Origin of the sequence: Vibrio sp. 10N.247.311.12 (assembly GCF_041467515.1) — a bacterium.
In the GTDB taxonomy this organism is placed as follows: domain Bacteria; phylum Pseudomonadota; class Gammaproteobacteria; order Enterobacterales; family Vibrionaceae; genus Vibrio; species Vibrio crassostreae_C.
On the sequence record NZ_JBFSUV010000003.1, the window covers coordinates 1 to 57,671 of the forward strand.

General features: G+C 43.4%; 55 protein-coding genes and 2 pseudogenes (1 of these 57 running past the window's edge). 39 read left to right on the top strand and 18 right to left on the bottom strand.

What is annotated here, in order from left to right; genetic code table 11:
- Positions 1–74: 74 nt before the first annotated feature.
- A complete protein-coding gene (gene deoD, locus AB6E30_RS02340) occupies positions 75–794 on the top strand; it encodes a purine-nucleoside phosphorylase (protein WP_017063285.1) in 720 nt (239 codons plus the stop codon).
- A gap of 127 nt (positions 795–921) precedes the next feature.
- Here deoD and AB6E30_RS02345 read toward each other — a convergent pair whose 3' ends face one another.
- Entirely contained in the window at positions 922–1,533 is a 612-nt protein-coding gene (locus AB6E30_RS02345) for a YtjB family periplasmic protein (protein ID WP_372102526.1), read from the bottom strand.
- 109 nt (positions 1,534–1,642) lie between these two features.
- On the opposite strand from AB6E30_RS02345, the gene serB reads away from it, so the two are divergent.
- Positions 1,643–2,623, top strand: coding sequence for a phosphoserine phosphatase (gene serB / locus AB6E30_RS02350; RefSeq protein ID WP_017058828.1), 981 nt, complete (start codon positions 1,643–1,645; stop codon positions 2,621–2,623).
- 122 nt (positions 2,624–2,745) lie between these two features.
- On the opposite strand, the gene AB6E30_RS02355 is transcribed toward serB, so the two are convergent.
- On the bottom strand, positions 2,746–5,091 hold the full coding sequence (locus AB6E30_RS02355; protein ID WP_017058827.1) for a PilZ domain-containing protein: 2,346 nt from the start codon (positions 5,089–5,091) through the stop codon (positions 2,746–2,748).
- A gap of 161 nt (positions 5,092–5,252) precedes the next feature.
- Here AB6E30_RS02355 and radA point away from each other — a divergent pair, with 161 nt between their 5' ends.
- Entirely contained in the window at positions 5,253–6,632 is a 1,380-nt protein-coding gene (radA, locus tag AB6E30_RS02360; protein ID WP_017063288.1) for a DNA repair protein RadA, read from the top strand.
- A 234-nt stretch (positions 6,633–6,866) separates the two neighbouring features.
- Positions 6,867–8,954: an elongation factor G gene (fusA, locus tag AB6E30_RS02365; protein WP_017058825.1), complete on the top strand. Its 2,088-nt coding sequence runs from the start codon at positions 6,867–6,869 to the stop codon at positions 8,952–8,954.
- A 216-nt stretch (positions 8,955–9,170) separates the two neighbouring features.
- On the opposite strand, the gene AB6E30_RS02370 is transcribed toward fusA, so the two are convergent.
- Both AB6E30_RS02370 and AB6E30_RS02375 read right to left on the bottom strand, forming a co-directional pair.
- Positions 9,171–9,383 (bottom strand): VF530 family DNA-binding protein, encoded by a 213-nt coding sequence (locus AB6E30_RS02370; RefSeq protein WP_012604684.1) that lies wholly within the window; start codon positions 9,381–9,383, stop codon positions 9,171–9,173.
- A 45-nt stretch (positions 9,384–9,428) separates the two neighbouring features.
- Positions 9,429–10,379 carry a LysR substrate-binding domain-containing protein gene (locus AB6E30_RS02375; RefSeq protein WP_372102527.1) on the bottom strand — a complete coding sequence of 317 codons (951 nt, stop codon included), beginning with the start codon at positions 10,377–10,379 and terminating at the stop codon, positions 9,429–9,431.
- 103 nt (positions 10,380–10,482) lie between these two features.
- Between AB6E30_RS02375 and AB6E30_RS02380 the strand changes: the two genes are divergently transcribed.
- Positions 10,483–10,689: a DUF1127 domain-containing protein gene (locus AB6E30_RS02380; RefSeq protein ID WP_372102529.1), complete on the top strand. Its 207-nt coding sequence runs from the start codon at positions 10,483–10,485 to the stop codon at positions 10,687–10,689.
- Positions 10,690–10,819: 130 nt separating this feature from the next.
- On the opposite strand, the pseudogene AB6E30_RS02385 reads toward AB6E30_RS02380, so the two are convergent.
- The 5 genes and pseudogenes from AB6E30_RS02385 to AB6E30_RS02405 form a co-directional block, all read right to left on the bottom strand.
- Positions 10,820–11,725, bottom strand: a pseudogene (locus AB6E30_RS02385) (LysR substrate-binding domain-containing protein).
- 338 nt (positions 11,726–12,063) lie between these two features.
- Positions 12,064–13,752 carry an AMP-binding protein gene (locus AB6E30_RS02390; protein ID WP_017067893.1) on the bottom strand — a complete coding sequence of 563 codons (1,689 nt, stop codon included), beginning with the start codon at positions 13,750–13,752 and terminating at the stop codon, positions 12,064–12,066.
- An 83-nt stretch (positions 13,753–13,835) separates the two neighbouring features.
- Positions 13,836–13,979: pseudogene (locus tag AB6E30_RS02395) on the bottom strand (helix-turn-helix domain-containing protein); the annotation flags it as partial.
- A 136-nt stretch (positions 13,980–14,115) separates the two neighbouring features.
- Positions 14,116–14,802 (bottom strand): transglycosylase SLT domain-containing protein, encoded by a 687-nt coding sequence (locus AB6E30_RS02400; protein WP_372102531.1) that lies wholly within the window; start codon positions 14,800–14,802, stop codon positions 14,116–14,118.
- A 101-nt stretch (positions 14,803–14,903) separates the two neighbouring features.
- On the bottom strand, positions 14,904–15,770 hold the full coding sequence (locus AB6E30_RS02405) for a LysR family transcriptional regulator (RefSeq protein ID WP_372102533.1): 867 nt from the start codon (positions 15,768–15,770) through the stop codon (positions 14,904–14,906).
- A 321-nt stretch (positions 15,771–16,091) separates the two neighbouring features.
- Between AB6E30_RS02405 and AB6E30_RS02410 the strand changes: the two genes are divergently transcribed.
- The 14 genes from AB6E30_RS02410 to AB6E30_RS02475 are packed head-to-tail and all read left to right on the top strand — an operon-like array spanning position 16,092 to position 27,703.
- The gene (locus AB6E30_RS02410; RefSeq protein ID WP_065584035.1) at positions 16,092–16,313 is read left to right on the top strand and encodes a Flp family type IVb pilin; all 222 of its coding nucleotides are present in this window, start codon (positions 16,092–16,094) and stop codon (positions 16,311–16,313) included.
- 34 nt (positions 16,314–16,347) lie between these two features.
- Positions 16,348–16,821 (top strand): prepilin peptidase, encoded by a 474-nt coding sequence (locus tag AB6E30_RS02415; RefSeq protein WP_065584034.1) that lies wholly within the window; start codon positions 16,348–16,350, stop codon positions 16,819–16,821.
- Positions 16,821–17,642 carry a Flp pilus assembly protein CpaB gene (gene cpaB / locus AB6E30_RS02420; protein WP_065584033.1) on the top strand — a complete coding sequence of 274 codons (822 nt, stop codon included), beginning with the start codon at positions 16,821–16,823 and terminating at the stop codon, positions 17,640–17,642. Before AB6E30_RS02415 ends, cpaB begins: the two co-directional genes overlap by 1 nt.
- Positions 17,642–19,003 carry a type II and III secretion system protein family protein gene (locus AB6E30_RS02425; protein WP_065584032.1) on the top strand — a complete coding sequence of 454 codons (1,362 nt, stop codon included), beginning with the start codon at positions 17,642–17,644 and terminating at the stop codon, positions 19,001–19,003. Before cpaB ends, AB6E30_RS02425 begins: the two co-directional genes overlap by 1 nt.
- On the top strand, positions 19,000–19,476 hold the full coding sequence (locus tag AB6E30_RS02430; RefSeq protein ID WP_065584031.1) for a hypothetical protein: 477 nt from the start codon (positions 19,000–19,002) through the stop codon (positions 19,474–19,476). The genes AB6E30_RS02425 and AB6E30_RS02430 overlap by 4 nt, the downstream gene beginning before the upstream one ends.
- Positions 19,477–19,478: 2 nt before the next feature.
- Positions 19,479–20,714 carry a CpaE family protein gene (locus tag AB6E30_RS02435; protein WP_372102534.1) on the top strand — a complete coding sequence of 412 codons (1,236 nt, stop codon included), beginning with the start codon at positions 19,479–19,481 and terminating at the stop codon, positions 20,712–20,714.
- Positions 20,711–21,988, top strand: coding sequence for a CpaF family protein (locus tag AB6E30_RS02440; protein WP_065584029.1), 1,278 nt, complete (start codon positions 20,711–20,713; stop codon positions 21,986–21,988). Before AB6E30_RS02435 ends, AB6E30_RS02440 begins: the two co-directional genes overlap by 4 nt.
- A gap of 2 nt (positions 21,989–21,990) precedes the next feature.
- Positions 21,991–22,893, top strand: a complete 903-nt coding sequence (locus AB6E30_RS02445; protein ID WP_083190212.1) for a type II secretion system F family protein — start codon at positions 21,991–21,993, stop codon at positions 22,891–22,893.
- On the top strand, positions 22,890–23,744 hold the full coding sequence (locus tag AB6E30_RS02450; RefSeq protein ID WP_372102536.1) for a type II secretion system F family protein: 855 nt from the start codon (positions 22,890–22,892) through the stop codon (positions 23,742–23,744). Before AB6E30_RS02445 ends, AB6E30_RS02450 begins: the two co-directional genes overlap by 4 nt.
- Positions 23,741–24,466 carry a tetratricopeptide repeat protein gene (locus tag AB6E30_RS02455; RefSeq protein ID WP_372102538.1) on the top strand — a complete coding sequence of 242 codons (726 nt, stop codon included), beginning with the start codon at positions 23,741–23,743 and terminating at the stop codon, positions 24,464–24,466. The genes AB6E30_RS02450 and AB6E30_RS02455 overlap by 4 nt, the downstream gene beginning before the upstream one ends.
- Before the next feature lie 9 nt (positions 24,467–24,475).
- Complete coding sequence (locus AB6E30_RS02460) at positions 24,476–24,964, top strand: TadE/TadG family type IV pilus assembly protein (protein WP_372102539.1); 489 nt, start codon at positions 24,476–24,478, stop codon at positions 24,962–24,964.
- Positions 24,965–24,969: 5 nt separating this feature from the next.
- Complete coding sequence (gene tadF / locus AB6E30_RS02465) at positions 24,970–25,500, top strand: tight adherence pilus pseudopilin TadF (RefSeq protein WP_065584053.1); 531 nt, start codon at positions 24,970–24,972, stop codon at positions 25,498–25,500.
- 1 nt (position 25,501) lies between these two features.
- Positions 25,502–27,013, top strand: coding sequence for a pilus assembly protein (locus AB6E30_RS02470; RefSeq protein WP_065584024.1), 1,512 nt, complete (start codon positions 25,502–25,504; stop codon positions 27,011–27,013).
- 6 nt (positions 27,014–27,019) lie between these two features.
- Entirely contained in the window at positions 27,020–27,703 is a 684-nt protein-coding gene (locus tag AB6E30_RS02475) for an OmpA family protein (protein ID WP_241910067.1), read from the top strand.
- A gap of 68 nt (positions 27,704–27,771) precedes the next feature.
- Here the strand turns inward: AB6E30_RS02475 and chrA are convergent, their stop codons facing one another.
- The gene (gene chrA, locus AB6E30_RS02480; protein WP_372102541.1) at positions 27,772–28,917 is read right to left on the bottom strand and encodes a chromate efflux transporter; all 1,146 of its coding nucleotides are present in this window, start codon (positions 28,915–28,917) and stop codon (positions 27,772–27,774) included.
- Between the two features lie 101 nt (positions 28,918–29,018).
- Between chrA and AB6E30_RS02485 the strand changes: the two genes are divergently transcribed.
- Complete coding sequence (locus AB6E30_RS02485) at positions 29,019–29,945, top strand: LysR family transcriptional regulator (protein ID WP_372102543.1); 927 nt, start codon at positions 29,019–29,021, stop codon at positions 29,943–29,945.
- 270 nt (positions 29,946–30,215) lie between these two features.
- Here the strand turns inward: AB6E30_RS02485 and AB6E30_RS02490 are convergent, their stop codons facing one another.
- Both AB6E30_RS02490 and AB6E30_RS02495 read right to left on the bottom strand, forming a co-directional pair.
- A complete protein-coding gene (locus AB6E30_RS02490; RefSeq protein ID WP_017065825.1) occupies positions 30,216–31,556 on the bottom strand; it encodes an MATE family efflux transporter in 1,341 nt (446 codons plus the stop codon).
- Positions 31,557–31,616: 60 nt separating this feature from the next.
- Complete coding sequence (locus AB6E30_RS02495) at positions 31,617–32,171, bottom strand: gamma-glutamylcyclotransferase family protein (RefSeq protein ID WP_017060795.1); 555 nt, start codon at positions 32,169–32,171, stop codon at positions 31,617–31,619.
- Between the two features lie 288 nt (positions 32,172–32,459).
- Between AB6E30_RS02495 and AB6E30_RS02500 the strand changes: the two genes are divergently transcribed.
- Positions 32,460–33,644: an NnrS family protein gene (locus tag AB6E30_RS02500; RefSeq protein WP_372083597.1), complete on the top strand. Its 1,185-nt coding sequence runs from the start codon at positions 32,460–32,462 to the stop codon at positions 33,642–33,644.
- A 67-nt stretch (positions 33,645–33,711) separates the two neighbouring features.
- Here the strand turns inward: AB6E30_RS02500 and AB6E30_RS02505 are convergent, their stop codons facing one another.
- Positions 33,712–34,719: an adenosine deaminase gene (locus AB6E30_RS02505; protein WP_017069510.1), complete on the bottom strand. Its 1,008-nt coding sequence runs from the start codon at positions 34,717–34,719 to the stop codon at positions 33,712–33,714.
- Between the two features lie 354 nt (positions 34,720–35,073).
- On the opposite strand from AB6E30_RS02505, the gene AB6E30_RS02510 reads away from it, so the two are divergent.
- Positions 35,074–35,391 (top strand): DUF3622 domain-containing protein, encoded by a 318-nt coding sequence (locus tag AB6E30_RS02510; RefSeq protein ID WP_017069509.1) that lies wholly within the window; start codon positions 35,074–35,076, stop codon positions 35,389–35,391.
- Positions 35,392–35,593: 202 nt separating this feature from the next.
- On the opposite strand, the gene AB6E30_RS02515 is transcribed toward AB6E30_RS02510, so the two are convergent.
- Positions 35,594–36,640 carry a succinylglutamate desuccinylase/aspartoacylase family protein gene (locus tag AB6E30_RS02515; protein ID WP_372102545.1) on the bottom strand — a complete coding sequence of 349 codons (1,047 nt, stop codon included), beginning with the start codon at positions 36,638–36,640 and terminating at the stop codon, positions 35,594–35,596.
- 271 nt (positions 36,641–36,911) lie between these two features.
- Here AB6E30_RS02515 and AB6E30_RS02520 point away from each other — a divergent pair, with 271 nt between their 5' ends.
- Entirely contained in the window at positions 36,912–37,451 is a 540-nt protein-coding gene (locus AB6E30_RS02520) for a DUF3332 domain-containing protein (RefSeq protein WP_017070352.1), read from the top strand.
- 138 nt (positions 37,452–37,589) lie between these two features.
- Here the strand turns inward: AB6E30_RS02520 and AB6E30_RS02525 are convergent, their stop codons facing one another.
- Positions 37,590–39,062, bottom strand: a complete 1,473-nt coding sequence (locus tag AB6E30_RS02525; protein ID WP_372102547.1) for an aminoacyl-histidine dipeptidase — start codon at positions 39,060–39,062, stop codon at positions 37,590–37,592.
- Positions 39,063–40,126: 1,064 nt separating this feature from the next.
- Here AB6E30_RS02525 and AB6E30_RS02530 point away from each other — a divergent pair.
- The 14 genes from AB6E30_RS02530 (at position 40,127) to pgpA (ending at position 52,917) form a co-directional block, all read left to right on the top strand.
- Positions 40,127–41,416 carry an NCS2 family permease gene (locus AB6E30_RS02530; RefSeq protein WP_017060789.1) on the top strand — a complete coding sequence of 430 codons (1,290 nt, stop codon included), beginning with the start codon at positions 40,127–40,129 and terminating at the stop codon, positions 41,414–41,416.
- A gap of 84 nt (positions 41,417–41,500) precedes the next feature.
- Complete coding sequence (gene tet(34), locus AB6E30_RS02535) at positions 41,501–41,965, top strand: oxytetracycline resistance phosphoribosyltransferase domain-containing protein Tet(34) (protein WP_009847475.1); 465 nt, start codon at positions 41,501–41,503, stop codon at positions 41,963–41,965.
- Between the two features lie 89 nt (positions 41,966–42,054).
- Positions 42,055–43,308 (top strand): esterase FrsA, encoded by a 1,254-nt coding sequence (gene frsA / locus AB6E30_RS02540; RefSeq protein ID WP_017060788.1) that lies wholly within the window; start codon positions 42,055–42,057, stop codon positions 43,306–43,308.
- 144 nt (positions 43,309–43,452) lie between these two features.
- Positions 43,453–43,842, top strand: coding sequence for a sigma factor-binding protein Crl (crl, locus tag AB6E30_RS02545; protein WP_372102548.1), 390 nt, complete (start codon positions 43,453–43,455; stop codon positions 43,840–43,842).
- Between the two features lie 76 nt (positions 43,843–43,918).
- Positions 43,919–45,103, top strand: coding sequence for a glutamate 5-kinase (proB, locus tag AB6E30_RS02550; protein ID WP_012604650.1), 1,185 nt, complete (start codon positions 43,919–43,921; stop codon positions 45,101–45,103).
- A 66-nt stretch (positions 45,104–45,169) separates the two neighbouring features.
- Positions 45,170–46,420: a glutamate-5-semialdehyde dehydrogenase gene (locus AB6E30_RS02555; RefSeq protein WP_136978121.1), complete on the top strand. Its 1,251-nt coding sequence runs from the start codon at positions 45,170–45,172 to the stop codon at positions 46,418–46,420.
- Positions 46,421–46,576: 156 nt separating this feature from the next.
- Complete coding sequence (nrdR, locus tag AB6E30_RS02560) at positions 46,577–47,026, top strand: transcriptional regulator NrdR (protein WP_004734394.1); 450 nt, start codon at positions 46,577–46,579, stop codon at positions 47,024–47,026.
- A 40-nt stretch (positions 47,027–47,066) separates the two neighbouring features.
- Positions 47,067–48,146 (top strand): bifunctional diaminohydroxyphosphoribosylaminopyrimidine deaminase/5-amino-6-(5-phosphoribosylamino)uracil reductase RibD, encoded by a 1,080-nt coding sequence (ribD, locus tag AB6E30_RS02565; protein WP_017060785.1) that lies wholly within the window; start codon positions 47,067–47,069, stop codon positions 48,144–48,146.
- Positions 48,147–48,215: 69 nt separating this feature from the next.
- Complete coding sequence (locus AB6E30_RS02570; RefSeq protein WP_010436361.1) at positions 48,216–48,872, top strand: riboflavin synthase; 657 nt, start codon at positions 48,216–48,218, stop codon at positions 48,870–48,872.
- A 108-nt stretch (positions 48,873–48,980) separates the two neighbouring features.
- On the top strand, positions 48,981–50,090 hold the full coding sequence (gene ribBA / locus AB6E30_RS02575; protein ID WP_017060784.1) for a bifunctional 3,4-dihydroxy-2-butanone-4-phosphate synthase/GTP cyclohydrolase II: 1,110 nt from the start codon (positions 48,981–48,983) through the stop codon (positions 50,088–50,090).
- 295 nt (positions 50,091–50,385) lie between these two features.
- Positions 50,386–50,856, top strand: a complete 471-nt coding sequence (ribE, locus tag AB6E30_RS02580) for a 6,7-dimethyl-8-ribityllumazine synthase (protein ID WP_004741508.1) — start codon at positions 50,386–50,388, stop codon at positions 50,854–50,856.
- A complete protein-coding gene (gene nusB / locus AB6E30_RS02585) occupies positions 50,856–51,323 on the top strand; it encodes a transcription antitermination factor NusB (protein WP_004734399.1) in 468 nt (155 codons plus the stop codon). The genes ribE and nusB overlap by 1 nt, the downstream gene beginning before the upstream one ends.
- Positions 51,324–51,436: 113 nt before the next feature.
- Positions 51,437–52,411: a thiamine-phosphate kinase gene (gene thiL / locus AB6E30_RS02590; RefSeq protein ID WP_102393210.1), complete on the top strand. Its 975-nt coding sequence runs from the start codon at positions 51,437–51,439 to the stop codon at positions 52,409–52,411.
- Positions 52,411–52,917 (top strand): phosphatidylglycerophosphatase A, encoded by a 507-nt coding sequence (gene pgpA, locus AB6E30_RS02595; protein ID WP_017060782.1) that lies wholly within the window; start codon positions 52,411–52,413, stop codon positions 52,915–52,917. Before thiL ends, pgpA begins: the two co-directional genes overlap by 1 nt.
- Before the next feature lie 119 nt (positions 52,918–53,036).
- On the opposite strand, the gene dxs is transcribed toward pgpA, so the two are convergent.
- Genes dxs through xseB form a run of 3 tightly spaced genes read right to left on the bottom strand, consistent with a single transcriptional unit; the run spans position 53,037 to position 56,089 of the window.
- Positions 53,037–54,920 carry a 1-deoxy-D-xylulose-5-phosphate synthase gene (gene dxs / locus AB6E30_RS02600; protein ID WP_017060781.1) on the bottom strand — a complete coding sequence of 628 codons (1,884 nt, stop codon included), beginning with the start codon at positions 54,918–54,920 and terminating at the stop codon, positions 53,037–53,039.
- Positions 54,921–54,941: 21 nt separating this feature from the next.
- Positions 54,942–55,826: a (2E,6E)-farnesyl diphosphate synthase gene (gene ispA, locus AB6E30_RS02605; RefSeq protein WP_102393211.1), complete on the bottom strand. Its 885-nt coding sequence runs from the start codon at positions 55,824–55,826 to the stop codon at positions 54,942–54,944.
- Between the two features lie 20 nt (positions 55,827–55,846).
- A complete protein-coding gene (xseB, locus tag AB6E30_RS02610) occupies positions 55,847–56,089 on the bottom strand; it encodes an exodeoxyribonuclease VII small subunit (RefSeq protein ID WP_004734405.1) in 243 nt (80 codons plus the stop codon).
- Between the two features lie 298 nt (positions 56,090–56,387).
- On the opposite strand from xseB, the gene pomA reads away from it, so the two are divergent.
- A complete protein-coding gene (gene pomA / locus AB6E30_RS02615) occupies positions 56,388–57,152 on the top strand; it encodes a flagellar motor protein PomA (RefSeq protein ID WP_017060778.1) in 765 nt (254 codons plus the stop codon).
- A 12-nt stretch (positions 57,153–57,164) separates the two neighbouring features.
- Positions 57,165–57,671 carry the 5' portion of a flagellar motor protein MotB gene (locus AB6E30_RS02620; RefSeq protein ID WP_059020020.1) on the top strand. Its footprint extends 441 nt past the window's final position, so only the first 507 of its 948 coding nucleotides appear in the window; the start codon lies at positions 57,165–57,167; its stop codon lies beyond the right edge, outside the window.

The following is a 57,671-nucleotide window of genomic DNA, read 5'->3' on the forward strand; positions in this document are numbered from 1 at the left end:
TTGTACGGTGGTGTGAGAGGACGGAGGCTGCGAGGCCTCCTCCTACTCGATTTTTGAGATTAAGGATATTTTCAATGGCTACTCCACATATTAATGCTGAAATGGGTGATTTCGCTGACGTAGTTTTAATGCCAGGTGACCCGCTACGTGCTAAATACATCGCTGAAACCTTCTTAGAAGAAGTAGTTCAAGTGTGCGACGTTCGCAACATGTTTGGTTACACCGGTACTTACAAAGGTCGTAAGGTTTCGGTAATGGGACACGGTATGGGCATTCCATCTTGTTCTATTTACGCGACTGAGCTGATCAAAGACTTTGGTGTGAAGAAGATCATTCGTGTAGGTAGTTGTGGTGCAGTGAGCGAAGATATCAAAGTGCGTGATGTGGTGATCGGCATGGGCGCATGTACTGACTCTAAAGTGAACCGTATTCGCTTTAAAGATCATGACTTTGCGGCTATTGCGGATTACAAAATGGTGCGCGCGGCAGAAGATGCAGCCAAAGCTCTCGGTGTCGGCGTAAAAGTCGGTAACCTGTTCTCGGCTGAGCTGTTCTACACGCCAGATCCAGAGATGTTCGAAGTAATGGACAAATACGGCATTGTTGGCGTAGAGATGGAAGCGGCTGGCATCTATGGTGTATGTGCTGAATACGGCGCAAAAGCTCTAACGATCTGTACTGTTTCTGACCACATCAAGACTGGTGAGCAAACGACATCAGATGAACGTCAAACGACTTTCAACGATATGATGGTTATCGCACTAGACTCAGTGTTGCTTGGTGACCAAGAATAATCTTGATTTGTCTTAGCTTGATAAGTTAACAGATAACAAAAAGCCCCGTTGCTGCCTGAGCGTCGGGGCTTTTTATTGGATTGCTGTATTTATTCTGAGTCTAGTATTTATTGTCAGCCTAGTGTGTTTATGAGCTTACATTTTTCAATAGTAAGTTCTCACCAGACTTAGTTGGTCTTCTGCGAATCAGCATGATGAACAACACGCCACTCACAAACCCCATCAACACCATACCGATCATGTAGCGATCACTTTTGCGGTAGTGGTGATCAGAAATCGCCGTCATCTTACCGGTTTCAAAAGTCACTCGAATAAAGCCGATGATCGTTTTCTCTGGAGAATAAATAGGTTCAACTAACTGTTGTCTGCCGATACTTGCTGTTGAAAGTGGTGTATCTAAGCCAAGAACCTCACGTACCGAGAGGGCTTTTTCGCTCGAAGCCAGTCGAATACCCTCTGCATCATAGATGGTGGTATCGAACACCAGTCGGTCTTGAGATAGCTGGTTAGTCAGATCAAGCAATCGCTCTTGGTCTTGTTGCGTGATCATCTTGCTGGCTGAAAGTGATGCCTGAGAGATAAGCAGCTTGGTAAGAGTTTCCAACTGTTTTGCTTGGATCTTCTCGTTACCTTTACTGATCACGACCGTATTTTTAATCGTTACAACGAGCATGGTAGCCAACAAAATGAGGGCTAGCATTCGTAAAGCGTTACGTATTGAGAACAATGATTCATTCATGTTTCACGAAGCCTGAAATAAACAAATGTTATGATTAAGACATATTGAGACTTGCGTTTTCAAATTGCAATAGGTTAACGTTTAGCATAGTTAATTAGGAATCATACACATGGACGCTCAGAAATATCTGCCGATAAAAAGGCATACGACATTATTAACTCGACTCCCCGAGACTCGTTTCGCTTCTCAACTCGCTAAATCCAAGGCCAATTGGATTGTGTTTGGTGAGTACCTATCTCCACAATCTTTCGATGACATCGACTTTTTCACTGGCACTTACAACACCATCCTCGATACGTGGAAGGTTGGGCATTATGAAGTGGCTTTGATGTCAGGCAATCTAACGCCAGCACACGAAGAAATCCTCCAAGCGCTAAAGCTTGATTATGCTTGCCTTAGCGAGGTCCCAGACTTATCTAAGCCAGGTTTGATCGTGATGGATATGGATTCCACAGCGATTCAAATTGAATGCATCGATGAGATTGCCAAGCTAGCTGGAGTGGGAGAGTTAGTCTCTGAAATCACAGAACGAGCAATGCAAGGCGAGCTCGACTTTGAACAGAGCCTACGCCAGCGAGTAGGAGCACTGAAAGGTGCGGATGAATCGATATTAGAGCAAGTGCGTCAGTCATTGCCATTCATGCCAGACTTGGTCGGGCTGGTGAATACTCTAAATAAGCTTGGCTGGAAAACGGCGATTGCATCAGGCGGTTTTACTTACTTCTCTGACTACCTGAAAGATACCCTTGATCTAGACCATGCTCAATCAAACACGCTTGAGATCGTCAACGGTAAGTTGACGGGTGAAGTCTTAGGCGATGTTGTTTCGGCGCAGACCAAAGCGGATATCTTGGTAGAGTTGGCTGAAGAGTACGAATTGGAACTACATAATACCGTTGCCGTTGGTGATGGTGCCAATGACTTGGTGATGATGGGCTCTGCAGGTTTAGGCATTGCCTACCACGCAAAACCAAAAGTAGAGCAGCAAGCTCAAACTGCTGTTCGTTACGCAGGTTTAGGCGGTGTGCTGTGTATCTTGTCGGGTGTATTGGCTAAGCAACAGAAGATCAGCTGGCAAGCGAAACCTTAGGGGCTCTACCTAAGTGCTATTGGCTATGTATCTTATTTAGCAATAGTGGCTCAGACACAAAAAAAGCAGGCTATCAGCCTGCTTTTTCAATTTTCATGCTTAAGTTAATACGCCACTCGAGGCTAGCGTGTTAGCTCCAATCGAATCAGCACTTCATCGGTAATGTCCTCTATCTCGCCATAACCGATAAACGCCGTCACCTCATTCTCTAGCTTCTTAGCTTGATGCATACTGATGCGTGAAAGCTCTTCTAAATCCGACTGGAATAAACTCGTTAGCGGATTAAAGATAGGTGCCGTGGTGACTCGCAATACATACACATCACCTAAGTGCTGCGCTTTCTTGATGAATAAGATGCGTTCCTTTGCTGAGGCGAAGTCTTTGACCAACTTGGTGTGTACCGACTGGATTTTGTCGCCAAACTTCACTGCAGCAATGTACACGTCATGATGCTTAGGCTCCGCACCTTCAATTCTTTTTAGTGGCTCAGCCAACAGTGAGTTGGTGTGACCCTTGAAGATTGGCTCGAGTGAGAACTTTTGGTTGTGACCAAGTTTAGCAAGTAACGTTAGATGCTTATTCAGTGGGAAATTCACACCAATGATCTTACAGCGCAGCGTTGAACTTGGCTTATCAATGAATATTGGGTTACTGACCATCTTGCTCAACAAAATGTTGTGCAGTGATTCGAGTAGCGAATGTGTTGGCAGTATCTCTTGCTTCTTAATCAGCTTACTTTGGTTTTGATCGATAAGCCCATTAAGGAAAGCGATGGTACGCATTGTCTTGGCGTTCTCGGCAATAACCAACTGCACGTTGCGACCATTCGGACTCACTCGAATTACGTGGTAAGGCACTGTGCTCAGTGGCAGGTTCTTGTCATAGAGCTGCAGTTCATTGAAGTTCACTAATACCGGATCATTAATCTTGAGTACCATTGGGTGTTCAAGGCTAATGCTCAGTCCACGCTTCGAAATATCTAAGGTGTGTCCGTTCGCCGCTGTGCCATCTTGTGATGTAAGTTGCAACGGTGACTTAAATTGGTATCTCGGCTCTTTACGACGAGTCTGAGAGTCAAAGTAGATGCTTTGAATATTGCCGACGACAGTACGCGGGTGACGGAAGCGGTTCAATTCACTGCTTGGAATGCGTGGCTTTTCACTCAGAAGATAGTCCGCCGCACTTTCGTGATCGCCAATCTCTTGCAAGATTCCGCAATGCGTCAGTTGAGCTGAGCTTTGAGCCAGCGTATCCGAGTGTTTAGCTAATGCTTGTCGCTCAGTGTCTGAAAGTTCGAAAACCGAGAACTTGAACGCCTTCCAACTTTTACGTTTGCCACCGATGTGCCAGAACAGCTGTCTTTGTTCACGAGAGGCTTCAGGCAGCATCATTGAATAGAACAAGGTCTTGTTTTGGTGTTCATGGGTAAAAGAGTAGATAACGTTACTGGTTCCCTTCACTCCTGGTTTCGCCAACAGGTTCATACGTTGCTCGTTGAACAGGGTACCCAGCGCTTGTTGATTTCGTTCGTCGTGCCAATATTGCCATAATGGATGGTTGTTATCCGTCAGTAGGGCAAGCTTTAGTTCGCTGCCGCTGAAAAACAGGGGTAGGTTACAAGTATGCTTTAGATAGGTATGTTCGATTCCTCGAGTACGAGTTCGAATAATCCTATCTTGATTCTCATGGCTGGTTTTCTTACTGGTGCTATTTAAAGACTCATCGAGTAAGCGAGCCACAATATTGTTGTCGCTTACCTTGATGGTTCTTAGAAATTTGACCGCGTTGTTCTCATAAGATTCGTCGATACCCAAAACACGAAATTCAACCGCTTGGTTAACATCGTTTTCTTGGGACTTTTCGATAAGCTCTGAGAACTTAACGCTGATGATCTCGCCGAGGTTGTATCGAAAGGCGCTCGGTACTTTGAACTTTGCACCCGACGGGGAGATATCAACCGTTACACCATGTAGGCTTTGCCCTTTCGATGTGGTGATCTCGACCTGCGAGCTAATCTTGAGTCTGTTCTCTTGGCGTTTTAAGTCGTAACCTAGGTTAATAGCTTCCGCTTCGTACGGGCTATTGGCGCTAGTAATGTCGTGGTTACCTTGAGAAGATGTTTTAACAACGCTCAGAGGCTGAGTTCGCGGAGTCATTACTAACTCCCATGCGCCTTCTGTGTAACCTTTAAACTTTTTCGTACCACGTTGATATGCGTTTAAAGCGATATCATCGAGCCAGTGCTTACGGCCATCGAGAGTGAACTGACGACACTCATTATCAATACGCCCGCGTAAATCAATGCTCTTTGTACACGGAGCCATGATACGATTCAGTTCCATTTTAACAAGCAGCTTCAGAGACGGCGATTCCCCTTCTGTCATTTGAGAAAGAAGGAATTCGAAATCTTCGGCGTGGTAAGCCGGGATTAAACGTTCTGCTACAGATAGAATTTCAGATTGCTGCATACTTTTCTTGTTAGAATGGACGGTGCGTTTATGTTATCGACTAGTTTAAATCGATCTTTAAGTATAAGTGGTATGACTGCAACTTTTATTTTCATCCGTACGGTCAAATAAGTCACAAATTGACAACATCATTGTGTAATTGAGTAAATTATTGAGGTTTTATGGCGAAGGCAAAGCGAGCTTATGTGTGTAATGACTGTGGTGCCGATTTTCCACGTTGGCAGGGGCAGTGCAATGCATGTGGTGCTTGGAACACGATTACAGAAGTTAGGTTAGCCGCTTCACCTCAGGTCGCACGTAATGAACGATTGAGTGGTTATGCGGGCGGTGCAACTGAATCTTCGGTTCAAACGCTGTCAGAAATCGATCTGCAAGAAGTCCCACGTTTTAGCAGTGGCTTTAAAGAGCTAGACCGCGTACTTGGTGGTGGTGTCGTACCGGGTGCTGCGATCCTGATTGGTGGTAACCCGGGTGCCGGTAAATCAACGCTGCTATTACAAACCATGTGTCAGCTTTCTTCTCAATTACCGACTCTCTATGTAACCGGGGAAGAATCTCTGCAACAAGTCGCGATGCGTGCGTCTCGACTTGGATTGCCAAAAGAGCACCTAAAGATGCTCTCAGAAACGAACGTGGATAAGATTTGTCAGGTTGCAGAAAAAGAACAACCTAAGATCATGGTTATCGACTCGATCCAAGTTATGCACGTTGCGGATGTTCAATCTTCTCCGGGCAGTGTTGCACAGGTTCGTGAATCGGCAACCGCATTAACGCGCTACGCAAAACAGAATAACGTTGCTGTGTTCTTAGTTGGACACGTAACTAAAGACGGCACCTTAGCAGGGCCAAAAGTACTTGAGCACATTATTGACTGTTCTGTTTTATTAGATGGCGGAACCGATAGCCGTTTTAGAACGCTACGCAGCCACAAAAACCGTTTTGGTGCAGTGAATGAACTGGGTGTGTTTGCGATGACAGGCCAAGGGCTAAAAGAAGTCAGCAACCCATCCGCTATCTTCTTGTCTCGTGGTGAAGAAGAAACCTCGGGCAGTTCTGTCATGGTGGTGTGGGAAGGGACGCGTCCACTTCTTGTCGAAATCCAAGCGCTGGTGGATTATTCACAGCTGGCTAACCCACGTCGCGTCGCTGTCGGCCTAGAGCAAAACAGGCTTTCTTTGTTATTAGCGGTGCTGCATAAACACGGCGGCTTACAAATGGCTGACCAAGATGTGTTTGTGAATGTCGTCGGTGGTGTTAAAGTAACCGAAACCAGTGCTGATCTTGCGTTGGTGATGGCTCTACTTTCTAGTTTCAGAGACCGCGCATTACCAAAAGATGTGGTGGTATTTGGAGAAGTAGGCCTAGCGGGTGAGATTCGACCTGTACCGAGCGGACAAGAGCGTTTAAATGAAGCATTTAAACACGGCTTTAAGAAAGCGATTGTACCGGCGGCTAACATGCCTAAAGGTGGCATTCCAGGAATGCAGATCCACGGTGTGAAAAAATTATCGGAAGCAATTAATGCTTTTGATGAGTTGTAATTGAACTCACTTCAGCTACTCTATACAGCAGCAATTCAGCCTAACCTTAACGCCGATTAGGCTTTAGGTTAGCACTATAATTAACAATCATTTAGATTGTTACTACTGAGTGCCTTTTTCTATATGTTAGAAAAAGGCAAAGTTTTTTAGTCCCAAATGCATGCAAAGCTATCAGTCTTCACAGATTGTGATATACTCTGCGCGCATTTTATATCCTATTAACAGAGTAAGACAATGGCAGATTTATCGAAATACAGAAACATTGGTATTTTCGCGCACGTTGATGCGGGTAAAACAACTACCACTGAGCGTATCCTTAAGCTAACTGGTCAAATCCACAAGACTGGTGAAGTACATGATGGCGAATCAACGACTGACTTCATGGAACAGGAAGCTGAGCGCGGTATTACTATCCAATCAGCAGCTGTAAGCTGTTTTTGGAACGATCACCGTCTAAACGTTATCGATACTCCTGGACACGTTGACTTCACAGTTGAAGTATACCGTTCTCTTAAAGTTCTTGATGGCGGTATCGGTGTATTCTGTGGTTCTGGTGGTGTTGAACCTCAATCAGAAACTAACTGGCGCTACGCTAACGAATCAGAAGTATCTCGTCTGATCTTCGTTAACAAACTAGACCGTATGGGTGCAGACTTCTACAACGTTGTTGACCAAGTTAAAAACGTTCTAGGTGCAACTCCTCTAGTAATGGTTCTACCAATCGGCCGTGAAGACGAGTTCGTTGGTGTTGTAGACCTACTAAGCCGTAAAGCATACGTTTGGGATGACACTGGTCTTCCTGAAAACTACGAAATCAAAGATGTTCCAGCGGACATGGTTGATGACGTTGAGCAATACCGTGAAGAGCTAATCGAAACTGCTGTAGAGCAAGACGATGACCTAATGGAAGCTTACATGGAAGGTGAAGAGCCTTCTATTGAAGACGTTAAGCGTTGTATCCGTAAAGGTACTCGTGATATCGCATTCTTCCCAACGTTCTGTGGTTCTGCGTTCAAGAACAAAGGTATGCAACTTATCCTTGATGCTGTAGTAGATTACCTACCAGCACCAACTGAAGTTGACCCTCAGCCTCTAATGGATGAGAACGGTGAAGAAACTGGCGAACACGCTATCGTTTCTACAGATGAGACTTTCAAAGCGCTTGCATTCAAAATCATGGATGACCGCTTCGGTGCTCTAACTTTCGTTCGTATTTACTCTGGTAAACTGAACAAAGGTGACACGATTCTTAACTCATTCACTGGCAAGACTGAACGTGTTGGCCGTATGGTTGAGATGCAAGCTGATGACCGTAACGAACTAACTAGCGCACAAGCTGGTGACATCATTGCGATCGTTGGTATGAAGAACGTGCAAACTGGTCACACTCTATGTGATCCTAAGCACCAAGTAACGCTTGAGCCAATGGTATTCCCAACTCCAGTAATCTCAATCGCTGTATCTCCAAAAGATAAAGGCGGTTCTGAGAAAATGGGTATCGCTATCGGTAAAATGGTTGCAGAAGATCCATCTTTCCAAGTTGAGACTGACGAAGAGACTGGCGAAACTATCCTGAAAGGTATGGGTGAACTTCACCTAGACATCAAGGTAGATATCCTTAAGCGTACATACGGCGTTGACCTAACTGTAGGTGCTCCTCAAGTTGCTTACCGTGAAACTATCACTCAAGCAATTGAAGATAGCTACACGCACAAGAAGCAATCTGGTGGTTCTGGTCAATTCGGTAAGATCGATTACCGTATCAAACCAGGCGAAGCAGGTTCTGGCTTCAAGTTCAACTCTGTAGTTGTGGGCGGTAACGTTCCTAAAGAATTCTGGCCTGCAGTTGAGAAAGGCTTCGCATCTATGATGGAAAACGGCGTACTAGCTGGCTTCCCAACTCTAGACGTTGAAGTTGAACTTTTCGATGGTGGTTTCCACGCAGTCGATTCATCTGCTATCGCATTTGAAATCGCAGCGAAAGGCGCATTCCGTCAATCTATGCCTAAAGCTGGCGCGCAACTTCTTGAGCCAATCATGAACGTTGACGTGTTCACTCCAGACGATCACGTTGGTGATGTTATCGGTGACCTTAACCGTCGTCGTGGCATGATCAAAGATCAACAAGCTGGCGTTACTGGTGTTCGTATTAAAGCTGACGTACCTCTTTCTGAGATGTTCGGCTACATCGGTCACCTACGTACTATCACTTCTGGTCGTGGCCAATTCTCTATGGAATTCGCACAATACGCACCATGTCCAACTAACGTTGCTGACGAAGTGATTGCAAAAGTTAAAGCAGAAAAAGAAGCTGGTAAGTAATTAGCCCTTTTCTCAATTAGCTAAAAAAGCCCCGCAAGTGAAAGCTTGCGGGGCTTTTTATTGCTTGTAACATACTGCGAGAGATGCGAGAGATGCGAGAGATGCGAGAGATGCGAGATGCGAGATGCGAGATGTGATATTGATATGGCCCCTAAAAAGTAGACACAGGGGTTGTCCCGTATTTAATCAACACGGGACAGATAAAGTAGGGAGAGATTAACGCTTTAAGTCGATGTAAATCTGCTCTACCTTGGTACGAGCCCAATCTGTTTTACGCAAAAATTTTAAGCTCGATTTAATGCTTGGGTCTTTTTTAAAGCAGTTGATGTTCACCATGTAACTCAACTCTTCCCAACCGTAATGTTCAACCAATTCAGTCAGTAGCTTCTGTAGCGTGATACCGTGAAGTGGATTATTGTCTTGTGTCATGAGATGTTCTCGCCATTTATTTGAGCTAAGTATACCAGTTTCGCCTTATGAATTATCCGACCATTTGAGTTCGTAGTCGGTGTGGATAATCGAAAGCTCTTCTCTACCTGTATTACCAAATAATTTAACCTGATTCTGCATCCATTCTTCGAAACGTTTTATCTTTTCTCGATGAAAGTAACCTGGAGGCGCACACAAAAAATAATTGTACTTAGGCTTCAGCGCGATGTTTCCGATTCGCACCAATTTCTTTTCTTGTAAATAGCGGTATACCAAGCTGTGCTTAACAAGCGCGACACCTTGAACGGATAGCGCACCTTCTAACACAAAATGAGAGCCATCAAATTGCAGTGATGTTCGGCCAGCTTTTACCCCTGCGACTTGTAACCAGAGATTCCAATCCATATCAGGCCAACGGTCTTCAATAAGTTCCGCTTTATGCAGATCGTCGATGTCATAGATACCATGTTTCTCTTGATAAATAGGGTGGCAAACCGGGTAAATGACCTCGTCCATCAACCAACGTGATTCGATGTTTGGGTAGTCTCCATGACCGTATCGAACGCAGATATCGACATTAGAATCTTCAAATGTGACTAGCTTATTGGTCGGCTCAATTAGCATGGATAGATCAGGGTGGCGATCGCGAAAGTCGCCAATTCTTGGTACGAGCCAATGCTGAGCAAAGGAAGGCACGGTAGAGATCGACAGTTGAGTGGGGTTAGGATCTTGGTTGATTCGTCTCACCCCATCTTGAATATGAGCAAAGCCTTTCTTCGCTTGCAGGTAAAGCACTTCACCTTCATGGGTTAATACTATTTTTCGGTGCTGGCGAATAAACAGATCTGCGCCTAACCACTCTTCAAGTTGGCGAATTTGTTGGCTGACTGCTGCAGCCGTGACAAATAGCTTTTGTGCGGCGAGTTTAAAACTGCCTGTTTCTGCCGCCGTGTAAAAATAGTAGATCCCTTGGAATGGTGGAGTGCGTTCTCTCACATTAGTTTTCCTTAACTGAATGCCAGTATCTATCGTTTGTCGATGTTGCTCTACTGGTCGATTATTGACCATAACAAAGCAAAAGATCAACAGGGGAAAGGTTATGAAGACGATCACAGCAATAGTAAATACCAACCATTCATTTTTGTCATCATTATCAATTAAGAAATTCTATTCTAAATTAAGCCTGTACTTTCAAAATCGTAGAACCAGAAAGCAGCTGTCTGAGCTACCCGATTATTTACTGAGAGATGTCGGGATTACTTCGGAACAAGTCGAGAAAGAACTGAAGAAGTCATTTTGGGAGTGATTCGAGGCAACGTAGCTTTTAACTCGACGTTGCTTTAACTCAACATAGTTTTGTCGGTGTCGGGAGGTTTACGTTACCGTTCTATGTTGAGTTAGGTTTATGGTTTATATAAAGAAGTGGGAGATGAGATTTAACTTTCCAATAGCTCGTTTACTTCTTCGTGCAACCAATTGGTGAACGCGGTAATACGCTCTTCTCCGGGGAGTTAGGATCAAAGCATAGGTTGACTTGAACCCCAGGTGTCATGCCTATATCAAAGGGCTTCACTAGTAAGCCGCGTTCGATGAAGTCACCAGCTAAGCTGTCTGTTGCCAAGCAAACCCCATGTCCCGCCATGACCGTGGTTAGCCCCATATCAAAGGTACCGACTTCCATCCACTGAATGGTGCTGCTTTGAGTCGATATGTTTGCTTGCCTAAACCATTCATCCCACGGGAAACAACCGCTATCAAACTGAATCAGCCAACATTTGAGGAGTTGTTCAGGTGATGTGAAGTTCAAAGAGTTTGCGAGTTTAGGGGAACAAAAAGGGTAAACCGGTTCGTTTGATTAGCATCTCAAGAATCAAGCCTTCTTCAACGCATAGATCTTCACCTTATCGAATAGCCACATCAATTTCGCCATGTTTTAAATTTGGTGTATCACACCCTGTTAGTATCTTAATTGGGATCTCTGGGTGCTTTACCGAGAACTTCCACAGCCTAGGCAGTAACCAACGAGAAGCAAAAGAGGGGGGACTTCTAACAACAAGTAGCCCTTGAATAGGTTCTGATTGGATCTTGTTTAACCCCAGCAGAATATCTTGAAATCCATCAGAGACATGTCTAAAAAGTGTGTGCCCTTCATGCGTCAAAGTCATTGCACGCCCCTTACGAATAAAGAGCTTACATCCAACCTGTTCTTCTAACTGTCGAATCTTCTGGCTGACGGCTGCTTGAGTGACGAACAGCTCTTCAGCAGCTTTGCTGTAATTGTTCAAGCGAGCCGCAACTTCAAAGTAACGGAGACCTGAAAGGTGACGCAGTCTATTGTCCATAATCTCAGCTTATAGTTCTTGTTAATAATGGTTGTTCGATTATCGAACAGGTTGTTTTCATAATAGCGATAAATACAAAGGGAATACAAGAGAGAGAACATGAAAGCAATAACCTGTTGGGTCGGAATATTTGTTACTCAGGTACTTAAAATCAATGATAATACTAAGGTGAGGAAGGGGGCTAAATCTAGACAAGTTGTTTGCTTGGAATCGTTAAGTCATCGAATGAGAAAGGATGTCGGCTTAGATTACGAGAGTAGTGATGCTGCGGATTATACTAAGTACTTATAATGTGAGCTTACAAAAAAGGAGCCATAATGGCTCCCTCTCGATTTTGATTATTCTTCCCAAACCACCAATTTATCTTTCGGCCAGTTATGACCAACTTCATGGTATTTCTGCTCAAGGATATGTCGCTTGATTTTGAGAGTCGGGGTCAACACACCATTCTCAATGCTCCATGGTTCCTTAATCATCAATACACCTTTGATCTTCTCATGTGAACCGAGCTGCTCGTTCATTTTCTCGATAACGCGCTTTGTCGTTTTCTCATAGCGAGCTCTATCGAAATTAGGGAAGTCATGCGGTACCACAAGTAGGATTGGTCCTGGTAGGCCTAGACCTATCAAACACATCATTTCTACGCGGCTGTACTCAAACAGTTTGTTTTCGATTGGTACAGGGGCAACAAACTTACCTTTAGCGGTTTTAAAGGTATCTTTCTTACGCCCACGAATCGTTAGGTAACCTTCACTATCGATATCACCGATATCACCGGTATGAAGCCAACCATCCGAGTTAAAAGATTCTTGGGTTGCAATATCATTCTTGTAGTAACCAGAGAATAAGCCTTTGCCTCGAACTAGAATCTCTTCATCTTCAGCTATTTTGAGTTCGATCCCTGGACCTGCATTACCAACCGTACCAATTTTATCGGCTCTGAATGGGTAATTGAGCGTGCTGTAGGCGAAAGACTCTGTCATGCCCCATGCCTCGGTAATGTGCAGGCCAACGCTCTCATACCATGCGAGTAGAGCAGGTGATACAGGGGCAGAACCACATCCAAGAACGCGAGCTTGGTCTAACCCTAAGCCATCAGCAAGTTTCTTCTTAATGATGTTGTTGATAAACGGAATCTTCAGTAAGAAGTTCAGTTTCTTCTGTGGCAATTTGTCTTGGATTCGCTGCTGGAATAGAGTCCATAAGCGAGGAACTGAAATAAACAGCGTAGGGCGATGCATTTTCACATCATCAATAAAGGTGTCTAAAGATTCAGGGAAAGCCGTAACCACGCCCCCCATTACTGAAGAACCAAAGATGTAAACGCGTTCTGTAATATGAGCAAGCGGTAGGTAAGAAAACAGGCGATCGCCAGGTTGGATCCCAATATGGTCAATCAACCTTTGAACAGACCAAGTAAACGCGCCGTAGGTGAGCATTGCGCCTTTTGGTAACCCTGATGTACCCGATGTATAAACAAGTGACATCAGCTTATCGTCGTGATGCTGAGGGCGTTTGGTTGATGGTTCATGTGTCTCAATGAGCTTCTCGAAAGTGTGTTGGCACTTCGCTGCGCTGTCGTATGGCAGTGAAATACTCACCAAGCTCGGATTGTCATCAAGTACTTTTTGAGTGGCTTTAGGATCGTCAAGCTTACCCGCAATCACAATTTTACTTTCACTATGCTCAATACAGTACTGAATGGTATCTGCCCCCGCTGTTGGAAAGATTGGGACGCTGACAAAATCTCCTAACATCATTGCAAGATCGCAGATGAACCACTCTGCACAGTTTTTTGATACGAGAGCGACTCGATCGCCTGGTTGGGCTCCGAGTCCTTCTAATGCTGACGCCAATTTCAGTGCTTTGTCGGCTACTTCTTTATAAGTAAATTCGACAAATTGGCGGTTAATAATCTGTTTCAAATAGACTTCATCTGGGCGTTCTTCTGCCCATTTTAAAATCATGTCATTGGGTGTAGGGAGAGCTGTTGCTTGTTCTTGGCTAAACTCGTTAGGCTGAATCATTGTCTAACTCCATGTTTTTCGCTAAGTTATTTTTGTTAAAATCATGTTAAATGTACCATGATTTTTTCTTTTAGGGAGTAAAATTAGCGTTTTCTGTTATCTGTGCAGGCACGTCTGTAGCTTGCAGGGGTTACGCCCGTCCTTTTCTTAAAAATTCTTGAAAAATACGACACATCCTTGTAGCCACATTGATAAGAAATTACAGCTATTTTTGATTCGGTATCCGCTACGTGTAAGTCCACGGTTTATTATAAGACATTATCGAAACAACCCTGACACTGTATTCAATTACCAGAGCTGTTATTAATTCAAATTTTAGGTTAGAAATTTAATGATCGCCATCGCCATATAAGAATATATGCATCAGTTGAGCAAGGCTTGGTATTGCTTGTTTAGTTTGTACACTTTTGCTACGTAAGTTCTTGTTTCTGCAATACGTAATTGTGTTGTTAGCATGGTATATAACTCATCAACTGATAACTTATTGATATTTTTGGAGAATGAACTGATGTCTTTATCACCGAAGGAGTATTTCATTAGATTAGACAAGCCACAGTTATAGGAAGCAATTGCTAGTAGTCTTCTCGCGCTAGAAGAGCGAATGTTGTTGAGATACTTCGTCTCCAAGAGATGCAAATAAGCGGTCCCTACATCAATATTGAATTCAGGGATAAAGAGATCTTGTGCTCTGATAGGTCTATTGCCATAGAGTTCACGTGAAACTTCAGCTGCCCCACCATTAACAAGAATTTGCATTAATCCAATAGCAGAGGCGTGGGAAACAGCATTTGGATCAAAGAAACTTTCAGCGTGTATCATAGCAACGATTAATGATGCTGGAATTTTCCACTTTGTTGCAGAACGCTCAATGTGAGTTTGATATATTGTATATTTATTGCTGACGCTGTCAGTGATTTTATGGGATAGAAGTACGGGTGGATCGGTTTTGGAAGCTCTTAGTTCGTGTATTCTCTTGCTTTTCGGAACCACAATTCGCTGCAATCTTTGATTTTCTTGCAGTTCTTCATAAGAGTTTATCGAGTCTCTCATATGAGTCACTTTCGCTGAGATCTCACTATTAAAACTAATTAATATCAATGAAACTGAAAGGCAGAGATACTTCATATTTTAATAGAGTTGTTGTTCATGTTTCATAGGTGATAGGTACTTCTTAGTCTGTTATGAATCCACTGATGATATTTTCCAAATTCACTGTGCAATGGCCAGATCATAGACGCATATATTTGCTTACCAAACAATTGAGTATCACTGGGTATTTTTATTAATTTGTTCATTACTATTTTGGTTTCAATGATATGCTGAGGAAGAAGGGCTATCCCTTTCCCTGCGCTACAGAGTTCAAGGATAGTACTAATATCATCCAATACCCAAATGTTATGGCTTGAAATGATGGAATAATCAATAATATCTTTATATCCATCAAGCAATAACAATCGATTGTTTTGTGAATTGAATTTTGAGTTTTGAACGACTTCTTTACTCGCCACCCAAATGCAATTAACTAAAAATAATTCTTCTATATTAAAGTTATAGATGGTTTTGTGATAGGGATTTCCTATCGCGATATCAATTTTTTTACGATTGATATAATCACCTAAAATATAGCTTGGTTTTGTTACAACGTTTATCTCAACTTCTGGAAACTCCTCGGAAAATTCAACAAGAGCATTTCTTACATTTGAATTTAGCATTAGTAGGTCAATACCTACTTTTATTTTTGTTAAATTTGAATTTGATAGATTTTTAGCAATGTTACTTAACTCTTTGTGTTTGCTTATTATTGGTGTGGTTAGCGCATATATTTTTTTTCCTTTATCGGTTAATGATACCGTGTGACCACCTCTATCAAAAAGAAAATATCCTAAATCTTGTTCTAGATTTTTTATCGCTCCACTTATCGTTGATTGCGATTTACCTAGTTTCCTCGCAGCACAACTGAACGAACCTTCAGAGGCAACAGTATGAAATGAGATTAAATTGTCTAAAGTGAGCCTCATATATCCCTCCTGCAGACTTTGCACCGTAAGTATTAGGCTAATACTAATAATTTGAATTGGCATTATTTGAAATTAAAGCGTGACGAAGATCACACTTTTACTTTAGGTGCAATAAACTTAATTTTCAAGGATAAATATTAATTTAGAAGCTAAATCCCTTTAAATTAATTAGATAGGTAATATGAAAAAATAACCACTTTTAAATCGCGTGTATTTTGGGTTTGGATATCGGGGAAACCGATAGTAACCGAATGTGAGAAAGTGATCTGATTACTAAGATCTAATTGCTTTGCACTAGAAGCATGAAAAAAGGATGGCATCATGATTACTAAACTTTACGTGTATACGACAAATTTTATTGCTGATCTAAGAAAAGACGAGAGAGGTGTGACAGCTATTGAATATGGTTTGATTGCTATTGCAATGGCTGTTTTGTTAGTGACAGCTTTTTTCAGCGATAAAGGTTTCGTTGATGAACTGGCTCTTGGGTTTAAAAACTTGGGTACAGAATTAGGGCAGGAAGCGAAGCTTCTTAAAGAATAATTAACCTAATATTAGTCCTTAAGAAAAATTATTTATGGGACAGATTAAATACACAGAGCACATGCTTTTGTGCTCTTTATTATTATTGCTTTCATATGTTGTATTTTCAGATTTAAAGTTTCGTCGGATTAGTAATAAAGCAGTTGGGTGTGCTTTGTTTCTATCTATGTTAATTGGTCATAATCATTTCTCTATTGAGTATATTTATTCATTAGCGTTTTTATATTTTGTGCTTTTGATTATATATGGTTTAAAAGTGATCGGTGGCGGAGACATTAAATTAATGGCTGCATTGAGTTTAGCAACCCCCTCAAGCTTTTGGCCTTATACATATGTAGTAATAACTGTTATCGGAGGCTTGTTAGCTCTGGTTTATTTGATTCTCCAATTCATAGATAATCGGTTTCAATTAGGACTAATTAAACTTTTCGGAATTCCGTATGGTATAGCAATATCTTTCGGGTTTGTCTTTTCGATAATGCAGTACATCTATGTGGGAGAAGTGTAATGCGTTCCAGATTAGCCATTATCATTGCTTTGATTGCAATAGGTTTAGGGGTATACGGTTTACTTTTAAATCCGAACGACAATCAAACTAAAAATGCCGTTACCTCACCTAAAAAAGAAGACGTTTACGTCCAAATTTGGCGTGCGAAGACAGATCTAGATAGAGGCAAGCCTGTGTCTTCTGAGCAGGTCGTTAGAGAACAAGTCTTGTTAGATTTGGCTCTAGAAAAAGGCGTACGCTCAGACGTTGAACTCGATTTTTCCCCCTCTACGTTACTGAACCGAAATATAACTGCGGGCCGTTTAGTGATGCCTGAATTTCAAGTAGCAAAAGGAAATGCAGGCTATATAGATTTGTTGATTTCTGATGGAAAAGAGCCGTTTCCTCTCCAGGTGAGCCGTGAAAATTTGGTCGCCGGTTATATCAGACCTGGTGTCTTTGTAGACATACTAGCAATAAGCTCTCCTCAAGATAATCTCTCTGTAGAAGAAGCAACAATTGAGTATACAGGGGTACATGCAAAACATTTACTAAGAAATGCCAAAGTGCTGGGTGTAGAGCAAAACGAAGAAAGTGACTCTTTGATAAGAGCCGATACTCAGGCAAGCCAAGAAGACGCCATTATCATAATATTAGAGATAGATCCTACTGATATAGCAAGACTTTCTATCGCCGAGAAGACGATGCACCTTGAAGTATATCGTTCTTATGAATATGAAAAGCCGGTTCAGGCTGATGTACGAAATGTTATTGAAAACTACAGTGGAGTTGCAGAGCTAAGAGGGGCAAGTCGTTTATCCAATCAGGGAGATGAACTCTAATGAAAATACAAAAACTCTTAGAGTTATTACCTAAATACTGGTTGATAGTGTTATGCATATCGCTTTCATTCAAAGCGAACGCAGATACCTACATAACTCAAAATGACGGTCATCACATTCGAGTTGGTGAGCCGATATCCACAGTTTTCATTAGTGCTCCTGATATTGCTGATTATAACGTCGTGGATGAGAACACAATCGTTGTATTCGCTAAGGAAATAGGCCAATCAAAGATAATTATTTATGGAGAAGGTAAGAAGATTTTGCTTTCCGAGCGTATCGTTGTCGATATTGACTTGAGTCACGTACGAAGACAGTTGCGCGCTTTCTATCCAAATCTTGATATAAAAATAGAGTCTATTGGTGAGCAGGTCGTTGTCAGTGGTGTCGTAAATAGTGAGGAAGAGCGTGACAATATATACCGTCTAATCGCTACATTGCTGTCTAGGGATAAAGTAGCTCGATATGAAGATACTCAGCAATTCACGTATGAGAGTGAAACTATCTCTGTACCAGAATCTGAATCGCTCATATTTGCAAGAAACATGACGTGGGATGGAATCATTGAACAACTGAAAGTAGCTTCTGTACAGCAAGTTAACGTTAAAATTTCGGTGGCTCAAGTAACTGAAACCTTTGGGCAAACTATTGGTGTTGATTGGTCAAGTGTTGGGGCTAACGTTGGGGAATTTTTATTCCAACAATTTGATGCCGCAGACTTGACGACAGTTATTACTGCTTTGGGGAATGAAAATATAGCTCAAATCCTTGCTGAACCAAATTTGACGGTTGTTTCTGGAGAGTCGGCAAGTTTCCTAGTTGGTGGTGAGATACCCGTTATTGTCGCTACTGGTGACGCTATTAACATTACTTTCCGTGAATATGGTGTTCGCCTCGGGCTTACAGCAAAGGTACATAGTGACGAAAGAATTCGCATGCAACTTATGCCGGAAGTGAGTGAAGTTGAACGTTATATTCAAGCAGCAGGCATTGAAGTTCCGCAATTGGCTACCCGACGCGCAATGACAACTGTTGAGTTAGGAGATGGTGATAGCTTTGTCTTGGGTGGTTTAATGAGTAGTTCTGACTTAGAAGAGCTACAGAAAACACCGTTGCTCGGAGACATTCCATTACTTGGTGCTGCATTCAGAAAATCAAACACGGATCGTCGTCGTACCGAGTTGATCATTGTTGCAACCGTTAATCTGGTTAAACCATTAAAAAGTAAAGATGTTCAAATTCCACAAATACAGCGCACATCGACCTTTTACCGTTGGTTAAATATTGGAGATCCGACTCCGGCCATCAAAGGGAATGAGCCGGCAATTGAGTTGCTTTCTGAAGGAGGGTTTATCCGATGAGACATTGTTTATTTGCTGTTTTATTTATATTGCTGCTCTCTGGTTGTACTGAACGTTACTTCAATGGAAAAGGCGTGGAATATTTGGTTTACCCAGAAACGCACACTTATACATTTACTGTGATGTCATTGAGAGAGACGCAGGCGCAGCTTGTAGGTTTGTTGCAGAAAGTGCAGGAGGTTGATCCTGGAGCTTCATATCTATTTGAGTATCGTACCAATCAAGGTAAACAAGTTGTGACCAAAGCTGTCGCCTATTTTCCTAGTCTCCCTTTGGCAGCTGAATCATTTGTGATTCAACAAAACGGAAAACAGAGTAAAGATCTTAAAGTTACGATCACTTATCACGCTCTAGTGACCCAAAAGTGTGATATTCCCCAAATAGAAGGCTCGGAATTTAGCCGTAATTGTTTCTCTGAGGCAGCGAGAGTTCGTCAGGTCGCTCACAAGGAAAGATTGGTAGAGGGAATCTAGTTATGTTTGATCTCGTCAAAAATATAAAAGACACAACACCTCAAGTTGTTGAGCTAACGAATGGCCCTGCTAGTTGTGCTCTGATTTATCAATCAAAAGAATGCTCAGATTTAGTCAAAGAGATGTTTCAATTTGAGGGATGGAATGAGCCGCATTGCATTAAGAGGGAAGCTTTGTCTCCCAAGTTCTATTCTGAACAAACGGATAATATCGTCATACTCGATCTAACAGAATCCCAAGATATCTTGGTTGATGCTCAGGAAATAGCAAGTAAATTACCAACACGAAAAGGCGTTATTGTTATTGGCGGGCAAGACTCTATCTCGACTCTTAGAGATCTAAAAGAGATGGGATTTTATTACTTACTCTGGCCGATAAATAAGCTCGAGTTCTCTGATTTTGTTATGAATGTACATAAAAATTTAGAGACATATACCGGAGTTAGTAAAAAACGAAAAGCTAAGAGGGTAGCTGTTGTTGGTAGTAAGGGAGGGATTGGTACTTCCTTTATCACTGCTGAACTAGGCTCTAAATTATCATCGCAAAATATTGATACGATTTTGGTCGATCACCAGTACAGTGATTCGAATATTGATGTGTTAATGGGGTTAGAAGATTTTCGCTCAAAAGCAATTGATGAATTTGCTGTTCCTATTCATGAGTTAGACACCGAAGGTGCGTTGTCATATTTGACTAAAGTTCGTAAATCATTTCGCTTACTTGCTCTTCAAGGAGAGAGTAATCAAGATAAAATATTTAATTACAACCAGATATTATGTGAACTGATGAGCCGAAATACCAACTTCATTATCGAAGACTTTTCGGGCAGCATAGATTTCAGAGTTGACCCTCAGCTACTCGTGGAAACTTATGATGTTATTGTCGTGGTTTTTGAGCCTTCAGTTTCTTCTATTCGCAACGCAAAATCTCTCCTAGAAACGTTAGAGCAAAAACAGATTTCAATCGGTAAGCGAATCCGAGTCGTTACTTTTGCTAATCATCATCGTCCTGAAAGTACATTCGTTATAGAGCAGTCAGACCTAGATAAATATCTTGGTGCGAAAGTTGATCTAAATATGGTGTATTGCAAGAAGCTTTCTCATTTGCTGATTGAAGGTAAGCGTGCTCATAAGCATGAACGAAGCGTCAATAATGCGATTGAAGAACTGACGAGCCTAATTAATGGACAAAGCTCTGGCAAGCCACATGGCTGGCTATCTCGATTGGTGGGTAGATGAGTTCTAATAAAGAGATTTATTCGTCATTTCGGATGCAGATCTTTGAGGCTTTAGATGTAGAGGCTATTCAGGGTATGTCTCGAAGCGAGCTTGAAGTTCAAGTCAAAAGTGCAGTAGATGTACTTGCTCAAAGTTATGAACGTCCCGTAACCACGATGATGCGTTCTAGTATTGTCAAAAGTATGTTGGATGAGTTATTTGGCTTAGGACCAATTCAACCATTAGTCGATGATAATGCTATCACTGATATTATGGTTAATGGACCAAATAATGTTTTCTTTGAAAAGCATGGCAAGATTGAGCGTTCGGATATTACTTTTGTTGATGAGGCCCAACTATTAAATATAGCTAAACAGATCGCTTCGCGCGTTGGTCGACGTGTCGATGAACTTTCTCCAACTGTTGATGCTCGCCTAGCTGACGGGAGTCGGGTTAATATCGTCATCCCTCCAATTGCTCTTGATGGAACGACGATATCGATTCGGAAGTTCAGAGAGCAAAATATTGATTTAGAATCGTTGGTGGAATTTGATTCTATGTCATTTGATATGGCTAGAGTTCTTTCTATCGCATCACGGTGTCGACTTAATATACTTATTTCTGGAGGGACGGGCTCTGGTAAGACAACATTACTTAACGCTCTTTCACAATACATTAGCGATGACGAGCGTATTGTCACTATCGAAGATGCGGCTGAACTTCGCTTAGAACAGCCGAATCTAGTTCGCTTGGAAACGAGAGTCGAGAGTATAGAAAGTACAGGTTTGGTTACGCAGCGAGATTTGGTTATTAATGCTCTGCGGATGCGACCCGATAGAATAATTCTTGGGGAGTGTCGTGGCTCAGAGGCATTTGAGATGTTACAGGCAATGAACACCGGTCACGAAGGCTCTATGTCAACCTTACACTCCAATTCTCCTAGAGATGCTATTGGCCGTGTTGAGTCTATGGTCATGATGGCGAACCTAAACCAGCCGCTAGATGCGATTAGACGAGCAATAGTTAGTGCGATCGAAGTTGTTGTCCAGGTGAACCGACTTAGAGACGGAACGAGAAAGGTCACTAGCATATCAGAAATTGTCGGCCTAGAGGGTGACAGCGTTGTGATGGAAGAAATTTTTGCTTTTCAGTATGACGAGGTCAATTACGGCGAGGTAGTTCGAGGTAAGTTCACAACAGAGGGGATAATGCAGCGGTCGCAACTGGTTAAAAAAGCGCATTTCTATGGGTTATATGATGAGTTGATGCAGTCATTTAGAGGTGAGGGTTCATGAATATATTGTGGCTGTCTCTCATACTATTTGGTTTTGCGTGCTTTTTACTTATCCCGAGTAAGAAAGGAAAAGTTAAAAACTATTTTCCGGCAGCTCAAACTGATGATGAGGGTATTGACGCGATTAATTTCCAATCTCTTATTGGCAAAAAACGCTGGTCTGAGTTTAAGCATGATCTCTCTCCCACCATAGAGGTACTTGGTCCAAGAGGTAACTTTATTGCGATTGTATATGTCATTCTCTCGGTTTGGGTTTCCTACCTTATTATCTTTAATTTCTTAACCTTAAACTCTTATCTCTACTTTGCCTTGCTGGCCTGCTTCTTAATTTTTACCGGTTATCAATACTTAAAAAATAAAAGACGTCGAAATTTTGAGCAAACGTTTCCTGATGCACTAAATATTCTTATGAGTGCGGTAACTGCTGGCGAAAGCTTGATGCAGGCATTTTGTTTTGTTGGTGACAATATGTCAGGAGAGATCGGTCGGCAGTTTAAAGATATGGGGGAGCGTTTGAAGTTGGGTGAGAATGCAGAGCATGTTCTTAAGCGATCGTGTCGCGCATTTCCTTATCCTGAGTATATCTTTTTTACTATTACTATCCGAGCTAACTTAAGTCGCGGTGGTCAGCTCAAAGGTGTATTGGCTAGGTTGATTCGAGTCCTTGTTGATGCGCGAACCATGGAGATGAAAAAAATGGCAATGACCTCGGAAGCTCGAATTTCAGCTAAAGTGGTTGCCGCAATTCCAATTATTTTTGTATTAATAATAAGTCAAATTCATCCAGCAAATATCGATTTTATTTTAAATGATCCTGAGGGTAGGTGGATTCTTTATTATGTGGTTGGTAGTGAGGTCTTGGGATTATTCATTGTTTGGTTGCTAGTTAAGAGGGTCAAGTTATGATTACCTACGGAATTGTGGCTTTGGTCATCATACTTTCAGTACTTTTCATTGATTTGTATTTTGTTAGCCGAAAGAAAAAGCGAATGGATAAGTTTTTTGGATTAAACAAAAGAAAAAGTAATACACATAAAATGGGGAGTTTCCTTGTTAAGTTTGGTAAGGAGAATCGTAAAGAGTTGGAGCAGAGACTCAAAGATGCGGGATTTCACACCAAAGGTCTCGCTATACTTTACTTCCCATTTAAAATTTTCTTGATCGCAGTTTATACAATCTATTTACTTTGGTTAGATATATCTTTAATGAACTTAGCGTTATATGGATGTTTAGGAATACTAACGATTGTAATTTTACCTGATATGATACTTGATTTAAGAAAAAAGATAGTGGTGAAAAGAATATCAAAAAACCTACCATATTTATTGGATATGATGGCTGTTTGTGTCCAAACCGGAATGACAATAGAAGCTTCATTTTCTTATTTAGCTAAGGAACTTCAAGGTTTTGATAAAAACTTATGTTATCAAGTTAAAATTACTGCCGACTCCGGGAAGATTAAAGGTATTGATAGGGCTCTTAATGATTTATCTAATCGACTTCCCGCTCCAGAAGTCTCTAGTTTTGTTTTAACCATTATCCAAAATATACAGTATGGTTCTTCCGTTGCGAATATATTAGCAGATCTTGCGGAAGATATGCGAAAGATGCAATTGCTTAATATAGAGGAGAAGATGGGGAAGTTATCTGCGAAAATGAGTATTCCATTAATTTTACTAATCATGTTCCCTATCGTGATACTTATTTTGGCTCCGGGCGTGTCACAGATGAATTTTAATTTAGGTGCACAGTTATGATTATTTTAAAAGCTATGGTGTTACTATTTTTCTTTATTCTATCCGGTTGTGTGTCAAATTCACCACAACCAGGTAGTGAAGGCTATGCAGATATAGAGAGTTTGAAGAAAATAGGAAACTACGAAGGTTTAGTTGATGCTTATAAGTACGAACTTTCTCAAACCCCAAATGACTTTAAAATTATGCAATCCTTAGCGCTAGCCTACTTTGAACTTGGGGATGTTGAATCCTCTCGGTTTTATTCAGATTACTTGATTAGTCAGGGTGTAGTAAATCAAGATTTACTGCAATTAAGAGGGGAGATTTACCACCACGATGGTTTAGATAATTTGGCGGTAGACAGTTTTAGAAAATCTGTTGAGATAGGCAATGAAAGCTCTGATGTTCAAATGATGATGGGGATTTCCTATTGTATGCTGGGAAGATACCCTCACGCTGAAAATGCATTTAATAGAGCTCGAATGAAAGGCTATGATGATATTGCGGTTAAAAATAATTTAGCCATGGTTAAGTTTGCCGAAAATAAATATTCAGAGGTTGTAAGAATTCTCTCTCCTGTTTACAACAGAAACCCAGCAAATAAAAAAGTCAGAGCTAACCTAGCTATTGCATTTATTAAATTAGGTGATATGCGAAGTGCTGAAAAGTTACTCGGTGAAGAGTATTCACAAAGAGAGCTACGACAAATAGCTAGAGTGATCTCCCCGCTCAACTTAGAGTAGGTGGTTAATATGAAATGGTTGAAGTGTAAATATAAAGAAAGAGGAGTAACCACGGTAGAGTTTTCTCTTGGTGCGATTGTTTTAATTGTTGCAACTGTGATGATATTTGAAATGGGGTATCGTATTTATGCAATTAATTTACTCGAATATTCTTTGAGGGAATCAGTAAGAGCTGCAGCAGTACATCAAGGATCTTCTTCATATAATAGCTATGATACTGTTTTGAAGTCGGTAAAAAACTCCCCAGATGCCTTATGGTCATTTCTCTCCCCTAAAGACGAATTTGAGGTGTCTGGACTTTATTATAAAAGTTATGCGGATTTCATTTCAAATGTCAGTGCATCAGACGCGGAGCTCGTCCTTAATGATGAAGGGTATAATATTGCTGAGATCAAGTTAGTTTATAACCATAAACCAATTTGGCCATTTTTTTTACAACAAGAAGAGCCGATAGAAAGAACGATTGTGCTAACCCTAGAGCACGAGGGGTGGGAGTGATGAATATGACCAAACATACGTCTTTTCATAAATGTAAAGGGTCGTTCAGTATAGAGTTATTTTTGGTACTGATTGTACTTATTGCACTTTTCTACTTCATGACTGATGTAAGCCATAAGCTTATAGTTCGTGCTCAACTTGATCGAGCTTCCTTCTCTATCGTAAATGTTTTAAAAGAGCGAACACGCTTTTATGATGAGCGTTTTAATTTATCTCAACAGGACTTAACTGAGATGCAGAGTATCTCGGGGAGACTGTTAAATACAAATAGTAACAATGTTGCAATTCAAATTGAATCATTACAAGACAAAACAATACGGAGTGTATTTGCCTCGCCAAGATATGGCACTTTAGGCTGTTCATCACTTGGTATTGAGCAAAAAACACAATTGGTTCCTGAAGAGGATGGGATCATTTTTCCGCTTTACCAAGTATCACTTTGTGTTGAAAGCGATTCGTGGTTTTCGCGTGTTTGGGGAGATCCTTCATCTTCAACAATGATCATATCATCCAGTTCAGTGATGGTAGGGAGGTAGTATGAACAGACACGGGAAATCACAGTTTATCAGCTTACAAAGGCAAGCAGGCGTTGCTGCTGTCTGGCTAGGTTTGTCGTTAGTCCCTATTTTAGGAGTCACTTTTTTTGCTGTCGAGGGGGCTAGATATATTACTGAGTCAAGCCGCCTACGCGACTCAGCACAGGCAGCTGCACTTGCAATTACTATTGATGATAAAGCTGCAAGTGCACAAGAGATGGCAGAGCTTTATGTTAAAGATTATGTAAGAGAAGTTCGTAGCGTGAAGGTGACAACAAAGCGCAATTATCAAGCACCAACACTCGAAAACGATAATACAGAGATAATTGGTTATGACGTTGATGCAACGACGGTATATGACTCATGGTTTGCTCTCAACCTCGTACCATCGTTTGAGGACACTCAACCTTTATTTGGTGAGGCGGAAGCTGCAAAATACCCTGAATATCTCGGCGATAAGATCGTTGATGTCGTATTAGTTACTGATTTTTCAGGCTCTATGACACGTAACTGGTCACAGGGGACTTCAAGCATATCAAAAAAAATTGATTCTCTAAAAGTTGCGGTTGACGAGCTAGCTTTGAGAATACTTGTACCTCGGGCTGGAGATACGATTATCCTTAACCGATTAGCTATAGTTCCTTTTAATTTGAGAGTACAAGACAAAATATCAGACTCGCTCTATGCGGGTAGTCAATTAAGGTATAAAGCGGACGGTTCATTTACTAGAACCTATGAGCAGGTGGATTGGGGATATTGGGCCAATAAGTCACGAGATACTGTTCGTGCTTGTGCCAGTGATGTGGACGCTTGTCCAACTCAAGAATCTTGGCAGTTTTATGAGGCGAAAACAGTTGAAAGTGTTATGAGCATGAATGGACGAAGACTTGAGATCGCAAGCTTAGTTGACTATTCAAACTCAGTAGATGACATGTTCAATAATAAGATTGATGATGCTGAATTTAACTTTCATTTTAGGTCTGCCGACAATGTTCTCTACCACTCTGGAATGGTAAGAACAACAGGTAATGGACACTATGTACTTCCTTTAACGAGTGATATTGATGAAGTTGAGGTTGTGCAAGGTATGAATGCTGGTGGTAATACAGCTGCCTACCAAGGTTTGATTCGCGGTTTACAGGTACTCAATGATGGGCAACCAGACAGTAGCGCGACACCTGAGGAAATTGAAGAGTACAACGGAAAGTTGAAAATTATCATCATTCTTAGTGATGGTCAGGAGTTTCCTAATAATGGAATACTCCCTAACTTAGTCGATAATGGCCTTTGTGATGAGGCTAGAGAGCATTTCATGACTGAGAACGGCAGTTTGTTCATCGGCGTGATTGGCATTGATTTTAATGCAAGTGATCAAAGTGGGTTTCAAGATTGTGTGATTGACCCTGGCTCAGACATTATTGATGTTAGTGATAGGGAGGAGTTAATACAACGAATCGAAGAGCTAATTCAAAAAGGATCTCGAGGTACTGGTGTATCGAGACTATACGGGTGAGTAAAGATGAAAAATACAATGCTAGCACTAGGTATGCTTGTTTCTTTCTCTAGTTATGGGCAGGAGATTAGTGATCAGGTAGTAGAATATTGTGGGAATACTTTTTCAGAGTATTCTCACACCATCGAAATTGGTGAAGTTCAAGGGGTGGCTAGTCATCGTGATGGCTATTGGCAAATTCATGAGGGAAGTCATGATCCAGCTCTCAAGTGGGAGCTTCTTAAGCGCTCACAGTTGATCACTGATCCAAGTGATTGTCTCACTTATATATCAAACCTTGGTATTGCTAGCTTCGATAGTGACAAAGGGCAGCTCGTTGCTCGTGTTAACTTCGCCTTTGATCGTTATTATCTGACCCCTCTTGCTCGTGAAGTGCTTGCTGATGTGGCAAAACATCTCGCAGACAATGACTACCTAGTGACCGTTGAAGGCCATACCGATTGGGTGGGCAGTGAAGCTTACAACCAAGGGTTGGGGCTAGAGAGAGCTCAAAGTACGTCTAAACAGCTTTTCACTTACGGTGTTGAAAAAGAGAAAATGACCCTGAAATCATTGGGTGAGTCTGAGCCAATCGCAAGTAACAAAACCTCAAAAGGTAGAGCTCAAAACAGACGTGCTGATGTGTATATTCCCCCAGAGTCTTTTAACCAAGACGATGCCAGTCCAGCCTCTACACAGATAGAAGAATAACCACTATCTCAACGGTCTCATAATCCGAAAATTATAATGCCCACTAATTAGAATTAGTGGGCATTATATTAAATGACTCCGAGTCCAAACCCTATTGCAATAAACAGAGCTACCATCCATACAATCGGCATCTTCATTGTTTTCAATAGCCACACGCCAACAATGATCAGAGCGAAGTCTATGCCACTGCTCACTGCGCTTGTGAAGATAGGTTGATACAGGGCTGCAAGTAGTAGACCTACAACTGCCGCATTCACACCAGTAAGAGCGCCAGCAACCAGAGGTTTACTCGCAATTGCTTGCCAGTTTTTCAGTACACCTAGTAGTAATAAGAAGCCTGGTAAGAACACGGCAATCGTTGCGAGTAGTGCGCCTGTGATTGGTGCCGATGGCATCAATACATAACCTAAGTAAGTCGCAAGTGTAAACATAGGCCCTGGTACTGCCTGTGCTGCTGCATAACCTGTTAGGAAGGCATCTTGAGACAGTTGGTCACCAATACCATTTTGTAGCAACGGAAGTACCACGTGGCCGCCGCCGAATACTAAGCTACCTGCTTGGTAGAACAGGCCAAACACTTCAATACCTTGAGAGTAAGCACTGAATAGAGGCAGACCAACCAGCAAAGCAACAAAAATCACGAGAGGCGTTACCGATATTTTTTGCGTTGAAGGTATCGTTTTGAGCTCTTGAGACGTCAAGAACTTACTGCCAACCATCGCTGCAAATAGAAGCACTAAAACTTGAGGCCAGATGCCTGGAATCAGTAGCAGAACAATCGCGGTAATCACACATAATGCGGTTGCTATCTTCGATTGGCAAAAGTTCTTGTACATACCAAAGGTTGCATCAGCCACAACCACTACTGCTAATAACTTAAGCCCGTGAATGATTGAATTGAAAAGTGGTGCTTCCAATAGTTGGTTGCTGACTAACGCCAATATCAGCATCAGAATCACAGATGGGGAAGTGAAGCCGACAAATGCAGCAATAGCACCTGTTAGTCCACCTTTCTTGTAGCCAACCGAAAAGCCAACCTGACTTGAACCTGGGCCCGGCAGAAATTGACTGAGGGCGACAATTTGCCCGTACTCTTCGTCGGATAGCCAATTCAGTTTCTCAACAAAGGTTTTACGGAAGTAGCCAATGTGTGCTGCTGGTCCACCAAAGCTAATCCAGCCAAGCCAGAAAAAGGTTTTAAAAATTGAAAGCATGCTCGATTCCAGATAAATGTTTAGCGTAATTTAGGTGGAGTTAGACTATGATTCAAATTAATTGTTTTAATTATAACTATGAATGAAATGGGTTTGCTGGCATGGCTGATTTTAATTGGAAAGGGATCGACCTTAACTTGTTGATTGCACTGCAGGCTTTGTATAAAACGAATAGCGTGAGTAAGGCTGCTGAGCGTTGTTATGTCAGCCAATCTGCGATGAGCCATAGCTTACAAAGGCTACGAAAGTTGTTTGATGACCCTTTGTTTGAGCGTGTAGGTAGCAAGATGGAGGCGACCGACCGAGCCATTGAACTATCAAGTACCGTGGACGCGCTACTGAATACCATCCAGTCTGAAGTTCTGTTATCTAAATCGTTTGATGCAGAGACTTATAAAGGGACTTGGAAGATTGGTCTCACTGATTATGCCGAGCAGATGTTCGCTCCAATATTGTTTGACCTGATTAAGCAATCCTCTCCTTATTCTCAAGTAGCGTTGTTCAATGTAAACCTGAGTAACTACCAGCAAGTCTTTGACGATGCCAAGCTTGATATGACGATAGGCAGCTTTGGTGAGGTACCAAAGCAATATCGAACAAAGCATTTGTATACGGAGCAACATGTTTGTTTACTTGATCAATCGGTTCTATCTATTGAGGAGCCGATGTCGCTAGAACAATTTGTTGCTGTCGAGCACGCGCTTGTTTCCCCTGCAGGGGCTTTAAAGACGGGAGTGGACACTCGTTTAGGTGAACTCGGCTTAAGCCGGAAAGTCGCGATATCTTCCAGTAACTTTTTAACTGTTAAACGACTCATTCGTGGCAGAGAACTATTGTGTATTGTCCCCAAGCTAGTCGCGCGCAAGGATATTGATAGTGAAGAAACCTTACTAGCTGTGAAGCCACCTATTGATGTTCCAGATTTTGATATCCAGCTTGTTTATAGAAAGGCAAAGCATTTAGATGATAAAAATAAACTACTTAGAAAGTTGATTACTAATGCGATCTCATCTGTGATTTCCGAATAGTTTATTGTGTCGGTTAATCGTCAAATTCATATGAATTAATTTTAGAAAAATCCGGTTTATTATAAGAACCCGACTATACTTAATTTACGACTCAAGGCAGTCGTAAAGAATAGGCTTTTTGATTTACCTAAGTAAAAAAATTGGTTATATCCTCATGATATAGCTTAAAAATCTACCAGGCTAAACGGACTTAGTTGGTCTTAAAAGCGCTAGCTCCCCCTAGCGCTTTTTTCTTTTGGTCGAGATAAATTTCGACGTATCAACAACAACCTAAAAAGAGAATCGAGTCCATTTCTTAGCTCGCCAGCGATAGGCCATGATGATTCCACGGAACCACTCGTCCATCGCGATTGCCATCCAAGCCCCCAATACGCCATAACCCCAATGCACGCCAAGCAAATAGCTCATGGCAACCCCAATGCCCCACATGCTGAGAATGCCCATTTTGATCGGGAATTTAATGTCGCCAGCAGCCTTTAGACAAGAGATAAAGATAAGGTTAAATACTCGTCCAGCTTCAAGAATGATGGAACCTGCAATCAGTGCAGCCGTTAGCGCAATGATCTCTGGATCTTGCGTGAACAGATCGAGAATTTCGAAACGGAACACATAAACCATGCAGGTAATCGCAGTTGAGGCGATAAAGCCAACCACAAAGTAACGTTGCACGCGCTTGGTGATCTCGTCGATCCAACCCTTACCAATGTAATAGCCTGTTTGGATTTGGCTGCCTTGACCAATTGCCAGTGCAAATGCAAAAGAGAGACGAGCGATGTTTTGTGCGTAAGTAAACGCAGCCAGTGAAGATGTGCCCATCTGTACCACGAAGAAGGTAATGCTGATCTGAGCCATGTTATAAGAGAGCACTTCTCCTGCGTTCATCGAGCCGATCTTAATGATTTTTTGATAGATGGCTTTAGGCACAGATTTAAACTGCTTCACTGGTAGATAAATCCCTTTGCTTCTGACCACACCAATCAAGATCAACATTCCGATTACTTGGCTTATGACGGTCGCGGTCGCAACCCCTTGCACGCCGTATACAGGCAAACCAAAAGGTTGATATAAGGCACAGTAGTTACCGAATACGTTGATGACACCTGCAATCATATTGATCACCATCGGTGACTTTGAATAGCCATGACTGCGCAAAATAGTGGTGAGAACCACACCTATGGTTACATTGAAGGTGAGAGCACCACTGATGAACAGGTATTCTTGCGCGTACTGTTCGACTTGAGGTTCGAGTTGATAAAGCGGGATAAAATATTCAGCAACAAGAACGGCAATCACACTCAGTAGCACACCGGCAATAATGGCCAGAATGATACTTGCTACACCCACGTGAGCGCTCTCTTGAGTGCGGGAAGCACCATTGTATTGCGCGATTAGAATACCCGTACCACTGCTGACCATGGTCGAGACAATGATCAGGAAAAAGGATATCTGAGAAATAACACCAACGGCAGACACGGCTTTGTCCGAGTATCCCGATAACATGAATACATCACTGGTGTTGAGTGCGGTTCTTAAAAGAACTTCGATAAAAATTGGCCAGGTGAGCGCAACGATTCCCATACGTTTGTTTAGGGTGGAATCAGCATTAGGCATTTAGGTTTTCTCAAAAAAGGGGTAGGCGACGCTATAGTTTAGCTATTATTTAGTAAACGACTAGCTGCGTACAGTTAGTATCAAGCCATCAATCACACTGTGATGGTGATCGGAAACCCCAGCAAGGTTGCCGTATTTAGGCTGGTGGCGATCATTTTCTAATGGGTGGTGCCAACCTTGTGTGTGTTTAACGAAGTGCGCCGCAAAGCTTTCAGACACCTCTAAACATCCTGCTAATACAGTATCGACGTAGGTTTGAACGATAGGGCTGTTTTCGCAAGGTGCTTCAATCTCGTCTTTGATGTAAACCCAGATCGGTTGATCCTGTTTGAATTCATCTTGGCTTTCTATCTGAGAGGCCTTTAATTCGATACGGTGATAACCACGCTCACGGCGATCAAACTCAGCCAGTGCAATATCATCCACCTCAAGCAACACACCATTCACTTGTCCTTCGCCGAGATTGACGATCAAAGGGGATAAGACATAGCTGTCATCGATCTTGCTCCAATGGCGAATCAAGCCATGAACAATCGCAGGGATCGCTTGCCCTGTCTGACCGGTAAGCTGGCGTGAAGATGAGTTGATTAAACTACCATAACCAAAAATATACATCGCATTCCTTGTCTGAGTTGTTCCATTTAAGTCTAGTCTTACTATATGTGGCGAGATACCAAAAGTCAGTAAGTTTCTATTTATACATGTATATGTCTTTATGACTCTTTTTGTTGTGTTTTTTTGACTTATTTATTGGCTATTGAATCTCGTGAGTCGCTGTTTTTACTGGTTTTATCTAATTGGCGCGTTTCATGCAATGTGATCTGCATATTGCATCGGATTTGATGCATACAAAATTTGGTTTAGGTAATACCTTGGCCGCTTATCTGAGAATTAGGAGCGAGTTTGTTAAATATCACAGATAAAAGTGTAGAAGACGCGATTCCAGCCTACCTGCGTTTAGGCTTTCGACCTTTCTTCTTTTTAGGCAGTCTCTATGCCGTGATTGCGATTGTAGCTTGGGTCATCATGTTCCAAAACGGTCAACCTGAGATTTTAAAAGTTCCCGCACTGTGGTGGCACGTGCATGAGATGCTGTTTGGTTTTTCGATGGCGATTGTTGTCGGCTTTGTGCTCACTGCCGTGCAAACCTGGACGGGTGTCAATGGAACCAAGCACTATCGGTTGGCAATTCTTGTGGGCTTTTGGCTCGCACCTCGTATTCTGTTTTGGACCCCCGCTCCGTTATGGCTGATCTCGTCGGTTGAGGCGCTGTTCTTAATCTTCGCCGCCTACGAAATTGGTTTTCGAGTCGTGAAGTCGAAAGGCTGGAAGAACCTGTTTTTTGTGCCGCTGTTTATATTGGCTATCGTGGCGAACTCTGCTAGTTACGCGACCATTAAGGGAATGCCTCCATTTCCATCGTCTGCAGTTTGGCAGGCCATGTTGTGGTGGTTTACCTTGCTCTTATCAGTGATGGGTGGGCGAGTAATCCCATTCTTCACAGCGCGTCGTTTTGATTTCGAAAAAGCGCAGCCCTTGGTTTGGTTGGAATGGTTAGCCAATCTACCTTTGGTTGGCTTATTTGTGTTGAGCTTCTTCCCATTGACCTTTGCTCAAGTCGGCAATGAGTTGATGGTATTTGCAGGTGTGACACAGTTGGTGCGCTTTATCCGCTGGAAGCCTTGGACAACACTATCAGAACCCTTGGTGTGGTCGCTGCATGCGGCTTACCTATGTATCCCTCTCAGCTTGCTGTTACGCGGTTTGCTAGATAACCCGTTCGCGAGCCATAACATGCTGCACCTGTTTGCGATTGGCGGTTTGAGTGGGTTAATTCTGGCGATGATCACGCGCGTGACAATGGGACATACTGGCCGTGCTATCTATAAAGGGCCAAGTATGGCTTTGGCGTTCTCGGCTATATTTATCGCGGCACTCGTTCGTAGTTTAGGTGTGACATTCTTCCCGGCGTATTTATTTGAGATGGTCAATATCAGCGCGGGTTTATGGACGTTAGCGTTCGGTCTATTTATCTGGAAATTTGGGATGATGCTGTTAACGCCAAGAGTGGATGGTCACCCGGGCTAAGCCAATTAGTTATCTATTGATATAGATAGGGAAGCTCAGAGCTTCCCTTTTTGATCTTGATAACTCATTAAGTACTCGCAGCAAGGTATTGGCGTACCTGTGTGATGAGATCTTCCTTGGCGTGAGGCGAGATAAAACTGGCTTCGATGGCATTAATACTGAACTGCGCCAATTCGTTTTTGGTCACTGGGTGAGCATTGGCGACGGCGAGGAAGTTATCATTCATATAGCCGCCGAAGTAAGCCGGATCATCGGAATTGATGGTGACGCACAGCCCTTTTCTCAGCAACTCGACGATGTTGTGCTCTTGCATGGTCTCAAACACCTTGAGCTTGGTATTCGACAGCGGGCAGACGGTCAGTGGTGTACGTTTTGCTATTAGCTGTTCCATCAACTCTTCATCTTCTACACAGCGAACGCCATGATCAATTCGGGTAATGCCTAGCAAGCTCAGTGCGTCGCTAATATTTTGTGCTGGGCCTTCTTCTCCGGCGTGCGCGACAGTCAGAAAGCCTTGGTTGATCGCTTCTTGGAATACATGTTTAAACTTCTCTGGTGGATTGCCCTGTTCTGATGAATCTAACCCAACGGCAATGATCTTATCTTTATAAGGAAGGGCTTGTTTGAGTGTTTCAAAAGCGCTGTCTTCATCGAGATGACGCAGAAAGCACATGATCAGTTGGCTGCTGATACCAAGCTCTTGCTCCACTTGATTCAAAGCTCGAGTAATCCCGCCAACGATGACTTCAAAGTCAATGCCGCGTTCAGTGTGAGTCTGAGGGTCGAAGAAGATCTCAGTATGAACCACATTATCTTGCTGACACTTCAACAGATAAGCCCACGTCAGGTCGTAGAAATCTTGTTCATGAATCAGTACGTTTGCACCTTGGTAATAGATATCGAGAAAGGATTGAAGATTGTGGAACTGGTACGCGTCTCGAACTTGGTCTGGGGTCTCAAAGGGAATCGACAGGTTATTACGCTTGGCGAGTTGGAACATCAGCTCTGGCTCTAATGTGCCTTCTATATGTAAGTGCAGCTCAACTTTGGGTAAATTTTTGATGAAGCTATCCATAGCAACTCCTTAGCTATTTTAATTATGAGCGGAGTAGGTGAGACAGTAGAGTCTATAAACCTGAGCAAGCAGGTATCTCTTTCATTTATCTCTGTTTGAGCATAGTTCATTTCATTGTTATCGATAAAATAGGATAGAAGTTGATGGTGAACCGAGAGTTATGAACCGATTGAAATTAGGCGCAAACGATTTGCAGCATTGGAGTGTGATCCGCTGCAAATATTTGCAGCAATATTCATTGATTTGTGCTCTAATACCGCGCTTACCAAGGGATGGTGTTAAAAGATGCTCACTTAGATGGAGTTATCAAAGTTGACCGATCCCTTAATGATCTCCCTTAGGAAAAAATAGAACATGTCTAAGAACAAAAAATTTGATATCCGCCTTACAGAAAAACGCAACGGTTGGTGTGCAGAGATTACTCGTCAAGTAACGTCTCGCAGCACTACAGTATCTAAGCGTGAGTCTGGTTTCGAAACTGAAGCTCTAGCACAAGAGTGGGCAGAGAAAGAGCTAGCATCTTTCATCGCTAACCAAGCTGAACGTAACGAGCGTAAATCAGAGCAACGTAAAGAGCGTGACGAACTACGTCACACTAAAGAGCTTAAAGCTGAGCAAGCACGTGAAGCGCGCGCTAAAGCTCGTGCAGAAGAGCAACAAGACGCTGAATAATTCAGTGCATGACTAATTTATAGATCCCTTAATTTTAAGATAAGGGATTTGTGAAAAAAAAGCCCCGATACAACTTTTTTCTTTCGAGTTAAAAGTGTTTTGGGGCTTTTTAGTTTGTGGAGTTCTGTTTTATTGTGTTTAAGAGCTCGGTTTGGCTTCTCGCTTTTAACGTCGAGCTCTTAAACTGTTAAGCATTGTCTGATCAGTTATTCAGTGCAGTTAGCCAATCGTCTTCTGCCACTTCTTCAATGTAGCTTTCTACTGATTGTCCTACTTCTTCATCGTCTTGCTTGAAGTAAGCGATGTGGAACACAGCATCACCTTCGTTGACCAAAGGCAGAGTTTGCTGACCAATCACGATACCGCCTTTGGTTGTGATCACTTGGCCTTCTTGGTGACCCAATGGAGAGCTGATGTAAGCAAGGGTTTGTCCTGCTTCAACCTGTTCGCCAAGTCTTACCATGTTACGCAAAATACCGTCTGATTCAGCGCGGATCCAGCTGGTGGATTTACTCAATACTGGCTCTGGTAACTTCTTACGGTTAGGGCGCAGCATGCCGATTTCTTTCATCACTTGATGCACGCCAAGGTAACCCGCACGAATCGCGAGGTGATCAAAACGCAGCGCTTCACCACCTTCGTAAGTTAATACAGGAATACCCAGTTTTTCCGCTTCGCTACGCAGTGAACCGTCGCGCAGTGGAGAATCAATAATCACGGGTGTTGCGAACGCTTTTGCGATGCGCAGTGTCTCAGGGTTCGATAGGTTTGCACGAATCTGTGGCAGATTGGTACGGTGAATCGCGCCCGTGTGTAGATCCAGAATGTAATCACAGTGCTTTGCCACGTTCTCAAAGAAGGTGTAAGCGATACGTGATGTTAACGATCCTGTCTCACTGCCAGGGAAGCAACGGTTTAGGTCACGACGGTCTGGTAGGTAACGAGATTTATGGATAAAGCCAAATACGTTAACGATAGGCACAACAATTAATGTCCCTTTCAGTTTCTTTGGATCAATCGCATTGGTCAGTTGTCGTGCAATCTCAACACCGTTTAGCTCATCGCCGTGGATAGCCGCATTTACCATCAGTGTTGGGCCTGCTTGGCGACCGTGAATAATTTCAATCGGGATCGAAAGTGGAGAATGCGTGTAAAGCTGAGCCGCTTGCAGTTCAATCTCCATTCGCTGTCCTGGCTGAACAGTATAACCAAGTAATTCGAATGGTTGATTAGGTTTTAGTCTTGCCATTTAGGTTGTTCTCAACATGGTGATAATTCGTTAACACGGAATGTAGCAATCGTTGATTTTTAGTACGAATCAATCGCTTTACGGTGACGACAAAAGTTTTTTATGAAGGGGCTTCTGAATTGGTTTCAGTTTTTTATCTGGCTAATTGAAGGGTGTTTAAAATTTTGAATTTTCTGACAATACATTAACTTAGAGCTGATATTTGTCATTCAGTTCGTTGGTATTATCCACCGCCATTTTTTGGCGGCCAAATTCAAATATTGAGATCAAAATGAAAAAAACAATTTCAAAAGTTGTAGCACTAGCGGTGGTATCTGTTGCTTTATCTGGCTGTGTTGGTAGCAACGCAGTAACGGGTTACCTAATGAAGTTCAACATCAAGGCTGTTGATAACCGTTACGCTCGTGGTGGTTTGAACATGCTATTTGCACCTGCATACGGTCTAACAGTTGCTGCCGATTACCTAGTATTCAACTCACTAGAGTTCTGGACTGGTAGCAACCCACTAACAGGTGCTCCGCACATCTTTGATACTAAGACTGATACTTACCTAGACATCAACCACCAACTTGATCCGTCTCTAACGGAAGCGCCAGTGGGTCCTATCACGAGTGCAGATGTGATCGAAAAAGGTCAAATGCAGCAGATTGATGAAAACACGATCCAAATGGACATTACTTACCAGTCTGGTGAGCGTGCGACGTTAATCGGTGTTCGTGATGGCGAGATGGTGACGTACTTCATCGATGGCGAAGTTGTGGCACAAACTTCAATTGATGAGCTAGAAAGCTACGCGGCTTCACGCGCTTAATTGTTTATTTAGTCACAAGTAGTAGCTACAAAGATTAGATACAAAAACAGGTACTCATTGAGTACCTGTTTTATTTTGTCTCAGATAAACGGTGTTTACTGTAAAACACCATTTACTGAACAAACATAGCTTATCGAATTAAGCTTTTTCTGGGATCGCTTCAAGCAATGCAACCATTTGGTTCCAGAATAGCTCAACGGTGTCGATCTTCACTTTCTCATCAGGAGAGTGCGGAAACTTGATGGTTGGGCCGAAAGAAACCATATCCATGTTCGGGTAAGGTTCTTTGAATAGACCACACTCAAGACCAGCATGGATAACCATGATGTTTGGCTTGTGACCGTAGATACCTTCGTACATGTCACGGAAGATATGCATGATTTCTGAATCTGCGTCTGGTTTCCAACCTGGGTAAGCACCAGAGAACGCGATGTTAGCGCCTGCTAGTTCAGCAACAGAGTGAAGCATGCTTTCTACTTGGCTACGACCTGAATCGATAAGAGAGCGGATCAGGCAAAGTACTGTGATTGAGTTCTCTTCTGTTGTGATAACACCTACGTTTAGAGACGTTTCCACAACACCTTCAATCTCGTCACTCATACGAATCACGCCGTTTGGACATGCGTTAAGTGCCGCGATAAAGTGAGCTTGGTCTGCTGACGCAAGTGCGCCCATTTCTACAGAAGCTTCTTCATTGAAAGTCACGATGCTGTCTTCTACTTTACCTAGCTCTGTTGAAAGCAGCTCAGTGTAGTAGTTGTATAGTGAAGCCAGTTTTTCTTGGTTTTCAGCAGGAACAGCAACCGTTACGAAACCTTCACGAGGGATCGCGTTACGAAGGCTACCACCTTTGAATTCGACGATGCGAAGGTCTAGCTCTTTTGCGTGACCCGCTAGGAAGCGAGCAAGCAGTTTGTTTGCGTTTGCACGACCTGTGTGGATGTCACAACCAGAGTGACCGCCTTTTAGGCCTTTTAGCGTTAGCTTACGTGTTACGAAGTCAGCTGGAATCGCGTTACGAGCAATTTCAAATGTCATTGCGCCGTCGATACCGCCAGCACAACCCATGTACACTTCGCCTTCTTGCTCTGAATCGGTATTAAGAAGGATATCGCCTTCTAACCAACCCGCTTCAAGACCGAAAGCACCAGTCATGCCTGCTTCTTCATCTACTGTTAGTAGAACTTCGATAGGGCCGTGCTGGATTTCGTTTGAAGCAAGAACCGCTAGACAAGAAGCCATGCCCATGCCGTTGTCAGCGCCAAGCGTTGTGCCTTTAGCTGTAACCCACTCACCATCAATGTATGGTTGGATTGGATCTTTAGCGAAGTCATGAACTGTGTCTTCGTTCTTTTGTGGAACCATATCGATGTGAGCTTGTAGCACGACACCTTTTTTGTTTTCCATACCCGCCGTTGCTGGCTTTTTGATGAATACGTTGCCCGTTGGGTCACGACGTACATCTAGGCCTTGCTCGGTTGCCCAAGCAATAATGTATTGAGCAAGCTCTTCTTCATGCTTAGAAGGGTGTGGGATTGAGCAAATCTTATCGAAGAACTGCCAGATAGGGGCAGGGGATAATTTACTGATCTCAGAATGGAATTCAGACACGGATGACTCCTTTTTTATTTAATAACCATATATTTAGGTTTTGTATGGGTGAAAACCTAGAACAAAAATCTAAAATATGGGTCTGTTTTGATGGCAACAGCATACCACTTGAGCGTTTTGACGAGTAGCGGTTCTAAACCTCAAATAGCTCAAATTTTGAATGCGATCTTGTCCATCTGATCACAATTAAGCGCCTGGATGCTTATAAATGGCGCAAGCAAACGTTTTTTTAATTCTATTCTGTAATTTTATTACGAAAATAAGTTTGCAAAATAACCATAAATAGCTAAAAATGTGACGTGTAGCAAAAAATACTTGTAATCTTTTTTCTTTAGGGTATATTAATAACCAACTTCTGAGATGAAGAGTAAATGCTCAAAGGATGAGTCCGTTTTATCGCCTCCAAGGAACCGAGAAATCAAATTCGTTTTTTATTGATTTATTAAGGTGATAGTTATGAAAGGTTTACCATCTGCAATGTTCTGGATTAACAGCTCTGTTTACACTAGCAACTTTGCATACCCTACAAGCTTCGGTTACTAATACCGTAAGCATGTAACTCGAACAGTTTTGTTCACCCCTATATATTGGAATTCTTTTACAGCCCTTTTGGTTGACAGATTCTACCGCCACTCAGTTTTGAGTGGCGTTTTTTTTGCCTGCTACTTTTCCAAACCGCTTTATCTCGTCTCTTTTCCTGCTGTTCTGCGTGGTTGTTTTTTAAACGCCGAAATATCAATTTGCGCCTTATTACTGATCCTGTTGAAAAATACATAACTATTGTGAGTTTGAATTCAGAATTTACTGGCTAGATTATCAATGAAAATAACCGATGGTAGAAAAAACAACCAACTAGTTTTAGTGAGTCTATTTTTGTTAATTGTTTGTTTTTAATGGTTATTTATCGATGATATCTTCATTTTTAATCGCTTTGTTTCATACGGCATTCTGATAAATATCGATTAGAGCCTTAATTCTATCTGGAATTTGTTATTTGATAACTTTATAATCCACAGCCAATCGATTACGCAACCGTTTACTTTTTACCCTTATAGGATTCGATAATGTTCGAAAAGCTATTCAAACTCAGTGAAAATGGCACCAATGTGCGCACTGAAATCATCGCAGGTCTAACAACCTTCCTAACAATGGCTTACATCATTTTTGTAAACCCAATGATTCTAGCTGATGCTGGTATGGACCATGGCGCTGTATTTGTAGCAACCTGTTTAGCGGCTGCTATTGGCTGTTTCATCATGGGTTTTGTTGCTAACTACCCAATTGCTCAAGCTCCAGGCATGGGTTTGAACGCATTCTTTACCTACGCTGTTGTAATGGGTATGGGTTATACGTGGCAAGTTGCTCTGGCAGCGGTTTTCGTATCAGGCGTAATCTTCATCTTCTTAAGCATCTTTAAGATCCGTGAATGGATTATCAACTCGATCCCTATGTCTCTGCGTGTTGGTATCTCTGCAGGTATCGGTCTTTTCCTAGCGTTTATTGCGCTTAGCAATGCAGGCATCGTTGTTTCTAACCCAGCAACTAAAGTTTCACTGGGCGACATTACCGCGATTGCTCCTATCCTTGGCTCACTTGGTTTCTTCCTAACGATTGCTCTTGTTCACCGTGGCGTGAAAGGGGCAGTAATGATTGCGATTCTAGCTATCACAGCTCTTGGCATTGTTATTGGTGACGTTCAATACGGCGGCATCATGTCTACACCACCAAGCCTTGCTCCTACATTCATGCAGCTTGATTTCTCTGCTGTATTTGAAATCGGTATGATTTCAGTGGTATTCGCGTTCTTGTTCGTCGATTTGTTCGATACAGCGGGTACTCTGGTTGGTGTTGCAACGAAAGCAAACCTAATCAAAGAAGACGGCAAACTACCTCGCTTGAACAAAGCACTGCTTGCTGACTCTACAGCAACATCTATTGGTGCACTGCTAGGTACATCAAATACTACTTCTTATGTTGAGAGTGTTGCGGGTGTTGCTGAAGGCGGCCGTACCGGTCTAACGGCTGTTGTTGTTGGTATCTTATTCCTACTGGCTCTTTTCTTCTCGCCACTTGCAGGTATGATTCCGGCTTACGCAACATCAGGTGCACTTTTCTATGTAGCAATTCTGATGATGTCTGGCCTAGTTGGCATTGATTGGCGTGATCTTACGGAAGCAGCACCAGTCGTGGTAACATGTCTGCTTATGCCGCTGACGTACTCTATCGCTGAGGGTATCTCACTAGGTTTCATCGCTTACGCTGCAATTAAGCTGCTAAGTGGTAAAGGTCGCGACGTTTCACCTGCTGTGTGGGTAATGTCGGCTATCTTTATTCTTAAATACATTTTCGCTTAATCGTCTAGATTTCTGCTTAATCGCTGAAGAGGCTATGTTTGAAATAGCCTCTAATAACATGACAAAATTATTAGGTTTTATACTATGAGCAACAAATTCGTTATCACTTGGGACAACATGCAGACTTACTGCCGTCAACTTGCTGAAAAGCAAATGCCAGCAGAGCAGTGGAAAGGCATCTGGGCAGTAAGCCGTGGTGGTTTGGTTCCTGGTGCAATCTTGGCTCGTGAGCTAGGTATTCGTCACGTAGATACGATTTGTATTTCTAGCTACGACCACGATCACCAACGTGATATGACAGTAGTTAAAGCACCTGAAGGTGACGGCGAAGGCTTCCTAATCGTTGAAGACTTGGTTGATAGTGGTGACACTGCACGTAAGCTTCGCGAAATGTACCCTAAAGCGAAACTGATCGCTGTATGTGCAAAACCATCTGGCGCTGATTTGCTAGACGAGTACATTGTTGATATCGCTCAAGACACATGGATTGAGCAACCTTGGGATACTAGCCTAAGCTACGTAGAGCCAGTAAATCGCAAGTCAAAATAAGCGTAAACTTAGTTTTTTGAGAAATGACCCTTTATAGGGTCATTTTTTTTTATATTATTAGTGACAACCATTTCTTATTAAGTATCCCAATGTCTGAACCAGAAGAAACGAGCTCGAACCTTTCGGAAACTTTGTTTGTAAAGCACAAGCAAGCGAAAGAGACCTCAATGTTGACACAATACATGCCAAGCTCTGAAGCGCTATTGGATGAGAAACGTGAACAGCAAAACTCATCATGGTATCGAAACCTAAGACGTCTTCAGTGGGTATGGCAAGGCGTTAATCCAATAGAGCAGGAAGCGGTATTGGCTCGCATCGCGTCATCAGATAACTCTCGTACAACCGATGAGTGGCTTGATACGGTCATGGGTTACCGAAGTGGTAACTGGGCATACGAATGGACCAAGCTGGGTATGCAGCATCAAAATCGTTCTAATGAGAAGAATGGTGAAGAGATGGCTGAAGAGCTATTTTCCGCATCGTTGTGCTTCAGTATTGCGGGTTACCCACACCTCAAGAACGACAACTTGGCAGCTCAGGCTCAAGTGTTGGCCAACGCAGCGTATTCTGAAGCGATCAAGCACACTAAGTTGATCGTCAAGCAGATTGATATTCCATACCAAAACAAGAAGATCAAAGCGAACTTGCATCTAACCAAGACAGATAAACCACAACCGGTTGTGATTGTCAGCGCGGGTCTAGATAGCTTGCAAACCGATATGTGGCGCCTGTTTAGGGATTATTTAGCACCTAAGAACATTGCTATGTTAACGGTAGACATGCCATCAATAGGGCACAGTGCACATTGGCCGTTAACAGAAGACTCATCTTGTCTTCACCAAGCAGTGCTGAATGAATTGCCTAACATCCCATGGGTCGATCACCACAAAGTCGGCTTGTTTGGTTTCCGCTTCGGTGGCAATGCGATGGTGAGATTATCTTTCCTCGAGCAACATAAGATTAAAGCGTGTATTTCTTTAGGCGCGCCAATTCACGATATCTTTGTTCATGCAGACAAACTTAAGCAGATGCCTAAAATGCATCTAGATGTGTTGGCTTCGCGCCTTGGTAAAGGGGCGGTCGATATCAATAGCCTTTCTGGGCAGTTGATGGCGTGGTCACTCAAGGTACAAGGTTTGCTGTCAAACAGTAAAACCAGTGTTCCTATCTTGGCATTGGCTCTGGAAGGCGACCCGGTTTCACCGCCAATGGATAATCAACTGGTTGCTATTTACAGTGATTACGGAAAAGCGAAGAAAATCAAAGCTAAGTCAATTACACAAGGTTATGAGCAATCCCTCGAATTGGCGATAAAGTGGCTTGAGGATGAATTATTTAGATGACATTTCTCCTAAATTAGTTAAGCATGAAAAATGTACAAACTAAGTACCTGATACTCAGAGGTCATTTATAAAACCCAAATGCGTAGTTTCTACGTATAACAGTCTGAGTAACGTCATTCTTAACATTGAAAATGGAGATTCAATATGTCAGAAGTGACACAACAACCTACGCATTACCGCTTGTTGAATGTTTTAAAGGCGATCGGGCCTTACTTAAGGGAACCGCAATCAGAAGAAGGCCACTATATCTTTGATTGCTTGTCTGTATGTGTGAACGATAAAAAATCACCAGAAGAACGCGAGTTCTGGGGCTGGTGGTTGGAATTGGATAAGTCGGAAGAGGGATATTCGGCGAAGTACAATATCGGCAAGTACAACATCGATGGTAACTGGGATTCTTTGCCGTTACCTAAAAAGGCGGTCGCTGAGGTCTCTCGAACTCAAGAAGCCTTCCACAAGAAACTGGTTGATGAACTTCAAAGTAAGTTTGAAATCCGTATCCAATTAGACGAAGAGTCTGTCGAATTCGTCTAATTTTAAAGGTTACTCTTCTATATAAAGCAAAAAGGTGCGATTTCGCACCTTTTCTGCTTGTGAATTCCCCTTTTGATTGCTAAAACATCACCTCTTATTTGTTTTATCCATAAAAGACTTCATGACAACAAATCATCAAAGCGGGACAACAACACAGCGTAAAACTGTCGTTGTTAAACTGGGTACCAGTGTCTTAACTGGTGGAACATTGGCATTAGACCGCGCTCATATGGTTGAGCTGGTTCGTCAATGTGCTGAATTAAAAAAACAAGGCCACTCTGTGGTTATGGTTTCGTCTGGCGCAATTGCTGCAGGACGTGAGCACCTTGGTTACCCCGCACTTCCCAACTCAATGGCGAGCAAACAGTTGCTTGCGGCAGTTGGGCAAAGTCAGTTGATTCAAGTTTGGGAGTCTTTGTTTGCTATCTATGGTCTTAAGATTGGCCAGATGCTACTGACTCGTGCTGATCTCGATGATCGCGAGCGTTTTCTTAATGCACGTGACACGATCAACGCACTTGTTGAGCACGATATTATTCCGGTAGTAAACGAAAACGACGCAGTAGCCACCAACGAAATTAAAGTGGGCGACAATGATAACTTGTCGGCCTTAGTGGGTATTTTGTGCGGTGCTGATAAGCTTTTGCTACTAACAGACCAAAAAGGCCTGTTTACGGCTGACCCTCGTAAAGACCCAAATGCTGAGCTCATCAAAGAAGTGAAAACCATTGATGACACGCTGCGTAAGATCGCAGGCGGCAGCGGTACGACGTTAGGTACCGGCGGCATGGCAACAAAACTGCAGGCGGCTGACATTGCTCGTCGCGCAGGCATCGAAGTGATTATTGCGGCGGGCAGTGCTGAAAATGTGGTGTTTGATTCACTGAGTGATAACCCACAAGGCACACGTTTCTTGCCTTTAGCGGAAGCGCTTGAAAACCGTAAACGCTGGATTTTAGCGGGCCCTGCTTCAGCAGGTGACATCGTGGTTGACGACGGCGCAGTAAACGCAGTCAACACCAAAGGCAGCAGCTTGTTGGCGAAAGGGGTTGTTCGAGTTAAAGGCGAATTCTCTCGTGGTGAAGTTACCCAAGTCACAGACAGTAAAGGCAAAGTAATTGCGCGTGGTATCGCCAGTTATTCAAGCCAAGACCTAGCAAAAATTGCAGGCAAGCACAGTAAAGATATTGGCGACATTCTTGGATACGATTATGGGTCAGAAGTCATTCACCGTGACGACCTTGTTGTAATCCAAGAATAGCTCGTGATGATAAGGCGAATCGCCTTTTTGCATCCAAAGACAGACAGAATTTAGGGAGAGTTAAACGTGGATTTAACTAACATGGGTATCGCAGCAAAAGACGCTGCTTTCCACCTAGCGACCGCATCTACGGCGCAAAAGAATAAAGCATTGGCGATCATCGCTGATGAGCTAGAAGCAAACGCAGCAACGATTTTAGAAGCGAACGCGAAAGATATCGAATTAGGTCGCGAAGCGGGTCTAACTGACGCACTGCTTGATCGTCTACTTCTTAATGAAGAGCGCTTAACCGGTATCGCTAACGATGTGCGTAACGTGATTAGCCTGAATGACCCAGTTGGCAGCGAGATTGACAGCAAAGTACTGGAAAACGGTATGTCGCTGTCTCGTCGTCGCGTACCACTTGGTGTGGTGGGTGTTATCTATGAAGCGCGTCCAAACGTAACCATCGATATTGCAGCTCTGTGTCTGAAGACAGGTAACGCAAGCATTCTACGTGGTGGTAAAGAGACGTTTTTCTCGAATATGGAACTGGTTAAAGTTATCCAGTCTGCATTAGAGAAAGCGGAGCTTCCAGCCGCTTCTGTTCAGTACATCGAGAAGCCTGATCGTGAACTCGTTTCTCAATTGCTTAAACTGGACGACTACGTGGATATGATCATTCCTCGTGGCGGCGCTGGCTTGCACAAGATGTGTAAAGAGAACAGCACCATTCCAGTTATCATCGGCGGCTTTGGTATCAGCCATATCTTCGTTGATGAAAGTGCTGATCTTGATAAATCTGTCGATGTGGTCGAAAACTCTAAAGTTCAGCGCCCATCAGCGTGTAACTCGTTAGATACACTGCTAGTGCATGAAGCGGTTGCTGAAGCTTTCCTAACTAAGCTGAAACAGCGTTTAGCAGGTAAGGTAACCTTGGTTTCAGATACCAGTGCAAAATCACTGCTAGCGGATTTTGAAGACCAACGTGATGCGGTTGAGGGCGACTTTGACACTGAATGGCTAAGCTACACGCTCGGCGTGAAAGTGGTAGCGGATGTGACAGAAGCGATTGACCACATGCGTGTACACAACGCGAGTCACTCAGACGCGATCATGACTAACAGCCTAGAGAGCTCAGAGCGTTTCATTAACTCTGTTGGTTCTGCAGCGGTTTATGTGAATGCATCAACACGTTTCACTGATGGCGCACAGTTTGGTTTAGGCGCTGAAGTCGCCGTGTCTACTCAGAAATTGCATGCTCGCGGCCCAATGGGTTTAGAAGAGCTGACAAGCTACAAATGGGTAGGTAAAGCGAACTATTTGGTCCGCGGTTAACGCTGGTCGTTAATTTTACTCCTCAGCTCATTTTTGAAATGGCGATCGAGTAGCAATAATCAATGAATCACCACACAAAAGGGCCTTAATTGGCCCTTTTTCTTTCCTAACGTTTGGCAATTCCGTTACACTGATATTCAATTATTTGGAGGTGATATGCATTGTCCTTTTTGTTCAGAGAACGACACTAAAGTAATCGATTCAAGACTGGTAGCCGATGGCCATCAGGTACGTCGTCGCCGTCAATGCCTTGCATGTAGTGAACGTTTTACTACGTTCGAATCGGCAGAACTTGTGATGCCTAAAGTCATAAAGTCGAATGGAAACCGCGAACCATTTAATGAAGATAAAATGGTGGGTGGTGTACAGCGCGCCCTAGAAAAACGCCCAGTGAGTGCTGACGCGATTGAACTTGCGATCAGTACGATTAAGTCACAACTCCGTGCAACTGGTGAGCGTGAAGTACCAAGCGAGATGATTGGTAATCTTGTGATGGGCCAATTGAAAGAATTGGATAAAGTGGCGTACATTCGTTTTGCCTCTGTTTACCGCAGCTTTGAAGACATCCGAGAGTTTGGCGAAGAAATCGCTAAATTAGAGGATTAACTCCTCAATCATGTCAAACTTTACTCCCCTAGATTTTCAAATGATGTCGCGTGCTATTCAGTTAGCAAAACGCGGCATTTACACTACTGCGCCAAACCCTAATGTGGGTTGTGTCATTGTACAAACCGACGGTCAGATCGTTGGTGAAGGTTTTCATGCCAAAGCGGGCGAACCTCATGCTGAAGTACATGCCATGCGAATGGCAGGCGACAAAGCAAAAGGTGCGACGGCTTATGTCACGCTAGAGCCTTGTTCTCATTACGGTCGAACGCCGCCTTGTGCTGAAGGTTTGATTAAGGCTCAAGTAGCCAAAGTGATTTGTGCCATGCAGGACCCAAACCCAAAAGTCGCAGGTCGTGGTATCAAAATGCTACGCGATGCGGGTATTGAGGTTGAAATCGGTTTGCTAGAGCAAGACGCTCTCGACTTGAACCCTGCATTTATCAAGCGTATGCAAACTGGCATGCCATTCGTTCAGTTAAAGATGGCCGCTAGCCTTGATGGGCAAACGGCATTGGAAAATGGCCAAAGCCAGTGGATCACATCGCCAGAAGCACGTCGTGATGTTCAGAACTACCGAGCAAAATCAGGCGCTGTGTTGTCAACTAGCCAGACGGTGATTGAAGACAACGCGTCGTTGAATGTTCGTTGGGCAGAGTTGCCAAGCAGTATCAAAGGTCATTACGCTGAAGACGAGCTGCGTCAGCCGATTCGCGTGATTCTTGATCGTCAAAACCAACTGCGTCCTGAACTCAAGTTATTCCAGACTCCAACATCGGTGTTGAGAGTTGCCGAAGCATCTGCTGATATTGAAGTCGCAACCACAGATGCAGGTCAGCTCGATTTGCACGATCTGATGCGTCAATTACCTGCCAATCATATCGACCATATTTGGGTCGAAGCGGGCGCAACATTGGCAAAAAGCTTGATTGAAGAGCAGCTGGTGGATGAGCTAATCCTTTATTTAGCACCTAAACTTATGGGCAGTGACGGACGAGGTTTGATGGGTGCATTAGGGCTCACTTCAATGTCTGACGTTATTGACCTAGAAATTAAAGATGTTCGACAGGTTGGTGTGGATATTCGCATCGTTGCGAAACCCGTATTTCGAAACAGATAGTAACGAAACCACAGTGGAAATAGTTACTCCAACTGCATACGTGTCGTTGACAACAAAAAGAGTTTTAAAATGTTTACAGGAATTGTAGAAGCCGTAGGTACATTGAGTGCAATCACTCCCCGCGGAGAAGACATCACCGTAACGGTTAATGTTGGTAAGCTTGATATGGCTGACGTTAAGTTAGGCGACAGTATCGCTACCAATGGTGTGTGTTTGACAGTTGTTGAATATAACGACCACAGCTACAGTGCAGATCTTTCGCTTGAGACCCTGAAAAAAACGGGTTTTGTCGATTACCAAGCGGGCGATAAAGTTAACCTTGAGAAAGCAATGTTACCAACCACGCGTTTCGGTGGACATATAGTGTCTGGTCACGTTGATGGCGTGGGTGAGATTGTTGAACGTAACCAAGTTGGCCGTGCGATTGAATTCTGGGTAGAAATGCCAGCAGAAATCTCAAAATACGTGGCTCAAAAAGGCTCAGTAACAGTTGATGGCATTAGCCTGACTGTGAACGATTTACGTAAGAACGCATTCAAGCTGACTATCGTTCCTCATACTTCTTCAGAAACCACCATCGACCAATTCAATGTCGGTCGTAAAGTGAATCTAGAAGTTGATGTATTAGCACGTTACATGGAGCGTTTACTGCAAGGTCAGCAACAAGAATCTGAGCCTGAATCTCGATTAACGATGGAATTCTTACAGCAGAATGGTTTTGCCTAACCGTTGATACAAAGTGCGTTAAGCGAGACTTTGTAAAGCGAAGCAATATCATCAGGTTTAAATAGTGTCGGTTCTAGGAAGCAGAACCATTTCAAAGGATATAGAACAATGCCAATTAGTACTCCTCAAGAAATTATTGAAGACATTCGCCTAGGAAAAATGGTTATCCTGATGGATGATGAAGATCGCGAAAATGAAGGCGATCTGATCATGGCAGCAGAACATGTGACGCCAGAAGCGATTAACTTCATGGCGATGTACGGCCGTGGTTTAATTTGTCTGACGCTAACCAAAGAGCGTTCAAACCGCATGGGTCTAGCGCCTATGGTTCAAGATAACAACGCACAGTACACCACTAACTTTACTGTTTCGATTGAAGCGGCAGAGGGCGTAACAACGGGTATCTCTGCATCAGACCGTGCAGTGACGGTTCAAGCGGCAGTGGCGAAAGATGCGAAAGCGGCTGATCTTGTTCAACCTGGTCATATTTTCCCACTGACAGCGCAAGATGGCGGTGTTCTGACTCGCGCAGGACACACAGAAGCAGGTTGTGATTTAGCACGTCTTGCAGGCTGCGAGCCAGCATCGGTTATCGTTGAGATCCTTAACGACGACGGTACTATGGCTCGTCGCCCTGACCTTGAAGTGTTTGCTGAAAAACACGACATCAAGCTAGGCACAATTGCTGACTTGATCGAATACCGCAACAACACAGAAACAACGATTGAGCGCGTTGCCCAATGTCATTTGCCAACTGAGTTTGGTGATTTCGAGCTTGTGACTTACCGCGATACAATTGATAACCAGATCCACTACGCGATGCAAAAAGGTGACCTATCTGAAGGTGCTCCTTTGGTACGTGTTCATCTGCATGACACGTTCACCGATCTGCTTCATTCAGACCGTGGTACGGAGCGTAGCTGGTCGCTAGATAAAGCGATGAAGCGCATTGGCGACGAAGGCGGTGTGTTGGTTATTCTTGGCAACGAAGAGTCGTCTGATTCTTTGATTCACAAAGTGAAGACATTCGAAGCGCAAGACAAGAACGAGCAGCCAACTATGGCGAAGAAGCAGGGTACCTCGCGTCGTGTTGGTGTCGGTTCTCAGATTCTTCAAGATCTAGGTGTGCACGATATGCGTCTGCTTTCTTCAAGCACTAAGCGTTACCACGCATTGGGTGGTTTTGGCCTTAACGTTGTTGAGTACGTTTGCGAATAAACCATGCGTTAGCAAGCAGACGTTTCTCCGTTTGTAGCAACATAATTTACCGATGATTTCAGTGGCTCTTTTGGTGATAAATCTTGCCAAAAGAGCAAAGTAGCCAAGTCCGACTCAAAACGTGTTCAACACACAAACTTGGTTACTCGCTGTTCCTATATGCTTGGGATCAGCGCTGCATTATCATCTTTACATTGCCGGTGTCTGTTCTTCTAAATTACCATTAGATATTGCTCACAGTTTTGTGCTAGAATCCGGCGATTCTCACTTGATGAAAATAGTTAAAGGAAGGCTTATGAAAGTGATCGAGGGTGGCTTCCCAGCGCCAAATGCAAAAATTGCTATCGTTATTGCTCGTTTCAACAGTTTTATTAACGAAAGTTTACTTTCTGGTGCAATCGATACTTTAAAGCGTCATGGACAAGTAAGCGAAGACAACATCACTGTTGTTCGTTGCCCTGGTGCAGTAGAACTTCCACTTGTAGCGCAGCGCGTTGCAAAAACAGGTAAGTTCGATGCGATTGTATCTCTTGGTACAGTAATTCGTGGCGGTACACCTCACTTTGACTATGTTTGTAGTGAATGTAATAAAGGTTTGGCACAAGTGTCTCTGGAATATTCTCTTCCAGTAGCGTTTGGTGTTCTTACTGTTGATACGATCGATCAAGCTATTGAACGCGCAGGAACCAAGGCTGGTAATAAGGGTGCAGAAGCAGCACTTAGCGCACTTGAGATGATCAACGTTCTTTCTGAAATCGATTCCTAATGGGGGCCAGTGTGAAACCAGCCGCACGTCGTAACGCACGTCAATTTGCTCTACAAGCAATTTATTCTTGGCAAATTACTAAAGAAAATATTGCTACCGTTGAAGAACAGTTCTTATCTGGTGGTAAGTATGATGAAGAAGAGCATCATGCTGCAGAGCCTGCTCTTGCTATGCCAGAAACAGACGTTGCATACTTCCGCGACCTACTAACTGGTGTTGCTCTTAGCCACATGGAACTTGATAGCAAGCTTCGTCCATTCGTATCTCGCCCTATGCAAGATCTGGATCTGATGGAGCTAGCGCTTCTACGTTTAGCTATGTACGAGATGACTCGTCGCGAAGATGTACCATACAAAGTGGTTATCAACGAAGCTATCGAGCTTGCAAAAGTATTTGCAGCAGAAGACAGCCATAAGTTTGTTAACGGTGTGCTTGATAAAGCTGCACCGCACGTTCGTAAGAAATAAGACGTTCGTATATTGAATCTAAAGGTCAGCTTTATGCTGGCCTTTTTTGTAACTAAATTTCTGTAATATCCATGATTACGGCGATTTTTATGAGACTAAAGATAGGGCATGTGATGTCTGGCGAATTTAACCTGATTGAAAAATATTTTGTAAATCGACAACCACAACGTAAAGACGTTCTTCTAGCTGCTGGCGATGATTGTGCTTTGGTCAAAGCGCCGGGCAATGTTGAGATAGCGATCAGCACGGACACCTTAGTGGCTGGTACCCATTTCTTAGCTGAGGCGAATCCGGCTTGGGTGGCACACAAAGCGTTGGCTTCCAATATCAGTGACCTTGCTGCAATGGGCGCGACGCCTGCTTGGGTGTCTTTTGCTTTAACCATGCCTGAAATCGATGAAGCATGGCTTACTCCCTTCTGTGACTCCTTTTTTAAACTCGCAGACTACTTTGGTATTCAGTTAATTGGTGGCGACACAACCAAAGGTCCACTAAGCCTGACACTGACGGTACAGGGCTTTGTTCCTGAAGGACGAGCGCTGCGCAGAGATGGCGCGAAAGTGGGCGACTGGATTTACGTAACAGGTAATCTAGGTGACAGCAAAGCTGGCTTAGAAGTGTTACTTAACCCTGAGCAGAACAGAGCGAAGCCCTATGCTGCTGAGCTTGAAGAAAGACATTATGTGAGCGCCCCACGAGTGTTAGCGGGTCAGGCTCTAGTGAACCTTGCTTCATCTGCGATTGATATCTCTGATGGCGTTATTGCTGATTTAAAACATATCCTTAAGCGTTCTCAAGTTGGCGCGAGTATTGATGTAAGCACGCTGCCTATCTCTCCAGAGTTACGTCAGTTCGCTCCTGATATCACTTCAGCTCAGCAGTATGCGCTAACGAGTGGTGAAGAGTACGAACTGTGCTTTACTGTACCAGAAGAGAATAAAGGGTCGCTGGAAAGTGCTTTGTCACACACTGGTACAAAAGTCACCTGCATTGGCCAGATAAGACCTGTAGAATATTTTGAATTACACAATAATGGTGAACCACTAAGCTGGAACTTAACTGGTTACGATCACTTTAAGGTTAATTGATGACAAACCCACTTTCTCTTATTTCTCTTAAAAATCCTTGGCATTTCTTAGCAACGGGTTTTGGCAGTGGCTTATCGCCTATTATTCCCGGCACAATGGGCACGCTTGCGTCAATTCCGTTGTACCTATTGTTGGTTCAGCTACCGTTTCCTGCTTACGTTGCCGTGGTGGTGGTAAGCTGCATTATTGGTATTAAGATCTGCCAAGTAACGTCTGATGATATGGGCGTGCATGACCACGGTTCTATCGTTTGGGATGAGTTTGCGGGCTTTTGGATCACCATGAGCTTAGTGCCTATGCTGAATATCCCTGCCGATGACTGGAAATGGCTTCTGACTGGTTTTGTGCTTTTCCGCTTCTTTGACATGGTAAAACCTTGGCCGATTGGTTGGCTAGATGCGCGAATTCACGGCGGCTTGGGTATCATGATTGACGATATTGTAGCGGGTATTATGGCGGCTATTTCGTTGTATGCCGTGGCACATTTCGCAGGTTGGTTAGTGTGAGTTAACTGAAGGGCTAAGGTTTAGTTGGCGATACACCAAACTAATTAGCAGATACTAAAAAGGTTGACCCTAGGGCCAACCTTTTTTGTTTGCGGAGCTTACGAGCTTACGTATTAAAGCTACTTGGCGAGATAGTCAGTGATAGACTTCTCAATGCCTTTCGCGTCCAAACCAAGCTCTTCATGCAGTTCGCCTTGCGTACCTTGAGCAATGAACTTGTCTGGTAGGCCAAGGTTCAATACTGGCATCAGCAGTTTCTCTTGCATCAAGAACTCAATCACACCTGCGCCCGCACCACCTGCAATCGCGTTTTCTTCGATAGTTACCAGTACATCGTGGTCAGCAGCAAGTTGTTTGATCAGAGCTTCATCGAGTGGTTTCACAAAGCGCATATCTGCAACTGTCGCATCGATGACGTCAGCGGCTTGAAGTGCACTCTCAAGGAAAGTACCAAAGCTTAAGATAGCGACTTTCGAGCCATCTTTTGTTTTTTCGCTTTCGCGAACGATACGACCTTTACCAATCTCAAGCGCGGTAAATTTATTTTGTATCTCAGTACCCATACCATTACCGCGAGGGTAACGAACGGCACTTGGACCTGTATGCTGGTGGCCAGTGTAAAGCATTTGGCGACATTCGTTTTCGTCGCTTGGCGCCATGATCACCATGTTTGGAATACAACGCATAAAGCTTAAGTCGAACGCACCTTGGTGTGTTTGACCATCAGCACCGACAAGACCTGCACGGTCAATAGCGAACATGACCGGTAAGTCCATGATAGCCACATCGTGGATCAGTTGATCGTAGCCACGTTGTAGGAACGTCGAGTAGATAGCGACAATCGGCTTATCACCCGCAATCGCCATACCCGTTGCTAGGGTCACAGCATGCTGCTCAGCAATTGCTACGTCGAAGTATTGTTCTGGGTACTCTTTCGAGAAACGCACCATGCCAGAACCTTCACGCATTGCAGGCGTGATCGCCATTAGCTTAGGATCTTGCGCCGCCATATCACACAGGAAGTCACCAAAAATCTTAGAGAAAGTTGGTTTAGAGCTGGTGCTCTTAGGCAGACTTGAGTGTGCTGGATCGAATTTCGGTACGCCGTGGTAACCGATTGGATCTTTCTCAGCTGGCTCGTAGCCTTTGCCTTTCTTAGTCATGATATGCAGGAACTGAGGGCCTTTAAGGTCTCTCATGTTCTTAAGCGTTTTAATCAGCTCATTGACATCGTGACCATCAATTGGGCCAATGTAGTTAAAGCCTAACTCTTCGAACATGGTGCCAGGGACAACCATACCTTTTAGATGTTCTTCTGTACGACGAACCAGCTCTTTAATCGGCGGAACGCCTGATAGCACTTTCTTGCCGCCCTCACGAATTGACGTGTAAAGACTGCCAGAAAGAACTTGAGCGAGGTGGTTGTTTAGCGCACCTACGTTTTCAGAGATCGACATCTCGTTATCGTTCAGGATAACCAGCATGTCATTGTGAATATCGCCCGCGTGGTTCATGGCTTCAAATGCCATACCCGCAGTAATCGCGCCATCACCAATCACACTCACGACTTTACGGTTCTTGCCTTCTTTCTTCGAACTGATAGCCATACCAAGTGCAGCACTGATCGATGTTGAAGAGTGACCAACAGAAAGGGTGTCGTATTCGCTCTCTTGACGCCATGGGAATGGGTGCAGTCCATCTTTTTGACGGATAGTCGACAAGCGGTCGCGACGACCTGTAAGAATTTTGTGCGGGTATGCTTGGTGACCAACATCCCAAACCAACTGGTCAAAAGGCGTGTTGTACACATAGTGCAGAGCAACTGTCAGCTCTACTGTACCTAAGCCTGACGCTAAGTGACCACTTGACTGGCTCACTGAGTTAAGAAGATAGGTACGTAATTCATCACAAAGCTGTGTCAGCGTCTCTTTTGGAAGTAGACGCAAATCCTCTGGCTTATCAGCCAAAGCAAGAGTTGGGTACTTTGATATATCAAGAGTCATAGGTAATGCGCGCTTATTGTCTTAGTTCTTGCGCTCGATGACGTATCGGGCGAACTCTTCGAGTAACTGGGTATTGTATGGGATTGCAGCCAAAGCTTGAAGCGCTTCCTGTAGCAGAGTTTGCGCTTTTTCTTGAGCGCCCTCTAAACCTAGCAAAGAAGGGTAGGTGCTTTTGTTCAATTCTTGGTCAGAACCCTGTGGCTTACCCAAAGTTTCAGTATCGCCAGTGATATCTAAAATATCATCTTGAACCTGGAATGCTAATCCAATGGCGTCGGCGTACTTGTCTAATTGAGGCATCACTTCAAACGCTTTTTCACCAGCAGCGAGAGCACCTAAACGAATCGCACATTTCATTAGCGCGCCCGTTTTATTGCGGTGAACTTCTTCTAACTCTTCTAGCGTGACAGAGCGGTTTTCAGCTTCAATATCAAGTGCTTGTCCAATGCACATACCTTGTGCACCAGAGGCTTCGGCTAGGCGTTGAATCATTCGAACGCGATTGCTTTCACCGTCAGCACTTAATGTACCTTCCGCAAGTATAGTAAATGCCAGAGTTTGTAGGGCATCGCCCGTTAAAATGGCGGTCGCTTCATCGAATTTGATGTGACAGGTCTGATGGCCACGACGCAGTTCGTCGTCGTCCATTGCTGGCAGGTCGTCGTGAATCAGAGAGTAGGCATGAATACATTCGACTGCAGAAGCTGGAGTGTCGAGTTCTTCAGCGGTGCAACCGAGCATCTCCCCTGTAATATAGACAAGAAATGGACGCGCGCGCTTGCCGCCTAAAAGTAACCCATAACGCATTGCGTTGATCAGGTTCTGATTTTGGTGTGGCAGGCGATCAAGCCAAAGGTTCAGTTGCTCGTTATTACGTGCCTGATAAGACAATAAAGTCTCGATCATAGGGGATCTCATACAATTCGTTATTCTGGTTGTGGGTTAAAGTCACTAAGTTCTGCGTTTTCATCATTTTGCAGTAGGATGCTAACACGCTGTTCAGCATCGTTTAGTTTGCTTTGACCGGCACGAGCGAGGGAGATGCCTCGTTCGAACTTTTTCAGCGCATCATCTAAAGCTAGATCACCATTTTCTAGTTGATCAACCAAGCCATCAAGCTCTTCGATTGCTGCTTCAAAGCTCATATTTTCAGGTTTCTTAGTAGCCATAATAAATCTGCGTTTGGAAAGATGAACGAACGTTACCCTAGGCCGCTGAGATGGTCAAATGTAACCAAGAAATTTTGCTAGAAAGTTCGTTTTTAAGGGGCTTGAACGCACTTTGCTTGAATAACCTTAGCTTTATCGAGTTTATGCGCTACGTATAAGAGCAAAGTAAGCCAATAGTTGGGATTCAAAAACGAAAAGTGTGATACTTAGGCCAAGAATTTACTAAAAGATCTTATAGTCTTGCCGATACAAAGATTATCGTCGACATAGAGCTACAAAAAAGCATGAGGAGTGCTCAGTGGATTTAGCAACCCTAATAGGTTTGATTGGTGGATTTGCCTTTGTAATTATGGCAATGATCCTAGGTGGAAGCCTCGGGATGTTCTATGACACGACATCCATTTTGATCGTAGTTGGGGGCTCAACCTTTGTTGTTCTAATGAAGTTCACCATGGGACAGTTCTTTGGTGCGACTAAAATCGCAGGCAAAGCTTTTATGTTTAAAGCGGATGAGCCTGAAGATCTTATTGCGAAAGTTGTAGAGATGGCTGATGCGGCTCGTAAAGGTGGTTTTTTAGCACTGGAAGAGATGGAAATTAACAACAGTTTCATGCAAAAGGGCATCGATCTTTTGGTGGATGGCCATGATGGAGATGTAGTTCGTGCTGCACTGCAAAAAGACATCGCATTAACCACAGAGCGTCATGAGCAGGGCGCGAAGGTGTTCTCTGCATTTGGTGATGTAGCACCCGCGATGGGTATGATTGGTACCTTGGTTGGCTTGGTTGCCATGCTTTCTAACATGGATGATCCAAAAGCGATCGGCCCTGCGATGGCGGTGGCACTTTTAACCACCCTATATGGTGCGATTCTTTCGAACATGGTGTTCTTCCCAATTGCCGACAAGCTTGCGCTGCGTCGTGACCAAGAGACACTCAACCGTCGTTTGGTTATGGATGGCGTACTCGCGATTCAAGATGGTCAGAACCCACGAGTAATCGATGGTTACCTGAAGAGCTACCTAAACGAAGGTAAGCGTACGATTGATGGTGAACCTGCGTAAGAGGAGTTGAAGATGGATGAAGAAAATCCATGTAAATGTCCTCCTCCGGGATTGCCTCAATGGATGGGGACATTTGCTGACTTGATGTCACTGCTGATGTGTTTCTTCGTACTGCTGCTCTCATTCTCTGAGATGGACGTACTGAAGTTCAAACAGATCGCTGGCTCGATGAAATTTGCGTTTGGTGTACAAAACCGCTTGGAAGTGAAAGACATTCCTAAAGGCACCAGCATCATTGCACAAGAGTTTCGACCTGGTCGTCCAGAGCCGACACCGATTGATGTGATCATGCAGCAGACGATTGATATTACGCAGCAAACGCTTGAGTTTCATGAAGGTGAATCTGAGCGTGCTGGCGGTACCATGCGTGATCAAGGCAAGATGACCGGAGGCAAGTCGCCAGAGGTTTCGACTCACGACAATCAAAACTCTGAGTCAGACCAACAGCAACAACAAGCTGAAGCTCAATCGCAAGAGATGGAAACCTTGATGGAAAGCATCAAGAAGGCGTTGGAGCGA

What these genes read in the sequence shown, in the direction of transcription:
- AB6E30_RS02380 (WP_372102529.1), top strand. Translation starts at nt 10,483, where the DNA reads ATGAAGACGATCACAGCAATAGTAAATACCAACCATTCATTTTTGTCA.
- AB6E30_RS02495 (WP_017060795.1), bottom strand. Translation starts at nt 32,171, where the DNA reads ATGTATATTTTTGGTTATGGTAGTTTAATCAACTCATCTTCACGCCAG.
- AB6E30_RS02440 (WP_065584029.1), top strand. Translation starts at nt 20,711, where the DNA reads ATGAGTTCTAATAAAGAGATTTATTCGTCATTTCGGATGCAGATCTTT.
- AB6E30_RS02425 (WP_065584032.1), top strand. Translation starts at nt 17,642, where the DNA reads ATGAAAATACAAAAACTCTTAGAGTTATTACCTAAATACTGGTTGATA.
- deoD (WP_017063285.1), top strand. Translation starts at nt 75, where the DNA reads ATGGCTACTCCACATATTAATGCTGAAATGGGTGATTTCGCTGACGTA.
- AB6E30_RS02430 (WP_065584031.1), top strand. Translation starts at nt 19,000, where the DNA reads ATGAGACATTGTTTATTTGCTGTTTTATTTATATTGCTGCTCTCTGGT.
- nrdR (WP_004734394.1), top strand. Translation starts at nt 46,577, where the DNA reads ATGCATTGTCCTTTTTGTTCAGAGAACGACACTAAAGTAATCGATTCA.
- AB6E30_RS02505 (WP_017069510.1), bottom strand. Translation starts at nt 34,719, where the DNA reads ATGGATAGCTTCATCAAAAATTTACCCAAAGTTGAGCTGCACTTACAT.
- AB6E30_RS02470 (WP_065584024.1), top strand. Translation starts at nt 25,502, where the DNA reads ATGAACAGACACGGGAAATCACAGTTTATCAGCTTACAAAGGCAAGCA.
- AB6E30_RS02475 (WP_241910067.1), top strand. Translation starts at nt 27,020, where the DNA reads ATGAAAAATACAATGCTAGCACTAGGTATGCTTGTTTCTTTCTCTAGT.
- AB6E30_RS02410 (WP_065584035.1), top strand. Translation starts at nt 16,092, where the DNA reads ATGATTACTAAACTTTACGTGTATACGACAAATTTTATTGCTGATCTA.
- AB6E30_RS02370 (WP_012604684.1), bottom strand. Translation starts at nt 9,383, where the DNA reads ATGACACAAGACAATAATCCACTTCACGGTATCACGCTACAGAAGCTA.
- ribE (WP_004741508.1), top strand. Translation starts at nt 50,386, where the DNA reads ATGAAAGTGATCGAGGGTGGCTTCCCAGCGCCAAATGCAAAAATTGCT.
- AB6E30_RS02485 (WP_372102543.1), top strand. Translation starts at nt 29,019, where the DNA reads ATGGCTGATTTTAATTGGAAAGGGATCGACCTTAACTTGTTGATTGCA.
- serB (WP_017058828.1), top strand. Translation starts at nt 1,643, where the DNA reads ATGGACGCTCAGAAATATCTGCCGATAAAAAGGCATACGACATTATTA.
- AB6E30_RS02390 (WP_017067893.1), bottom strand. Translation starts at nt 13,752, where the DNA reads ATGATTCAGCCTAACGAGTTTAGCCAAGAACAAGCAACAGCTCTCCCT.
- AB6E30_RS02435 (WP_372102534.1), top strand. Translation starts at nt 19,479, where the DNA reads ATGTTTGATCTCGTCAAAAATATAAAAGACACAACACCTCAAGTTGTT.
- AB6E30_RS02455 (WP_372102538.1), top strand. Translation starts at nt 23,741, where the DNA reads ATGATTATTTTAAAAGCTATGGTGTTACTATTTTTCTTTATTCTATCC.
- AB6E30_RS02490 (WP_017065825.1), bottom strand. Translation starts at nt 31,556, where the DNA reads ATGCCTAATGCTGATTCCACCCTAAACAAACGTATGGGAATCGTTGCG.
- pgpA (WP_017060782.1), top strand. Translation starts at nt 52,411, where the DNA reads ATGACAAACCCACTTTCTCTTATTTCTCTTAAAAATCCTTGGCATTTC.
- AB6E30_RS02355 (WP_017058827.1), bottom strand. Translation starts at nt 5,091, where the DNA reads ATGCAGCAATCTGAAATTCTATCTGTAGCAGAACGTTTAATCCCGGCT.
- AB6E30_RS02510 (WP_017069509.1), top strand. Translation starts at nt 35,074, where the DNA reads ATGTCTAAGAACAAAAAATTTGATATCCGCCTTACAGAAAAACGCAAC.
- xseB (WP_004734405.1), bottom strand. Translation starts at nt 56,089, where the DNA reads ATGGCTACTAAGAAACCTGAAAATATGAGCTTTGAAGCAGCAATCGAA.
- AB6E30_RS02450 (WP_372102536.1), top strand. Translation starts at nt 22,890, where the DNA reads ATGATTACCTACGGAATTGTGGCTTTGGTCATCATACTTTCAGTACTT.
- dxs (WP_017060781.1), bottom strand. Translation starts at nt 54,920, where the DNA reads ATGACTCTTGATATATCAAAGTACCCAACTCTTGCTTTGGCTGATAAG.
- AB6E30_RS02345 (WP_372102526.1), bottom strand. Translation starts at nt 1,533, where the DNA reads ATGAATGAATCATTGTTCTCAATACGTAACGCTTTACGAATGCTAGCC.
- crl (WP_372102548.1), top strand. Translation starts at nt 43,453, where the DNA reads ATGTCAGAAGTGACACAACAACCTACGCATTACCGCTTGTTGAATGTT.
- AB6E30_RS02570 (WP_010436361.1), top strand. Translation starts at nt 48,216, where the DNA reads ATGTTTACAGGAATTGTAGAAGCCGTAGGTACATTGAGTGCAATCACT.
- cpaB (WP_065584033.1), top strand. Translation starts at nt 16,821, where the DNA reads ATGCGTTCCAGATTAGCCATTATCATTGCTTTGATTGCAATAGGTTTA.
- ribD (WP_017060785.1), top strand. Translation starts at nt 47,067, where the DNA reads ATGATGTCGCGTGCTATTCAGTTAGCAAAACGCGGCATTTACACTACT.
- AB6E30_RS02405 (WP_372102533.1), bottom strand. Translation starts at nt 15,770, where the DNA reads ATGAGGCTCACTTTAGACAATTTAATCTCATTTCATACTGTTGCCTCT.
- AB6E30_RS02515 (WP_372102545.1), bottom strand. Translation starts at nt 36,640, where the DNA reads ATGGCAAGACTAAAACCTAATCAACCATTCGAATTACTTGGTTATACT.
- thiL (WP_102393210.1), top strand. Translation starts at nt 51,437, where the DNA reads ATGTCTGGCGAATTTAACCTGATTGAAAAATATTTTGTAAATCGACAA.
- frsA (WP_017060788.1), top strand. Translation starts at nt 42,055, where the DNA reads ATGTCTGAACCAGAAGAAACGAGCTCGAACCTTTCGGAAACTTTGTTT.
- AB6E30_RS02530 (WP_017060789.1), top strand. Translation starts at nt 40,127, where the DNA reads ATGTTCGAAAAGCTATTCAAACTCAGTGAAAATGGCACCAATGTGCGC.
- ispA (WP_102393211.1), bottom strand. Translation starts at nt 55,826, where the DNA reads ATGATCGAGACTTTATTGTCTTATCAGGCACGTAATAACGAGCAACTG.
- tadF (WP_065584053.1), top strand. Translation starts at nt 24,970, where the DNA reads ATGACCAAACATACGTCTTTTCATAAATGTAAAGGGTCGTTCAGTATA.
- AB6E30_RS02400 (WP_372102531.1), bottom strand. Translation starts at nt 14,802, where the DNA reads ATGAGAGACTCGATAAACTCTTATGAAGAACTGCAAGAAAATCAAAGA.
- nusB (WP_004734399.1), top strand. Translation starts at nt 50,856, where the DNA reads ATGGGGGCCAGTGTGAAACCAGCCGCACGTCGTAACGCACGTCAATTT.
- radA (WP_017063288.1), top strand. Translation starts at nt 5,253, where the DNA reads ATGGCGAAGGCAAAGCGAGCTTATGTGTGTAATGACTGTGGTGCCGAT.
- AB6E30_RS02520 (WP_017070352.1), top strand. Translation starts at nt 36,912, where the DNA reads ATGAAAAAAACAATTTCAAAAGTTGTAGCACTAGCGGTGGTATCTGTT.
- AB6E30_RS02415 (WP_065584034.1), top strand. Translation starts at nt 16,348, where the DNA reads ATGGGACAGATTAAATACACAGAGCACATGCTTTTGTGCTCTTTATTA.
- fusA (WP_017058825.1), top strand. Translation starts at nt 6,867, where the DNA reads ATGGCAGATTTATCGAAATACAGAAACATTGGTATTTTCGCGCACGTT.
- chrA (WP_372102541.1), bottom strand. Translation starts at nt 28,917, where the DNA reads ATGCTTTCAATTTTTAAAACCTTTTTCTGGCTTGGCTGGATTAGCTTT.
- ribBA (WP_017060784.1), top strand. Translation starts at nt 48,981, where the DNA reads ATGCCAATTAGTACTCCTCAAGAAATTATTGAAGACATTCGCCTAGGA.
- AB6E30_RS02460 (WP_372102539.1), top strand. Translation starts at nt 24,476, where the DNA reads ATGAAATGGTTGAAGTGTAAATATAAAGAAAGAGGAGTAACCACGGTA.